This window comes from Pseudomonas sp. MEJ108 (genome assembly GCF_030208985.1).
Lineage (GTDB): Bacteria > Pseudomonadota > Gammaproteobacteria > Pseudomonadales > Pseudomonadaceae > Aquipseudomonas > Aquipseudomonas fragariae.
This window is the reverse complement of the sequence record NZ_JARVSW010000014.1, coordinates 230,349-287,499: the sequence shown is the minus strand read 5'-3', so window position 1 is coordinate 287,499 and position 57,151 is coordinate 230,349. Positions and strand designations below refer to the sequence as shown.

Sequence of the window (57,151 nt, the reverse complement as noted above, 5' to 3'; positions counted from 1 at the left end):
TACCCTTACAAAGGCAGCGCAAACCCAACAGAAAGCGGAAAATAGTCCGGTGCCCAGTGATACGAAATTCAAAGCGTCCTTTAGATCCACGGTTCCAATACCGACCTCATGTCGGGCAGCCACCAATACCCCACTTTAACGACTCACGCCAGCCCGACAGCGTTGACGACTCGCTGTACTGATGAGGACGGGTAGCGCGAAGAGATCGCGCAAGAGTTCAAGTCAGTGCTTGAGGCGAAGGTGGGCAATGATGCTCAGTTGGCACTGGGCAGTTTCTCAGCCTGGTGCATGAAGTTCCACGCCACGAAATCATAGTGTCGAAATTCGTGGCGTTGGAGTTTCACCGCAAGAGCATGCTGATGATTCAGCAGGATTCGGGCGATTAGGTCTTCTTTCAGATCGTACTTGAAGCGTAACGCTTACAGCCTAGTCAGATCAAAGCCGGAGTTGCGAGCGCATTCCATGATTTTCTCAAGATATGTGCGAACATTTACATTTTTCTCATAAATGATTTGAGAGTAGTCTTCCGCAGATATGTGGTCGGTGTAACCGATGTAGTTCTCTCCTGGCTCTTTCAATTCAGTGTCGTGAATGTGATCTCGCCCAACGTACATTGCACAGATGAGCTGCGCCTGTACCTTGCTCGAGTAAAGCGATAAGAGATTTTGCGCATCAGGTGCGCTGACCTTACCAGCTGTGATGAAAGTATCGATCGCGTCGTACACGGTAGTCGTCATGACTAAATTTCCCTCTGAAAAGGCCTAGCAGAATGCCCATGGCCAAAACTAATAATCCATTTAACTTAACGCAGCGCCCGTAATACCCCATTCCAACCCAAATTGCCACCACTAGACACGGAGGGCGGCGCATGCATGGAGAAACACCATTGCCGAGGCGCAGGTAGGCCTGCTCTGGCACGCGCTAGGCCTACGACCTGATTGTCGCGACAGCCGAACCGTATATCGAAACCGTTTCCTTGCCGGCCCAGGCCACGACGACATGACGGATTTGGAGGCTCTGGTGACCCTGGGGCTGATGGGAAGTCGAAAGCCACCAGCGTTTTGCGATCAGAACGAAATTCTCTATTTCGCGACCGAAGAAGGCGAACGATTCGCCACTGCCCAAATGCCACCTGCACCTAAGCGCACGAATTTTGACGCCTACCTGAATGAGAGCGAGTGCTACGACAGCTTTGCCCACTTCTTGGGCATCAAGATGCCTCGGTATCAAAAGCACGAATATCGCATGGTTCGCTACAGGCCCAACATAAACCGCTTTCATAGCGCCGACTACTTGCTGCTTTGCGAACCAGCTGAAATAGCCGGTGAGTGGTGCTTGGACAAGAAGGAAGCGAAGACCAGTACAGAGCCGCACTTAAAGCGGCCCCTCGCAGAACCCGACGAGAGTACGACGAAGGTTTTTGACTGCCCACCCTCACCTATTGCGCTGAACGCCTCGGCAGGCGGGCGGCTGCCGAAAAGGCAACGGAATCAATCATTACGATGCTTTTCGCAGCTATAGCACTCTTGAGCGGCAAAACTCTCAAAAGCGCTGGTGATGGAATCGGTTGCATCCTTCTGATCATCAAATATCTGATACTCGCCGCGCTTATAGTGAAACGCCACGTGTTTGAAAGCCTCGTTGAGCCCTGTTTCTTGATCTAGATACGTTCCGGGGTGGGCCCGACACTCTTTCAAAGCGTTGGCTTTAAGTAGGATAGATAGTGCGATCCCGTGCTTTTCCTCTTCCCGTTCCATTTCCCGCTTCGCCTGTCACATTGCCAAGACCTCACGCCGATTGATTGAAGAACCAACATCTCATGTCGGCATGATTTGTCAATTCACATTTTTCCAAGCACGCCACACCGGCGAGGATGAACCATGAAAACCTACCGGCACACGTTCACGGCCGTCTGCCCCTCGGACGGTGACACGATCATCTACAAGCTGGAGATACGCACGCACCTCAAGACAGCGACGGCGCTCATCAAGTCTGGGTATCACGAACGCATTGCTGACGATTTGTCGGAGCGCTTCGGCGGTGACCAGACGATGATCGTCACGCACCAAGGCGTCGAGATTGAAACAGTGAGGCTAAGCAGATGATCCACTACCACGGCACCCCAGTCGACGGCACCCGCCAGGACGGCGCCAGATTCCTTGCCGGTCGGCACGCGCTGGTGCCCTTCCCTCGCCAGGATGACATGGGCATCGTCGCCGAGGTTTGTCAGTCGTTCGTGTTCGACAATGGCGCGTTCTAGATCTGGAACAAGCGCGGCACGCTTGACGTGGAGGGTTACACCCGCTGGGTGGAGGACTGGCACCGGCACCCGGGTTTCGACTGGGCATTGATCCCCGACGTTATCGACGGCGATGAGAAGGCAAACGACGTGCTACTGGCGGCGTGGCCCAGCGGTTTGCGCGGCGTACCGGTTTGGCATCTGCATGAGTCGATCGAGCGCCTGCATCGGCTTGCCAGCGAATGGCCAACGGTGGCCTTTGGCAGTTCCGGCCAATGGGAGTCACCAAGCACATCTGCATTGTGGAAGCGGATGGCTGCCGCGATGGACGCGATCTGCGACGAGCAAGGCCGCCCCATGTGTCGACTCCACGGCTGAGGATGCTGGACCCCGCCATCTTCCAGCACCTTCCGTTCACCTCAGCCGACTCGACAAACGCTGCTGTCAACGGCGGCAGCATCAGCCGATTCGGTATGTACGCACCACCTACAGCAGGGCAGCGCGCCTGCGTTATCGGCGACCGGATTGAAGCACACAACAGTTCGCCTATCTGGCAGCGAGAAAAGCAGAGCGAGATGGCTATCTAATTCAAGCACGACTGATCAGCAGGGAACCAATTCTTCCGGTCAGGCGCTTGTGTCTGCACCTCAAGCGACCATTTATCGCCGCACTCTTTGCACTCATAGCTGGTGACAAGGTTTGATCCTTTTTCATCTGTTCCGTAGTTCAGAAATTTGTCCGAACTTCCTGTGTCTTCAACTTCAGTCATTGCAGCTGAGCAGCAGTTACCAATTCCCATCGTTTCTATCTCCTTGCTCCGGCGATCTGCCGGGGTGAACACCAATACCCCACTTCAACGACTCACGCCACCCCGGCGAGGATGAACTATGTCCGCTCACCAGAAGAAACACCCCTTCGATTTCAAAACCCAATATGGCCTTGGCTTCAATCCGCAAGACGATGAGATCGTTGTGGACTTCTTCTGCGGCGGCGCCGGTACCGGGCTGGAAATGGGCCTTGGGCGCACCGTCAGCGTGGCCAAGAATCACAGCCCGGCAGCGATCAGCATGCACACCGTGAATCACCCGGGTGCGAAGCACTTCACGACTGATGTATTCGACGGCGATCCGGATACGGAATGCGGCGGCAAGGCCGTGGGCTGGTTCCACATGAGCCCGGATTGCACCCATCACAGCCAGGCCGCTGGCGGGCAGCCGCGCAAGCGCGAGATCCGCAACCTGTCTTGGATCGGCTTGAAGTGGGCAGGCAAAAAGCGGCCTCGCGTGATCAGCCTAGAGAACGTAAAGCAAATCCTGCAATGGGGGCCGCTGGTGGCAAAGCGTTGCAAGTCGAACGGGCGGGTCGTGAAGCTGGGCGGCGGCATTGCTGCACCTGGTGAGGTTGTGCCGGTCGATCAGCAGTTTCTGGTGCCAGACTTTGCCCGGCGCGGCCAGACGTGGGCGGTGTTCGTGGCCGAGCTGGAGCGCCTGGGCTATGCCGTCGAGTGGCGTGTGATCCGAGCGTGCGACTTCGGCGCGCCAACCAGCCGGGAACGCCTGTTCATGATTGCCCGCTGCGACGTACAGCCGATCGTGTGGCCAGAGCCGACCCACGCCAAGCGTCCCGCCAAAGGCCAGAAGCCTTGGAGGACAGCCGCCGAGTGCATCGACTTCACCGACCTGGGCAAAAGCATATTTGGCCGCAAGAAAGACCTGGCGCCAGCCACATTGCGCCGGTGCGCCAAGGGCATGAAGAAGTTCGTCATCGACAACCCGAACCCGTTCATCGTCCCGATTGCAAACTGGTCAGGCGAGACGGTGCAATCGGCCTTCGAACCGCTGCGCACGGTGACGTCATATCCAAAATGCGGCGCTTTCTCGGTCGTCAGCCCAGTCATTGCGCCAGCGACCCACCAAGGCAGCGATCGCATCAACGATCCACTTGAGCCACTGCCAACGGTGACGTGCGCGAACCGCGGCGAACTGACGCTTATCAGCCCTACCCTGATCCAGTCTGGCTACGGAGAGGGCGAAGGCCAACAGCCTCGCGTGCCGGGGATCGATCAGCCATTAGGTACGGTCGTTGCCGATGGCGTTAAACACGCGCTTACAAGTTCGATTCTGGTGGGTGCTGGCGGGCCAGTTTATGCAGGCAAGCCAGTAGCAGCAGATCAGCCGGTGGGCACGTTGATGACTCAGAACCACCGGGCACTGGCGTCAGCATGCATCGTCCAGGCAGGTCACGGCGAAGGAACCGGCGCAACGAAACGCCGCTCCCATGGCGTGAACGACATTCTTGGACCGGTCGGCACGGTTACAGCGAGCGGTGGCGGTCAGTCAATCGCTTGGGCGCACTTGGTGAAGTTTCGGTTTGATGATGCGGGCAAAGCGCTTGATGAGCCTCTGCCAACTATTACCAGCGGCGGCAACTACCAGCGGCCTGCAGGTGCAGCCCACGCGATGGGAGTGTCTACGGTGTTCATGGCTCAGATGAACGGTGGCTTCAACACGACGCACGCCAAGGGCGTCGACGAGCCAATGACGACGGTCACCTACACCGGAAACCAGCAGCAACTGGTGGCCGCAAGCCTGGTGCACCTTCACGGCAACTGTGACGCGCGGGACACCGCCGAACCTCTGCACACGATCAGCGCAGGCGGCCAGCACCACGGACTGGTCAGCGCGTTCATGGAAAGGCAGTTCGGTGCCAGTGTCGGTCAGCCTCTGGATGAGCCAGCGCCTGCCGTGACGGCGGGTGAGCTCTGTCTTATCGCTCAGGCTCTCCCCAGAGCATGAGGAAGGTGCACTGCGCGTCGCCGCATTCCTGATCAGCTATTACGGCACCGAGAACGTGAGCGGTGCGGGTGAGCCAGCACCAACCATCACCACCAAGGATCGCTTGGCGCTAGTCACCGTCATGGTCAAGGGCACGCCCTACGTGATCGTCGACATCTGCCTGCGGATGCTCAACCCGTCCGAGCTTTACAAGGCTCAGGGCTTCCCCGCCGACTACGTCATAACACACGGCGCCGACGGTAAGCCATTCACCAAGACCCAACAGGTTCACATGTGCGGCAACAGCGTGAGCCCGCCGCCTATGGCAGCGCTCGCTCGAGCGAACGACCCGTAGCGCACATCAACTCAACATCAGGTGGCAGCATGATCAATCTCTTCTGGCGACTGCTCGCCGAGCTACTCGCGCGCCACGCAATGGCTTGCTGGCCAGCGGTGCTGATCAGGTGCGTGGCTTGACAGTGCTGTAAAGAGAGCAGCAGTGAACATCCGGCGCCCGGCTTTTATAAAATTACGCCGCTTGTCGCCCCCTACTGCGGGAACGGCAGTAGGAGGCCGATACAGATGCATCACCCTTCTGGTTCGGATAGGGAAAACAAGGAAGGCTACACTACGATGAATCTCTTACGCGGCACTATGTTATCAACACGGCTAATTTCTGCGTTTGTAGTATGCGCAGTTGTCACACTAGGTGTCGGTTTTATCGGATATACGGGAATTACCGGCCTCAAAAACAGCGTAGATGGAATCGTAAACAACAACCTTATATCTGTATACAGCACGAGTAACGCCCGTTCAAATGCTATAGCACATTACCGTGACTTACACCGCGCATTGCTGTTCAAATTCGCGAAAGCAGATCAAGCCAAATATGAAGATGTTATAAGGTCCTTAGCAGACAACCAGCAAGAGGTGGAGCAACTTTTCAAAATATATCGGCAAACTCCTTTGCAAGACGATGAACGCATTGCAGGTGACCAGTTTGAAAAATCGTGGCCAGCTTATATAAACGCATCCTCTAAAGTAATCGAATTAGCGGCGAAAGGTGACCTTGAAAGTGCGACCAGGCTATTCGAGCAAGAAGTGGATCCTGAATACAAAAAAGCAAACGATGACCTAAAGATAATAGTAGCTTCTAATAAGCGCCAGAGCGACGAAGCCGCAGTAGAAGCCGTGAAAACCTCAAACACCGCCTATTGGTCATTAGCCGTAGGTGTTGTGATCGCATTCATTGCCGCGATTATTCTGGGTTTATTGGTAACACGCTCGATCACTCGGCCGCTTCTTGGGGCACTGCGGACCGCAAAACAAGTGGCCGACGGCGACCTTTCTCAAAAAATTGATGTAAGTGGGAACGACGAGATTAGCACACTGCAATCAGCACTGGGCATAATGCAAATTAACCTAAGAGATACTATTCAGGAGATCGCTAATGCGGCTGATCAACTAGCATCTGCGTCCGAAGAGCTGAACGCAGTTACGGAGGAAAGCGCCAAAGCACTGATACGTCAGAACGATGAAATTCAGCAAGCCGCTACGGCGGTTAATGAGATGACAGCCGCGGTAGAAGAGGTAGCTCGTAACGCGTCTGGAGCCTCTGAGTCCTCTGAAGAAACCAGCCGTAGTGCTATTCAAGGACGTGACCAAGTAAAAAACGCAGTTGGATCGGTTAATACAATGGCAGAGCAGATTTCTCAATCGACTGAAAAAGTCACGGTACTCGCGACGAGAGTCAACGAGATAACCGGAGTTCTCGCGGTCATTCAGTCAATCGCCCAGCAAACCAACCTCTTGGCCTTGAATGCCGCAATCGAGGCTGCCAGGGCTGGCGAGCAGGGTCGCGGCTTTGCCGTAGTCGCCGATGAAGTACGTGCCCTTGCGCATCGAACGCAAGCATCAACTACAGACATCGAGTCTATGATGAGCCAGATCCGTGCCGGTGCGGATGAAGCAGTGATCGCCATGAATAACAGTAGGAGCCTTGCAGGAGAAACCCGTGACCAAGCGATTGAGGCAGGCCACGCGCTAGACAGAATAACCGAAGGTGTTTCAACGATTAACGAGAAAAATCTCGTAATCGCAAGTGCTGCCGAAGAGCAAGCTCACGTAGCTCGTGAGGTGGATCGAAACTTGGTCAACATTCAAGATATCTCTACTCAGACCGCAACTGGCGCACACCAGACCAATGCTTCAAGTGCCGAGCTCTCCCGACTGGCTGCCTCATTTGGATTGCTGGTTAATAAGTTTAAACTCTGAATAATAACTGATCAGAGTGCGCACATGTTATACGCACCTGATGATAGTCTATCCATGTGCATAGTCGCTATCCATGCGTCTCTGCTAATAAGTCAAAAATAGGTTCCGGCCTAAGTAGCTGGAACCTAACTCAGAGAACAGTGTGCGCCCTTACACTTCTATAAGCTAAACGCACTAGGCTTCAAAAACCTTAAACGCGTCAACAGAGAAATATTACAACCTTGAATTAAATGAGGTGGGGGTATGACATCATCCGATTTGAGATCGCAGCGAACTGGACTGATGAACCCGTGCCAAGCTAGATAGGCCTTCTGATGCCGAGAATTAGCCTCCTCCCAATGGTACGAGAGGCTTGGCAGGCTGACGCTCAGGTGAATGCGATCGCGCCGCGAGAGCTGAGCCATGGTGAAACGATTCAGTACCCGGCGGATGGAGCCTCGAGGCAAAACGGATGCTCGATGATCACGCCAGGGAAAACTCGGCCATCCATTCACATGCCGCGCTGGGTCAGCCGCATACTGCTGGAGATCAATGATGTGCGGGTTGAGCGTCTGCAGGACATCAGCGAAGGGCAGGCAGAGGGCGTCAACTTCCTGCGTTCAGCACCAGACCTCGATGAGACGCTGACCGCTGCGCAGCTCTTCGATTGCCTTTGGTCGTCCATCAACAGTGCCGATTCATGGAACGCCAACCCATGGGTCTGGGTAGTTGAGTTCAAGCCGGTGACGCGATGACAGGCTGCCAAGCATTAGAACAAGCCTGCGTCAACGACGTCAGCCTATGCTAAGCAACCGCGCTGGCGGTTTCTCATCAGCTTTCCGGTAGAGATATTGACGCCATTCCCGAAAGGCGCTTTGCTGACGCGAGCATGCATCCCTCCACTGCTCACCACCCACCTGCCCCACATGCAGGGCCATCATTATTTCAGTGGCCTTGTCGAGCTCGCCCACTAAATCATGTGCATTGGTTGTATCGAAATAATTGGTGTTCATAAAGATCCATTTTAATTATTGGCTATCAATCGACTAGCCATCTCCTTGATCGTGCTCGGGCTCTGACGAGCGGTAGAAATACAAAATCCAGCTCGAAACGTTAAGCATGTCCACTCTCCCAGTAAAACATTTACAGCCTGCCGGTGACCGGCAGGCGGAGACCTGTCATGCCTGAAAGAATCCCCTGCGTCGAGTACGACGCCGCAGCCATTCGTTGCAATAGCGGTTTCCCGGTCCTGCACTCTATTTGCCATGGTGGTCCTGTAGGCTGCCATTTCTGCGGCGTGCCAGGAACCATGCCCATGTGTCTGCGTGAAGACCTTCCGCCTCACCTGATGCAGAAAGACGGTATGCCGCTCGGCTGGCCTGACAAATCACACCGCCCTACATGTTCGTAAAGATCAGCTCTCCCCTGTCTGTAATTGCCATGCCGTACTTGAGTCTGCCCAGGTACTGCTCGTGCATGGCGTAGACCCGGTCATTGATGATTCTGAAAATCATCGTTGTGTCCGACCAGATATTACCGTGGATGGCCCCCCTTCCAGAGACCTGCCTACCTTTAGGTCAATCATGAGCGTGACTAATGATTTATTGAAATCAATTCGTTTTTGTTCATGTAGGCAACCGGCCTAAAATCCCTACAGCTCTTCACCCTCAACAGAATAATGGTCGCTGATTGAAGAGACAGACACCGGTCAAAGCTGAAGGGGCAAGAAGCCTGCTCGGGCGTTGCCTCGTAAGGAAGGATGCCAAGCCAAGATGAAAAAAGAATTCACATTTTCTGTCAAGTTCACTCGTTTTGATGAGAATTATTCACCCTCAGACACGACACGAGTCACGACGAATTTTGCGAACCTGGCCAGGGGGGAAAGTCGCCAGGAGAATGTGCGTAATACGTTGACGATGATCGACAATCGCTTCAATGCGTTGGTGCACTGGGACAACCCCAAAGGAGATCGTTATACGGTGGAGCTGAATATTGTCTCTGCGGAAATGCATATCGATACTGAAGGCAATCACCCTGCTATTCCATTAATTGAGATTTTAAAAACCACGATCATTGATCGAAAAACCGATAAGCGCATTAATGGAATGGCAGGAAATAATTTTTCCTCTTATGTGCGAGACTATGATTTCAGTGTGCGATTGCTGCAGCACAATAAGAGTCAGTCCGGGCTCAGCACGCCAGAAAACTTCGGAGACTTGCACGGAAAACTCTACAAATGCTTCGTCAATTCAAGTAGCTACAAAGCCCATTTCGACAAGCCACCTGTTATCTGCCTGAGTGTATCGAGCGCCAGGACCTACCACCGGACCGGGAATCAGCATCCTGTATTAGGGTTCGAGTACCAGCAGGACGAATACTCGTTGACGGATGAGTATTTCAGGAAGATGGGATTAAAGGTTCGCTATTTCATGCCCCCGAACAGCGTTGCGCCTTTGGCTTTCTATTTTTCAAACGACTTGCTTGGTGACTACACCCCTCTGGAGCTTATTAGCACCATCAGCACGATGGACACTTTTCAGAAAATTTATCGACCTGAGATCTATAACGCGAACTCAACGGCAGGAAAACTCTACCAGCCCAGCTTGCAAAATCAAGATTACTCACTGACCCGCATTGTGTATGACCGCGAGGAACGCAGTCAGCTGGCTATCGAGCAAGGAAAGTTCGCTGAAGAGCACTTTATCAAACCTTACCAGACCGTTCTGGATCAGTGGTCCGCTAGCGACGCCCTTTGATCATCTAAACCAAGGCTATTTTTATGAAAAAGCTGTTGCCTACCTCTACCGCTGGCAGTTTGCCTAAACCTTCGTGGCTTGCACAACCTGAGACGCTCTGGTCACCTTGGAAATTGCAAGGCGAAGCACTGGTTGAAGGCAAGCAGGATGCGTTACGTTTGTCGCTGCAAGAACAACAACTGGCCAATATTGATATCGTCAGCGACGGTGAACAAACGCGCCAGCATTTTGTAACTACATTTATTGAGCATCTCGACGGCGTCGATTTTGAACAGCGCGAGACCGTTAGAATTCGTGACCGCTACGATGCGAGCGTGCCAACGGTCGTGGGCGCTGTCGCTCGCCGAGCGCCGGTTTTTGTTGAAGACGCAAAATTTCTACGCCAGCAAACCAGGCAGCCTATCAAGTGGGCCTTGCCCGGGCCAATGACGATGATTGACACCCTCTACGATGCTCATTACAGAAATCGTGAAAAACTGGCTTGGGAGTTTGCCAAAATTCTCAACCAGGAGGCCAAAGAACTTGAGGCTGCCGGGGTTGATATCATTCAGTTTGATGAGCCTGCATTCAACGTGTTTTTTGATGAGGTGAACGACTGGGGCGTCGCCACCTTGGAAAGGGCAGTTGAAGGGCTTAAATGTGAAACGGCCGTGCATATTTGCTATGGCTACGGCATCAAGGCGAATACCGACTGGAAAAAAACGCTGGGTTCGGAATGGCGGCAGTACGAAGAGGCCTTTCCCAGACTGCAAAATTCCAGCATCGACATCATCTCATTGGAATGTCACAACTCGCGCGTCCCTATGGATCTGCTGGAACTCATCCGAGGCAAGAAAGTGATGGTAGGGGCCATTGATGTGGCAAGCCATACCATTGAAACGCCTGAGGAAGTCGCCAACACGCTGAGGAGAGCGCTTCAATTCGTCGATGCCGACAAACTCTATCCGTGCACCAACTGCGGAATGGCCCCCCTCCCTCGTCATGTCGCCAGCGGCAAGCTGCGCGCGTTAAGTGCGGGGGCAGACATCGTTCGCAAAGAACTCTTGAGCCAGTGATCGGCTACGTACGCAAGTCAGTAGGCGATACTCAGGCCTGGCTTGCACAAAAAAGCCCGGCGCTGAAGCCGGGCTTTCTGATCATCTATTCCTTATGCAGAACAAGCATGGGCAACGCTTCGCTGGACGCTTGCACCCTGCCCTTCACATCTACCGCCTCATTTTCCAGACACGGGCACATCAAAATCGACATCAAACGCCTGATAAAACGCTTTATCGGTTTCGGCGACGATCCAGGCAAGAAGAATGACATGATGTCCGTGTTTATCGCTGGGTAATGTTGCTTTTGTAATCTCTGCGGGCTGAAGCTCATCCCGGTGTTTATCAAAAGGACTCAACGGCGAGATATCGCTCCACATCAATCCGTCTTGACCGTCCGCTTTGAAGTGGTTATCACTGACGTAGTTCTTTCCCTGGAAGGCTTCCCGCGTAATGGGTTTGCTTTCATCCCAGCCGTCTTTGGTAATAAACCACCGGTAGCCGCGTGTGACATGTACGGCATGGTACGCCCATCTAACTTCAAACTCGTCTCCACCCGCAACGCTCAACCGAGGCCACTTTTCAGCCGCACCATGACCTTTTTGCGTTATTTCCTCAATGATCCCGACATCCGTCAGGTTCAAGCATTTACGCCGATCATCTTGCCCCCCGCTCAGTATGAGTCCGTCTGGTGGCGGGTTGGCAAGCGGCGGCGCTGACGCAGGCGGATCGAGATTAATAGGCTCATCGACGCCAGGGAAGTCGTGCGCAAGACCAAATGTCTCGTCTGGAAAGTTTTTGCCTCCTTCCATAGCGACCACCTCCCACTCCAGCAACAGCCCTTTGGATATGGCATAAGAACCACGGGATTCGGGACTGGTTACCATACCGTGTCTGGGTTGTGCGCTAGCAGATTCATTCATGTCCATATCCTCAATTATTGAATCAGGCATGCCTTGCCTGTTGCACAATTGAAGACCTGCTTTCACGGACGGGATAGCTAGCAGTTCAGCCAGTAGATTTTTCGATAAATGTCTGAAACAGAGGAGCCTGTCTGGCCGCGCCAGCCCCCTCTCCACTCCATGCTCGACAGCAACTTTTCAGCGCATCACGTTAATGCGAAAGACATTCTGCTCGGGGTCCAGCAGCACGGCCTGATACCAGTTGTAATAGGTCAAGTACGGTTCCTTGACCAGTGTTGCGCCCTGCGCCACCGCCAGCGGCACCAGTCGGTCCACCTCGGCCTGGTCGGACACGTCGATGTTGAGCAAGAACCTGCCCCCCGTGCTGCCTGCAAACGCCTCCAGGCCAAGCAGCTCGTACGCATCCAGTGCGTTGAAACCAATACAGGACTTGCCGGTGTCCAGTCCGCGAAAGATCGGTGACCTGATGGCCTCGATTTCGCGAAAGCCGAACAGGTTCGAGTAGAAGGTGCTCAGGCGGACGATGTCCTGCGCGAACACGTTGACGTATGAAAGTGTGCTCATGTCAGGCCACCTTGCTGCCGCCAAAAGTGGTCTGCTTGACGAACTTGGACAGCAAATGATCGCCTGATGTAACCGGCGCATGCCGAGGCTTGGCGCCAGGCTGCAGGCAACCTGGCAGGCATTGAATCAACGTGTCGTAGTTCGGTTGGTGGAAGAACACCAGAGACTGTCGGCGGTTGTCCTGCTCGCTGGTCATCGGCGGGTTGACCACTCGATGCAGTGTGGAAATCCACTGGTCGTTGGTCCACTGCATCATCAGGTCGCCAATGTTGACCACAAAACCATTCTCGACATACGGCACATCGACCCACTCGCCCTGACGATTACGTACTTGCAAGCCGCCCAGCGCGTTATCAGGGCGAACTATAGTCAGACTGCCGTAGTCGGTATGCGCACTGGCGCGTAACTGGCCAGCCTCGACTTCAGTCTTGATATCCGGATAACTCAGGCTGCGGAACATACTGATATGCCGGTCGATCTTGTCATCGAAAAAACACTCATCCAGTTCCAATGCCAGGGCAAACAGGCGCATCAACGATTGAGCCAATTCGCTCATGGCATCGAAATAGGCCTGGTAAGCCTCCTTGAATCCGGGCAGCAGGTCTTGCGCAGGCCAGACATTCGGTGCGAAGTGCGACCCGGCCTGGGCATTGTGATAATAATCTTCATCCGGCACATCGCTCGGCCCGATGGAGAAAGACTCCTTGAGATCCCCCGGCGCACTTTCCTCCAGAGAATAGGAAAGGCTCTCCTCGGCCACCGCGCTGTAACCACGCACCATTTCCGGGCTGGGCCGATCAACCTTGCGCTTTTCCGCCAGCGGCAAATCAAAAAATTGCCGGGTCAAACACGAGACCCTTTCGATAAGTTCTCCGGGAATCTGGTGCTCGGTGATGACCAGAAACCCGATATCCCGACACGCCTGATTGACTGCCCTGGCTACGGCAGCCTTGCCGTCCGGGTCTTCTGAAAAATAGGGAGCCAGGTTGATAATGGGCACATAGTGCAGAGTCATACGGCTGTTTCCTCTCGCTGAAACGCTGCTGGAAAGGCTCACCGACAAGGGTGAAGGTCAGCGAGGCAGGAGCAGAAAGCATGCCACTGGAAGAATTCATCGTTCATACAAGCAGTTAGCTGTTTCGACGGTTAAAGCCGGATCAAACGGTCTGAAACAGAACGCATGGTTTGAATGCACAGGTATGACAAAACGGGCCAGGATTGCGCACATTCGCCCCGCTTTTTTCAGGTGCTTGCAATACGCTGGATGATATCGGCGGTCGTCGTTACTTCACCGAACTCATAGGCAATCGTCGTCAGGGATATTCGCTGAACTTCTTCAGCTGAAACAGCGCCGAACCCGACGTCCGGGTAGTCCATCGCAGCATTGGCGTCGCTCAGCGCGATGACTTTGTACTCACGGTGCACGCCGTCTCTGATCGTGGTTTCACAACACACATTGGTGACCGTACCGCAGACGATGATGGTGTCGACATCCCGCGCACGCAGCACAGTGTCCAGGTCCGTGTTATGAAAGCCGCTGTAAAACAGCTTGTCGACAATCACATCACCGGGCCGAGGCGCGAGCGCTTCGATGACCTCAACGTCCGGATCATGCCGTGCCAGTATCTGGTCCACATTCGGATAAAGATCACGCATGCGCCCGGTATCAGAACCATCGCCGCGCACGATATGGCGAAGATAAACCACCATCACCCGAGCAGCCCGTGCGGCTTGCAGCAGCGTCTGGATGGGCTGGACGATGTCCGCAGTACTTTTTACGTACAACGCCCCGCTGGGCTCACAAAATACCTTTTGCATGTCTACAACGATGACCGCCGTTCTGCGCGGATCGATCGGCCACCGGACAAGGGGTTTGCTCATGGGACTTACCTCGATTGAGCCTGACAGGCTGGGTAGCCATGCCAAGCAATAATCGTGCTGTCTGTCTCCAGAGCATCTGCAGGGAAGAACTGTGCACCGTTCACGCGACAGTGCAGAGCATGTGCCTCATGCGCCTGAACTGCCGTCCTAAACGCATTGAAAATACAGGGAACGTTGTTATGAAGCCGAGTTTCGTAGAGCAAAAACAGTCAGGCAGGTTTCATCGGAAAACCCATGGCATGCTACTGCTGGCACTTGCCTTGACCGGATGCGGAACAATCAACACCACGTTTAGACCCGATTCCGTCGCAGGTGAAAAGCTTACTGACTGGAAATCAAATTGCTCCTCCATTCCGCGCGTTTACAGCGGGGTCATGCTCGACTTCTGTGAACTGAACGCCGAGCCCAAACAGAGTAGCGCTTATCAGAAGACCAATGCGCCTGAGTGGGTTTTGCTGGACATGGGCTTATCAGGCATCGTAGATACGTTGCTCCTGCCCTACACGATTTATCAGCAAAACCAATACGGCTATATCAACGCAAGCCGCTTTAAATAGCGGCTGAGCCAGGTTTTGGAACCCCTCGCGTTCCGATCCCCGGCAATAGCAAAGTACACGGGTACCCCACTCGTCCGTTGCGTAAAGCATCAACGAAAGCTCAGGAAAGCTTGAAGGCCTTCAGCGCCTGCTTGGCATTCGCGATCAGGTCAGGCGTCATTGGCTTGCCCTGCCTGTCCAGAAGTACCGGGGTGCATGCGCATCGACAGCGCACGCGGTTATCCCCCTCTGCCCACCAATCGAGCATCTGCTGCCCCGTGAACAACTCGCCATGTCGTTCGATATGCTGCTCCCGACTGGTGGGCGTCAGGGCGGACAGGTGCATGAATTTCACCTGCATCCCGAGGCGCTCTGAATCAGCGATGTCGTTCTGCAACTTGCGAATCCGCATTTCATGAAGTTCAGAATCAGAAATTCTACCGACCAAGGCTGAGCCCTCGTTAAGACACACATAAAATTAATAGACCACTCCAGCAACTCGCGCCAGCTTTCAATCGCCTATCAAGCCAGTTCCAGCGGATAACGATCGCACGGCAGGAGTAATACCCGAGCGAATTACCCTTGCTATGGCCACGGGCAGAATGCGAACAAAGAGCCTGCAGCCCCGTTCAGGCTTCGCATAGCCTTCAAAATGAGCAAGCCCGCTTTTCACGTCCGTGTGGTCGTGCCAGACTTCTCGCCGTTCACGATAAGGAGCGAGATCCTTTGAAAGCACTTATTCTAGTCGGAGCTCTGTTGCTGAGCGGGCCGGTGTCCGCGGCTCAACTGGACCTGCAGTTGGGGCAGAACAGTCGCACCTGGCAAACGGAAGATTTGCTTACCCATCCTCAACTGCAAGTCATTACCGTTAAAAATGATGTTGCTTACAAGAAGGACATGGTCTATCGCGCCGTGCCTCTGACTGCGCTGCTGACAGGAGTCAAGCCCGGCGACCACCTGCAGGCAGTCGCTCTGGACGGGTTTGCCGCAGAGCTGGCCGCTGCACCCTTACTCAACGATAAAGGCGCACGGGCCTGGCTGGCGATTGAAGACCCTGCCCATCCGTGGCCCCCTTTGGCCGCTGACAAGCCCAGTGCAGGGCCTTTCTACCTGGTATGGACGGACCCTCAGGCTGGAAATATCAGCCCGGAGCAATGGCCATTTGAAGTGGCCAGCATCAAGCGTATGACTCCCGTTGCCGAGCGCTTCCCTGCTCTGTTGCCGGATCCTGCGCTCAAGATTGATGATCCGGTCAATCAAGGGTTCGCGCTATTTCAGAAAAACTGTCTGGCTTGTCATCGTTTGAACGGCGCGGGGGACGCACAGTTTGGGCCTGATCTGAATATTCCCTACAACCCGACCGAGTATCTGGGAATGGACTTCCTCAAGCTCTACATTCGCAACCCTCAGGATTTGCGTCAGTGGCCGCAGGCGAAGATGCCGGCGTTTTCGGAAGCGGTTTTGCCGGATGCAGACTTGCAGATGCTGATGGCCTATCTGCAACATATGGCTGGACGCAAGATAAAGCCTTGATACCGGCGGGCCACTTCAGCCAGGAGATAACGAAGTGCGTGCAGCGCAGGGTCAGGGCCGTTGCGCAGCCTTCAACATGAGGAGATTTCGGAACTCCTCACTTTTCAGCGCCCAATAAAAAACCCCGCAGACGTTAATCTGCGGGGCTTTGAATAGTGGAGGCCGAGGTCGGAATCGAACCGGCGTAGGCGGATTTGCAATCCGCTGCATAACCATTTTGCTACTCGGCCTCAAACGAAAGATGCTTCACTTGAACATCAAACGTATTTTGATTTCGCGGGAAACCTGTATTTCTTTGGCTTCCAACCCATTGAATCTAAAGGGTTTTTTTCAATTCCTCGCTCAGGAATGGACGCAATTCTGTACTGGTTCGCATGCCATGTCAAGAACGAGGAGAAAATAATTCGCCTACGCTGTACCCGTGCAATCGTTACTGCGCCTGACGTTCCAGGGACGTATACGGTTTGAAGAACCCGCTGCCCATCCATTGCGGTGTTTTTTCCGTAGTCAGCGGCTGGGCGCGCTGGTAGCTGTTTGCGTTTTTCGCGTAGCCCTTGTGGTCGTACTCGGCCATGAACGGGTACGGGAAGACCTTGCGGGTGCGTCCGCGATTGCCCACGTTTTCCTTGACCATGGACGCCGGCAGTGACTGTGCAAGCGGTCTCTGCCTGTTGCCGGCCTTGTCGGGGCCTGCCTGCCTGACAACGATGGCATCCGGGGCCCGGCTTTTTTCGACCCAGGCCATGACCGGTGTCAGCAGATCGACCAGGCTTGGCCCTTCCCCGCCGCCGCAGTGATAGACGCCGGGCAGCATGTACAGCCTCGAGAACGCCTCGGTGCGGGTCTTGCCCATCTCGGCTTCAAGCGCCTCGTGATACGCCAGGGTGTTGAGCGGTGAGACGTTCGGGTCAGCCCAGCCGTGCCAGAGGATCAGCTTGCCGCCGCGGCTGGCGAATGGCGAAAGATCGGGGTTGGTAGCGTCGTACAGCGCATGCAGCGGGCGCAGTTGGTCAAAGGTTTTTTTGTCGAAGTCCAGCGCGTTCAAATCGAAACTTGCAGGCGGGTTCTTCTCGAACACGACATTGCGAATGGCCTCCAGCGCCGCCTTTTCGCTGTACACCGTCTGATCGGCGCTGACCGGCACGAACACGCCAGCCCAGGCCAGTTCCGAGCCCGGCTGCGGGCCGCCCAGGGTCAGCCGCTCGCCACTGGCGGCGTCTTTCGGGCCTTCGTAAAAGCGTCTGACCGTGGCCACCTCCTCTGCGCTCAGGCACGTGGCGGGGTCAGCAGATGCCTTGCATTGCAACGCCGCGGGGTCGAAGTGGCAGATACGCGGATCCGCTATGAGGCCATCGATCTGCCCGTCCAGCAGATCGCATTGGTCGAGTACAGCCTTGTGCAGCAACGGCAATCGTGAAGCGAGCAGAATCGGCTTGCCGTCCGCGCCGCGGTTGGAGCGCGCCATCCAGCCGTGATACAGGGTTTTCTGCACTTGAAAGTTGAGCGCCGGGGCTCCGGCAATGATGCCGTCGAAATCGTCCGGGTAACGCTGTGCTTCGATCAACGCCTCGCGGCCGCCGTCCGAGCAGCCACTGAAGTAGGCGTATTCTGCTTTGCGGCCATAGAACGCGGCGATCAGTTTCTTCGAGGCCAGCGCAGTGAGGTGCACACCACGATGGGCGAAATCGGCACGCTTTTGCGGGTCGTCGCCAAAATGCTCGTCTGCCGCCCGATGGCCCATGTCGGTTGAAGCCACCGCGAATCCGCCAGCACTCAGGGATGTGCAGCCATCAGCGGCGCGCACCGTCGAGTTGACGTTGCCACACAATCCGCCGCAGCCGACTTGCAGATAGCGCTGCTCCCAGGTACCGGTTGGCAGCTCGAGCCTGAAGTTGATCTCGGGCGCCAGCCGGGCTTCCACGGCACATACCGCAACACCGTCACGCGTCGATTCACTGGCCGCCAGCACACGACTGCCCTGCCCGCCGATATCACTGAGTTCCACGCTGCTTAGTGCAGCACAGCTGCTGACCGGTTTGACCACTGCAAGCCGGGACGTGTTGTCGGTGGTTGCAGAAGATGCCATACGGGCCAGAGCCGGTGTCTGAATGCTGAGTGAAGTGACCAGCAGCAACAAGGCGTGGGCGTACTTCGGCTGGGAGGGTTTCATGAGAACTCCTGTTCATGAAGGATCAAAACCACAGTGCGAACCCATAAATGGCCGCACTGTGCGTAAGGGTAAAACGTTTAAGCCTGGCGATTATTCAAAAGCCAGTAGAAAAAAACCATCACCGATTCCATCCGCCGCCCATGACCTTGTAGAGCGTGACGCGGTTGCTCTGTTCTGTGAGGCGCAGGGAAATCAGGTCCTGCTCGGCACTGTAGAGCGAGCGTTGCGACTCGAGCGCCTCCAGATAACTCTGCGATCCGCCGCGGTACAGGGCGTCGGCCAGTTCGTAGCTTCTGCGGCTGGCATCGGTGTAGGCCTGCTGCGCGGCAAGCCGCTCATCCAGCGTGCTGCGCACCGCCAAGGCATCGGCCACTTCCTTGAATGCGGTCTGGATCGTCTGCTGATAGGTCTGAATCTGGATCTGGTTCTCGACCTTGGCCGAGTCCAGCGTGGCCCGATTGGCGCCGCCATCGAAAATCGGCACGCTGATACTTGGCGCAAAGCTCCACGCGCCGGTTCCGGACTTGAACAGGCCTGACAGGCTGGTGCTGGAAGAGCCTGCACTGGCAGTCAGGGTGATACTGGGGAAGAACGCCGCACGCGCTGCACCGATATCAATGTTCGCGGCTTTAAGTGTGTGTTCGGCACTCAGCACGTCCGGGCGACGTTGCAGGAGGCTGGAAGGCAGGCCATCCGGCACCTGCACCAATTGCGCCACCGACTGCATGTCGGCGTTGGGCAGCAGCTCCTCCGGCAGATCGCTGCCGACCAGCAGGCGCAAGGCGTTACGGTCCTGAAGAATCTGGCTTTTATATTGCGCGACATCGCCCCTCGCCGATTCGACCGTTGTCTGCGCCTGAGCCACTTCCAGTCCGGAAGAACCGCCCAGCGCATGGCTGCTTCTGGTCAGCTCGTAGCTTTTCTGCTGACTGGCCAGCGTGTCTTCGGCGAGTTTCAGAAGCTGGTTGTCGGCGGCCAGGGTCAGCCAGCCGGTCGCCACTTCGGCGATCAGGCTGATCTGCGTGCTGCGCCGGGTTTCGGTCAACGCCAGGTAATCCTCGAGCGCTTCGTCCTGAAGGTTCTGGATACGCCCGAACACATCCAGCTCATAGCTGCTCAAGCCCAACTGCGCGCTGTACTCGTGGCTGATCGACGACTTGCCGGTCATCGAGGTCGATGACGGCGTGCGTGTATGCGTGCCGCTGCCACTGGCATCAATGGTCGGCAGGCTCGCCGCCCGCTCGATGCGATATTGCGCCTGCGCTTTCTCGACGTTGAGGCTGGCCAGGCGCAGGTCGCGGTTATTCACCAGCGCCAGGGTCTGCAGGCGCACCAGGCGGTTATCGATGAAAAAATTCTGCCATTCGATGTCCGTGGGCACGCTGCCCGACGCAGCCGGTTGGCCAGCAGTCCCCGGCAGCCATTGGCTTGAGACCGGCGCTTCAGGGCGCTGATAGTCCGGGGCCAGGTTGACGCAACCCGCAAGCAGCGCCGTGACAGCCAGCGAAGGCCAGAAAAGACGCATCATGCTTCACCTGTAGATGTGGGTTGAGCCGCCGGAGCATTGCCTGACGAACGACTGAAGCGGCGACGCACTTCGACGAAGAACAGCGGCACCAGGAAAATCCCCAGCACGGTGGCGCTGAACATGCCGCCCAGTACGCCCGTGCCGATCGCATTACGTCCGGCCGAGCCTGCACCGCTGCTGAGGGCCAGCGGCAGCACACCGAACATGAACGCCAGCGAAGTCATCAGAATCGGACGCAGCCGTTGCCGGGCGGCAAGAAGGGTCGCTTCATGCAGGCTTTTGCCCTGTTCCTGAAGATGCTTGGCGAACTCGACGATCAGAATCGCGTTTTTCGCCGCCAGGCCCACCGTGGTCAGCAAGCCCACCTGAAAGTACACGTCATTGCTCAAGCCACTGATCCTGGTCGCCAGTACCGCGCCGACCACACCCAGCGGCACCACAAGCATGACCGAGAACGGCACCGACCAGCTCTCGTACAAGGCGGCCAGACAGAGAAACACGAACAACACGGAAATGGCGTAGAGCATCGGCGCCTGGGAGCCGGACAGGCGCAGTTGATAGGACTGTCCGGTCCACTCGTAACCGATGCCTTCGGGAAGTTGCTTGATGATGGCTTCAACGGCATCCATCGCGGTACCCGAGCTGACACCTGGCGCAGGATCGCCCACCACCTCAAGTGACGAGCTGCCGTTGTAACGCTCCAGCAGGGGCGAACCGTAGCTCCAGCTGCTGCTGGCGAACGACGAGAACGGGACCATTTCGTCATTGCTGTTGCGCACGAACCAATGGTCCAGATCGGCTGATTGCATGCGCGAAGCGGCCTCGCCCTGCACGTAGACTTTCTTCACTCGCCCCTGATTGAGGAAGTCATTGATATAGCTGCCGCCCAGCGCTGTGGACAGGGTCGAGTTGACGTCGCTGGTGGACAGGCTCAGTGCACCGGCCTTGCGGTCGTCGATGGTCACTTTCAACTGCGGAGTGTCGTCCAGGCCGTTGCTGCGCACGCCCAGCATGCTCGAGTCCTTTCTCGCCAGCTCGATAAACTGCTCGCGTGCCGCCACCAGTGCCTCATGCCCCACCCCGCCAAGGTCCTTGAGTTGCACGTCGAACCCCGAACTCTGCCCCAGGCCGCGCACCGCAGGCGGCTGCATGACAAACACACTGGCGTCGCCGATGCTTGCCAGGGCCAGCGTCGCGCGCTGTGCCACCTGCGCTGCGCCCTGCTCCTTGCCGGAACGCTCGCTCCAGTCCTTGAGCTTGATGAACGCCCTGGCGGTGTTCTGACTGTTACCGCCCATCCCCAGCCCGGAAATACTGATCAACGCCTCGACTTCCGGCTGTTTGAGCATGTAAGCCTCGAACTGCCGCATCACCGCCTGTGTACGGCTGTCGGTAGCGCCCACCGGCAGCTGGATCTGCGCCATCAGCGCGCCCTGGTCTTCATCCGGCAAAAACGATGTGGGCAGGCTGACGTAACCCACCGCCATGACCACCAGCACCAGCGCATATACCAGCAGCCCCTTTACGCGATGTTCGATGACTCCACTCACGCCTCGCTGATAGCGGTCGGCACTGCGGTCGAACGTGCGGTTGAACCAGCCGAAAAAGCCACCCCGTTTTGCATGCAGTTGCGCATCCGAGGCTTTGAGCATCGTTGCGCACAACGCCGGCGTCAGGGTCATTGCAACCAGCACCGAAAGCAGCATGGCCGAAACGATGGTCACCGAAAACTGCCGGTAGATAATCCCGGTGGAACCGCTGAAAAAGGCCATCGGAATGAACACGGCGCTCAGCACCAGCGCGATACCGATCAGCGCGCTGGTGATTTCGTCCATTGATTTGCGGGTCGCTTCCAGCGGGCTCAGGTGCTCTTCGCCCATGACCCGCTCGACGTTTTCCACCACCACAATGGCATCGTCGACCAGCAGGCCGATGGCCAGGACCATCGCGAACATGGTCAGGGTGTTGATCGAATAGCCGAACAGCGCCAGCACGCCGAACGTGCCCAGCAGCACCACCGGCACGGTAATCGCCGGAATCAGCGTGGCGCGCAGGTTCTGCATGAACAGAAACATGATCAGCACCACCAGCACGATCGCTTCACCCAGCGACTTCACCACCTCCTTGATCGACAGGCTCACGAATGGCGTGGTGTCATAGGCAATGACTGTTTTCAGCTGCATTTGCGCGGGGTAGAACGGTTCCAGTTCCTTGAGTTTGGCCTTGATCGCTTCGCCAACACTCAGCGCGTTTGCACCTGACGCCAGCTGAATACCCATTGCGGCCGCCGGCCGGCCATTGAGCGCCGAGTTGATGTCATAGCTCTCGCTGCCCAACTCCACCCGCGCCACATCGCGCAAGAGCACAACAGCGCCGTCACTGGAAGATTTGACGACCACGTTCTCGAACTGCTCGGGCGTCTGCAGCTTGCTGCGGGCGCTGATGGTCGCGTTCAGTTGCTGACCTTCAACTGCGGGCAAGGCCCCCAACTGGCCTGCCGAGACCTCGGTGTTCTGCGCCTCCAGGGCCGAGCTGATGTCGGAGGGCATCAGCGAATACTTTTCCAGCTTGGCCGGGTCCAGCCAGATACGCATCGCGTACCCCGAACCCAGGGTCTGCACGTCGCCGACACCATCCACACGGCTCAGTTGATCGAGCAGCGTGCTGGAAATGTAATCACCAATCTGCGTGCCGGTGACGCTTTCGTTGTCGGAGGCAAGGGCGACCAGCATCAGGAAGTCGGAACTGCCCTTGGTCACCGTCAAGCCTTCACTCTGCACGCTTTGCGGCAGGCGCGATTCGGCCTGCTGCAGCTTGTTCTGCACCTGCATCTGCGCCACATCAGGGTCGGTGCCTGCGGCGAAGGTCAGGCTGATGCTCGCACTGCCCGCAGAGCTGCTGGAGGCGGACATGTAAGTCAGCCGGTCCAGCCCCTTCATCTGCTGCTCGATGACCTGCGTGACGGAGTCTTCGACGGTCTTGGCCGATGCGCCAGTGTAGGTGGCGGAGATTTTTACCGTCGGCGGCGCGATATCGGGGTATTGCTCAAGGGGCAGCTGGCTGATGGACAGCCCGCCGGCGAACATGATGCAGATGGCAATGACCCAGGCGAAGATGGGCCGATCGATGAAGAAACGAGCCATGTTCAGCCCTCCTTCACGGCAGTGGCCGCAGCACCAGACGCTGGCGAATCGGCGTTGTCAGCGCTCCGCACGCTAACCTCGGTGCCCACCGGGGTTTTCTGCCCGCCTTCGACCACCACCTGATCATTGGCCTTGAGCCCGCTGCTCACCCACCACTGGTTGCCCACCGTGCGGTCGACGCTGATCACCCGCTGCTCGATCTTGCCGTCAACCACCAGCAACACCGTGGTCTGGCCACTGGCACTGCGGGTCACGGCCTTTTGCGGTATCAGGATCGCATTCTGATCCTGCGCCTGTTCCAGCACCGCCACCACGTACATGCCAGGCAGCAACAACCGCTCCGGATTGGCAAAGCTGGCACGCAGCGTCACGGTACCGGTGCCTTCATTGACGCTGACGCCGCTGAATTGCAGGCGGCCATCCTGGTTGTAGGTGCTGCCGTCATCCAGCTTGAGGGTGATTCGGGCTTCCCCGTCGCTGTTGGTTTGCAGCTTGCCGCTGGCCAGGTCGCGCTTGAGACGCAGCAACTCGGTGGTGGACTGGGTGACATCGACATAAATCGGGTCGAGCTGCTGAACCGTGGTCAGCGCGGTGTCCTGCTGGGCCACCACCAATGCACCGGGGGTCACGGTCGAGGTCTCGATGCGGCCGCTGATGGGCGCGGTAATCCGTGTGTAGGCCAGATTGATGCGTGCGGTCTGCACATCGGCCTCCGCCACTTTCACCTCGGCGGCGGCAGTCAGCAGGCTGGCCTCGGCGTCTTCTTTATCCTGCTGGCTGATGGCGTCGATCTTGGCCAACTGCACATCGCGTTTGGCGGTGGCCTGTGCGGACTTGAGCGTGGCACGGGACTTGGCGAGCGTGGCCTGCGATTCTGCCAGAGCCGCCTGGTAGGTCGCACTGTCGAGTTGGTACAACGGCTGACCGGCTTTGATTTCGGCACCTTCGACGAACAGTCGCTGCTGCACGATGCCGCTGACCTGGGGCCGTATCTCGGCAACCATGAACGCTTTGGTGCGCCCCGCCAGCTCGGTGGTCAGCGACTGGCTGCGCGGTTTGACGGTGACCACCGACACGCTCGGTTTCTCCGCAGCAGGCGGCGAATCACCGTCAGAACAACCGCTCAGAAGACCGATAAGGGCTGCGTAGATGACAAAGGTCAAAGTCATCAGGTATTTGGCGAAAATCTTGCTCGACATGATTGCCTCAGGACGTTGTGGCGAAAGCCTGACGTCAGAGTGCGAGGCAAATGTGCAGGAAAATTGAAGATTGCCGCGTTGACTTGAAACTTGCTGTCACGAAGGCCTAAATGGACGCCGTCTTCACGTAAAACCCGGGCCTTCATGAAATCGAGCATCTCCACCAAACTGTTTGTCGCGGTACTGGCCAGCGTACTGTCAGTGATCCTGATCATGGGCCTGACCGCGAACTGGAGTTTTGCCCGCGGCTTTCTGGGCTACCTCAACGAACAGGCCATGCAACGCATGTCGCCGGTCCTGCCGCGGTTGGCCGCTGCCTATGCACGCGAAGGCAGTTGGGAATTCATGCGTGACAACAAGGATCGCTGGTTCGAAGTGATGCGCCCGGAACCGGCACAGGATTTCGCCATCCCCGGGCTGGCGACACCGCCTACTTCCGACTTGACCGGCGCGGTGTTCCGGATCGCGCTGCTGGATGCGCAGAAGAACCTGGTGATGGGCTTTCCAGGGGTCCATGACGATGAATTCATGCGCCCGGTGGAAGTCGACGGCAACGTCGTTGGCTGGATGGCGGTCACGCCCTTTCAAAGTGTCAGCGAAGCCGGTGGTGAGCGCTTTCAGCAGTACCAGTTGCGCGCCAGCCTGGCGATGGGTGTGCTGTCACTGCTGCTGGCGGTGCTGATTGCCTGGTGGATCGCGCGCACCCTGCTCGACCCGGTCAAGCGGGTGGCCGCAGCAACCCATCGCCTCGCCGCAGGTGAATACGCCAGCCGCGTGGCGGTGTCCTCCAACGACGAGGTGGGTCAACTGGCGCGCGACTTCAACCAGCTGGCGTACACCCTGGAACGCAATGAGAAGATGCGCCGCGAATTCATGGCCGATGTGTCCCATGAGCTGCGCACCCCGCTGTCGGTCTTGCGTGGCGAACTGGAAGCCATCGAGGATGGCGTGCGCACACTGGATCAGGCATCGATGAAGTCCCTGCAGGGCGAAGTCGGCATGCTCAGCAAGCTGGTGGATGATCTGTATGAGCTGTCCCTGGCGGATGTGGGCGCCCTGACCTACCGCAAGGTCGACTGTGACCTGGCGGAGCTGCTGACGAATATCACTGACATGTTCGAAGAGCGTTGCGCAGCCCGTCAGTTGCATTTGCAGTTGGAGCTTGCTGGCGGAGCTCTGCCGGTGCATGCAGACCCAGGGCGCCTGCAGCAATTGATCGGCAACCTTCTGGAAAACTCGGTGCGCTACACCGATGCCGGGGGGACAGTGCATGTGCGTGCCGCTCTGCAGGGCGATGAGGTGCGCGTCGATGTGATGGATTCCGGACCCGGCGTCGACCCGCAGCAATTGCCCAGACTGTTCGAACGCTTCTATCGCGGTGAAACCTCGCGTAACCGCGCCAGCGGCGGTGCGGGTCTGGGGTTGGCGATCTGTCACAGCATCGCCCTCGCCCACGGCGGCACCCTGAGCGCCGACCACTCGCCCACAGGCGGCCTCTGGCTGACCCTGTGCCTGCCAGGACACCTGCGCCCATGACCGCTGCCAGCCTCGACACACCGATTCTCATTGTCGAAGATGAGCCCAAGCTGGCGTCGCTGATGCGCGACTACCTGATCGCGGCCGGCTATTCGACACACTGCCTGAGTAACGGGCTGGACGTTGTGCCTGCTGTCAGAGCGAACGCGCCACAACTGATCCTGCTCGACATCATGCTGCCTGGCCGCGATGGCATGGACATCTGCAAGGAACTGCGCAGCTTCAGCGATGTGCCCATTGTCATGATCACCGCACGCGTCGAGGAAATCGACCGGTTGCTGGGCCTGGACCTCGGTGCCGACGACTACATCTGCAAACCGTTCAGCCCACGGGAGATGGTCGCTCGCGTCAAAGCCATCCTGCGTCGGAGCTCTTCCAGCGAGCCGCACACGCCCAAGGGTTTGCAGGTGGACGAAGCGCATTACCAGGCCTCGTTCAACGGGGTCACCCTGGACCTGACCCCGGTGGAACTGCGTCTGCTGGCTACCTTTGCCCGCTCACCGGGCCGGGTCTTCTCCCGTGACCACTTGCTGGACAGGCTCTACTCGGATCACCGCGTAGTGACCGACCGCACCGTGGACAGCCACATCCGCAACCTGCGCCGCAAACTGGAACAGGCCTGCCCGGGTCAGGACCCGATCCAGTCGCTGTACGGGGTGGGTTACAAGCTGGAGTTGTGACCGGTGCTGTGCGCAGCATGGGTACGATAGTTACAGGACGATCGTTCCTTACGCTCCAGTGGAATGCCTGTCGTGACGCTCCGCGTCAAGAATCTACGCCGCGCCGCCTGCGCGACGACAGTCATCACATTTCAGGCACTCTCCGTCTGCCGGTTGCGATGCAGCGCAGCCAGGTCGCGGAATCCGGCACCCGGATGCCCTGCTTCCAGGCGTGGCCCGTCGCCAAACAGCTTCTCGCGCAACGTGCCCTTGGCGTATTCGGTCTTGTAGACGCCGCGCTTCTGGAGCTCCGGCACCAACAGCTCGACCGCATCGATGAAGGTTTCATGGGTCAGTGCGTAAGCCAGGTTGAATCCATCGACGTCGGTTTCTTCAACCCACTCCTGCAATAGGTCGGCCACGGTTTCCGGGCTGCCGACAAACAGCGGGCCGAAGCCACCGATTCCGACCCAATCGGCCAGTGCCTGCGGCGTCCATATCGTGTTCGGGTCTGCCGTGGAAAAGGTCTCGACGGCCGACTGAATGGCATTGGTGTGAACGTGGCGCAGGGGTTCGTCGGGCTTGAACTGGCTGAAGTCGATACCGGTCCAGCCGGAAATCAAGGCCATTGCGCCCTCATAACTGACCCAGCTTTTGTATTCCTCGAATTTGGCCCTGGCCTTGGCATCCGTCTCGCCGAGGATCACCGTCTGCAAATTGAAAATCAGCACCTTGGACGGGTCGCGGCCAGCCTCTGCGGTGCGCCGGCGGATATCGGCCACGGTCTTTTTCAGCAGCACTTTCGAGGGCGCTGCAACGAAAACGCATTCGGCGTGCTCGGCGGCGAACTGCCTGCCGCGGCTTGACGCGCCGGCCTGATAGAGCACAGGCGTGCGTTGCGGCGACGGCTCGCACAGGTGGATACCGGGCACCTGAAAGTGTTTGCCGACATGGCGAATCTCGTGGATTTTGCTCGGATCACTGAATACACGGCGCTCCCGGTCACGCAGAATCGCGCCGTCTTCCCAGCTGCCTTCCCAGAGTTTGTAACAAACCTCCAGATACTCCTCTGCGTAGTCGTAGCGCGCGTCGTGTTCGGTAAGGGTTTTCTGGCCCAGGTTCTTCGCGCCGCTTTCCAGATACGAGGTGACGATATTCCAGCCTGCGCGCCCCTTGGTCAGGTGATCCAGCGTCGACAGGCGACGGGCAAACGGATAGGGATGTTCGAACGACAGCGACGCCGTCAGGCCGAAGCCCAGGTGCTCGGTCACCAGCGCCATGGGCGGGATGAGCTGCAACGGGTCATTGACCGGCACCTGAGTGGCCTGACGAATCGCCGCCTCGCCGTTGCCGCGATACACGTCATAAATGCCCAGCACATCGGCAATGAACAACCCATCGAACTTGCCGCGCTCGAGGATTTTCGCCAGATCGGTCCAGTATTCGAGGTCCTTGTACTGCCAGGAGCGGTCGCGCGGATGCGCCCAGAGGCCCGGCGATTGATGGCCGACGCAGTTCATGTCAAACGCGTTGAGGCGGATTTGGCGGGACATACACTTACTCCTGAAGCTGTGGCGGAACCACGCCGTTGAGGCGTTGATTGCCGATAACCTGATAGTGCCAGCGCAGCGGCTCGCGACCGGCCGGGGCTGACAATGACGGGCGCTGCCCGGTCAATTCGTATTGAATATTGCCCACCGCCTGCAAAGCATCGGCGCTGGCAATGACCGCTTCGCTGCTGGCGATCAGGCGTTGCTCGGCCGAACCGTCCAGCCGCCGGGCGCGCTCCAGCAGCGCGGCGGCGACGTCCAGACGAATCTGCAGATCCCCGACCTTGCTGATCACGTAGGGCTCATCGATGATGCGCTGCAGGCCACTGAGCGACCACGGCCGACCATGCTCACGCAGGTAATCGAGGGTGTCTTGCAGGCCCTGGCGCGCCTGATCGAGGTCTTCGGTGGCGACCGCCAGTTGTGCGGTAATTGCGGGATGCGTCATGGGCGTACTCCTTGATCAGTTCCAGGCGTGACGTGGCGGTGCGATACCGTTGAGCACCTGATTGCCGATCAGGTGGTATTTCCAGCGCGCCGGGTCATGCAGCGTGTGGGTCCGCGCGTTGCGCCAGTAACGGTCCAGATTGAGTTTGCCGGGCACCGAGCGGGTGCCGGCCAGTTCGAACAGCTGGCTGCTGGCGAGCAAGGCAATCTGCGCCGACAGCACCTTGGCTTGGGCGACGATCACCGAGGCCTGTGCGACGCTGGCCTCACTGGGTTCGGCCAGGGCATGGTCGATGGCCTGCCCGGCTTTGGCGAGGATCGCGTCGGTGCCGTGCAAGCGCCACTGCAAATCGCCGATGGCGGCAATACTGAACGGGTCCTGCCAGCCGAAATCCTGCTTGCTGTCGATCCATGGGCGGGCCAGCCGTGCGTGCTTCAGGGTTTCCTCGAACGCGCCGTGAGCAATGCCGGTGTCCACCGCCGCCTGAATGATCTGCGAAATCGGCCCATTGGCCGTCGGTTCGTCGAAAGCGCGATGCGCCGGGATCACCGCACTCGAGGGTACGCGAACGGCCTTTAACACCGCCCCGCCACTGGCCGTGGTGCGCTGCCCGAAACCGTCCCAGTTATCGATGATGGTCAAGCCCGGGTTGTCGCGCTCGACGAAGGCGATGAACGCCTGATTCTGCTCGTTGACGCCGGAAACCGGCACGATGTGCGCGAACAGGGCGCCGGTGCAGTAGAACTTTTCGCCGTCCAGCACTGCGTGCTCACCCTCGAGGCGAATCCGGGTCTGAAAGGCGCCGGCGTTCTTGCTTTTCGACTCGGAGAACGCATTGCCGAAGCGGTAGCCGGCCAGCGCCTTGCCGAAGTAGTAGCGCTTCTGCGCCTCGGTGCCGGTCTGCAAGAGAATATCGAGCACGCCCAGATGGTTCTGCGGGATTTGCCCGAGTGACGGGTCGGCGGCAGAAATGAGCTTGATCACTTCCGCGACGGTGACATAGGAAACGCCCGCACCGCCGTAGGCCTTGGGTACGGTAATGGCCCACAGGCCGCTGGCGGAGAACTCATCCAGCTCGGCGACTGGCAGACGCCGTTCGCGATCACGCACTGAAGCTTCTTCAGCGAAGCGACCGGCCAGTGCCCTGGCCACTTCAATGGCTTCGGCGTCCGAGCCAATGACGTGCGCTGCGGGAGGTGCGGCAGTTGCAAGGGAGGAAGGGAAACTCATGGACAGGCTCCTGCTCGTTGGCGACAGGTTGAAAACACTCAACACGCTTGACCCTGAACACTGCACAGCCCGTGCCTAAAAATATTTACCTTTAAAAGCAATAAGTTGCGAAGCAATCCACATGAATAGCCGCACCCTGCAGCGCAAAATGTTCGAACGCTGTTGCTGGCCGAACAGCGGCGCACTCGCAGCGCATCCAGCGCAGACACAGGTATTTCAGGGCTGACGAGCTGCCGACGTGGCTGACGACGCGGTGGGATTTGCCAAACAGCAGTCATGCCACTGTTGGCTGATCAACAAGAAAACCATCGCCCCATAAATAAATCACTAAAATCAGTTAGTTACATTCAGGCACAAAGCATGCAAAGAGTCCGACGAACCTTCCACCGGCCCGTGTGCCGATGTCTTCGCGCTCAGGAGTACTGCATGACTCAAACAACCGGCTCGAACCCGCTCTCGCTGGGGACCGATTACGAAACCCTGGCCAACCGATTTCGCCCGATCTTCCGTGAGATCGGCGCTGGCAGCGTCGAACGCGAAAAAGCCCGCGCCCTGCCCCATGAACCGATTGCCTGGCTGCAGAAAGCCGGTTTCGGCGCTGTGCGTGTGCCTGTCGAATATGGCGGTGCAGGTGCTTCGATCAGCCAGCTGTTTCAACTGCTGATCGAGCTGGCCGAAGCCGATTCGAACATTCCGCAAGCCCTGCGTGCGCACTTCGCCTTTGTCGAGGACCGTCTGAATGCACCGCCCGGCGCTGACCGTGACCAATGGTTTGCACGCTTTGTCGCCGGGGATCTGGTGGGTAACGGCTGGACCGAAGTCGGCGCGGTGAAAATTGGCGATGTGATGACCAAGGTCAGCCCGCAAGGCGATGGTTTCGTGCTCAACGGCACCAAGTACTACAGCACCGGCAGCATCTTTGCCGACTGGATCGACGTCTATGCCCAGCGCTCCGATACTGGCGCCGATGTGATCGCGGTGGTCGACGCCAGGCATGCCGGCGTGCGTCACAGTGATGACTGGGACGGGTTCGGCCAGCGCACCACCGGCAGCGGCACCTCGGTCTACGACAACGTGCCGCTGCCGGCCACACACGTCATACCGTTCGAGCAACGCTTCAAATACCAGACCGCGTTTTATCAACTGGTGCTGCTGGCGGTGCTGGCCGGTATCGGTCGAGCTGTCGAACGCGACATCGCTCAGGAAGTGCGCGATCGCAAACGCGTCTTCAGCCATGGCAACGCCGGGAGCGTCAGCCAGGATTCGCAGGTGCAGCAAGTGGTCGGTCAGATCGCTGCCCAGGTCTACGCCGCCGAGGCCGCAACGCTGCGCTCCGCGGAGCCGTTGCAACGTGCCTACGTGGCGCGCTTCGGCAATGACCCACAACGGGAAAAAGACGCCAATATCGCCGCCGAAATCGAGACCGCCAAGGCCCAGGTGATCGTCTCGGAACTGGTGCTGCGCGCTACCAGCGATCTGTTCAACGCGCTAGGCGCTTCAGGTGTCAGCGTCAACAAGGCGCTGGACCGCCACTGGCGCAATGCGCGCACAGCCGCCTCGCACAATCCGCTGATCTACAAGGCGCGCATTGTCGGTGACTGGCGCATCAACGGCACCGAGCCGCCGTTTGTCTGGCAGATCGGCAGCGGTAAAGGCAACGCTTGAGGCACACTTACGCCGCGTTACGCAGCAGGTGGCGACTGGTAAAACTGAACGCCAGCACCAGAAAGATCAGCGCCCCGGTCGCAACCTGCTGCCAATAGAAGTTCCAGCCGATCAGCAACAGGCCATTGGCGATCACGTTGATGAACAGCACGCCCAAAAGTGTGCCCGGAATATTCGGACGCCCTTGACGACTGAGCGTCGTACCGATGAACACGGCGCCGATGGCATTGATCAGGTAAGCGTTGCCCGACATCGGTACGTAGGCGTTAACCGTGGAGCTGAGCAGGATACCCGCCACCGCACAGGCCAGCGCGCTGGCGAAAAACACCTGCATGGCAATGCGTCGCGTGGGCAAGCCCGAGTAATACGCCAGTTGCGGCTGCGTGCCCAGCGCGAGGATTTCCCGCCCCAGACGTCCGCGCGCCAGGATCAGCCCGTAAAGCGCTGCCAGCACGCCGACCACCAGCAGCGGCAATGGCACGTCGAGGATCAGCACAGCGCTGATACCCGGCAACGCGCCCTGAGCGATATAGATCGGCTGGCCACCGTCGGATAACAACTGCTGCACGCTGGTACCGATAAACAGCGTCCCCAGTGTCGCCAGGAACGGCGAAATACGCAGCCCGGCGATCAGCATCGCGTTGAACGCCCCGGCGATGCCCCCTGCCAGCATAGCCACCGCAATGGCCGCGCCCAGGCCATGACCGCCATTCAAGGTGACCACGAAACCGAGGCTGGCAAAGTCCAGCGCCGTGCCCACCGACAGATCGATACCGCCAGCCGCAACAGCCCAGGTCATGCCGATTGCGACGATAGCCAACAACACGAAGTTGTTCAGCACCAGACTCGACAGGTTGCCCCAACTCAGAAAGCCCGGTGCATTGATCGCGAAAAACAGCAGGATGATCAGCACCAACAGCGGCAGGACCGCTGGCAACAGGCGCGGCAGCACCTTGATCAGCGTCGAAGAGGTCGTCAGGGTCAGCGTATTCATTGTTCACCCTCCCGGCGGCCGAATGCCCCGGAAAATGCCACCACCAGCAGAATCAACACGCCTTGCACGCCGTTGACCCAGAAGCTGGAAATGTTCAGCAATTGAAAGCCGTTGATCAGAAAGCCCAGCAGCAGCGTCGCCAACAGGGTGCCGGGAATATTGGCAGTCAGACGCCGCGAGAACACCACGCCGAGAAAGGCGATAGCCACCACTGACAGCAGCATGTCACCGGAACCTGTCGTGCTGCCGCTGAAAAACGCTGCGGAGCAGAATGCAGCCAGCGCAGCGCAGCCACCGGCAATCAGGTAACTGGCAAACACATAGCGCCGCAGATTCAACCCGGCAGCCTCGGCTGCTTGCGGGTATTCGCCAATGGCGTAAAGACGCAGGCCGAACGCGCTGTGCTGAATCAACAGCCACAACACCGTCGCGACACCCAGCAGCACCCAGGCTAACGCCGGAACACCCAGCCAGACGCCGGACGCAAGGCTGTCCAGCAATGCCGAGTCGGTCGCCAGCACAGTGTTCTGGGTCAGCACCAGCTCCAGACCGGCAATCAGGTTCATGCTCGCCAGCGTCGCCAGTAACGGCGGCAAACGTAAAAACACCACCGCCAGACCGTTGAACGCGCCGACCAGCAGGCCGCAGCCGAGCGTCAGGCCAATCGCTTGCCAGGCATCGAACCCGGCGTTGTTCAGGCTGCTGTAAACGGCCGCACACAGACCGAGATTGGCCGCCAGCGACAGGTCCAGGCCGCCACTGACCACATTGGAACCACCACCGATGACCACACAGGTCAGGCCCAGCGCGAGTATGCCGAGCGTTGCTGACTGGGCGAACACATTGCTGATGTTGCCAAGGCTGAGAAAGTTCGGCGCACTGACGGCAAAGCCGAGCAGAATCGCCAGAAACACCAGCAACGAACCGCGCTGCGCCAGTTGCACGAGCCAGCGTTGCGCTGGATCGTCAGCCTGCGCAACGGATAGATCAAGCGCGGACATAATGGGCCTCCGGAGGGAATGATTGGCTGTCATGGTCGCTTTCAGTGGCGCCCGTGGCGCAGGCCAGCAACTGGTCGCTGTCTGTGCTCAATGAGTCGAATTCGCCTGCAACGCGTCCTCTGTGCAGGACCACAATGCGCTGAGTGATGCCGATCAGTTCCGGCAAGTCCGACGACAGCACCAGCACCGCCGCGCCGCCCTCGGCAAGCTTGGTAATCAACCGGTAGATTTCCACCTTGGCGCCGATGTCGACACCCACGCTGGGCTCGTCCAGCAGGTATAACGTCGAATGGCGGCTCAGCCATTTGCCCAGCGCAACCTTCTGCTGGTTGCCACCGCTGAGCGCGTGCACCGGCGCATCATGGCCTGAGGTCTTGATTGCCAGTTCATCGATCAGCTGTTGGCTTTCCCCGGCCTGCGCCGCAGCGTCGAGCAATCCCCAGCGGCTGAAGCGCCCCAGGCTGGCCAGGGTGATGTTCTCCAGCACCGAAAGCGCCGGTGCCACGCCGTGTGTGCGGCGCTCCTCGGGGACCAGCGCGATGCCATGGTGTACTGCGTCACGCGGTGATTTCAGCTGCAACCGCTGACCGTTCAAGAGCAATTCGCCGCGATCCGGCTTGAGCAGCCCGAACAGGCTCTTGAGCAGCTCCTTGGCACCCGAGCCGACCAGCCCGGTCAGGCCCAGTACTTCGCCACGCCGCACGCTCAGGTCAACGCCGTCGTAGAAGCGCCCTGCCCCCAGTCCGCGCAGTTGAAGCACGGGCGCGCCGGGTAATGTCCGGGCACGGAAATATTGCTCGCCTACCTCGCGATTGACCATCAGCCGGGCGATCTGCGCGGTGCTGGTGAGAGCCGGATCGAGCACCGCCACATCGCGTCCGTTACGCAGCACGGTGACCTGATCACACAGCGATTCGATCTCCTGCAAGTAGTGGGAAATGTAGACAATGGTCAGTCCTTCATCGCGCAGGCGGCGGACGATGTCCAGCAAGCGGTCCACCTCCTGCTTGACCAGTGACACACTCGGCTCGTCGAACACCAGCACCTTCGGTCTGGCCAGCAACGCACGAGTGACCTGCAGTATCTGCCGCTGGGCGCTGTCCAGATCGCGTACCAGCGCCCCGGCGGGCAGGCGCATGGCAAAGTAATCGTCCAGAAGCCTTGCCGCTTCGCGCTCCTGGGCGCGGCGATCGAGGAAGGGGCCACGCTTGATTTCCTGCCCGAAAAACAAGGCCTCGCCGACACTGAAGCTGCCCGGCAGCAGTCGCTCCTGATGAATGAAGTGCACGCCTGCGGCTTCGACCTGACGCGGCGTGAAACTCTCGAACGGCTGGCCATGAATACTCAAGCGGCCGGCATCGGCACGATGAATACCGGCGAGAACCTTGATCAGGGTCGACTTGCCTGCCCCGTTTTCACCCACCAGCCCGTGAATCGTTCCGGCCTCGACCCGCAGGTTGACGCCATCCAGCGCCTGAGTGGCCCCAAAGCGCTTGCTGATACCTCTCAGGTGCAAGGCCGGTGGCACCGCCGCAACGTCTGTAATCGCTGATCCCATGATCGATCTCCCGCGTCAGTTATCGCCTCTGAGCTTTTGCACATCCGGCAGATTGGCGGCCGTGGTCAGCAAGGTGGGCACTTGGGTCTCCTTTGGCAGATCGTGCTGCCCGGCCAGGTAACGGGCGACGTTCTGCACCGCAGTCTTGCCGATCAATGCAGGCTGCTGGGCAACCACAGCACCCACCGGCGAATCTTCGCGGCGCATCAGCTCGAGCACCTCCGGCGTGCCGTCGACGCCGTAGGTCTTGATTTCGGTTCTGCCGGCGTCGATCAGCGCCTTGCTGGCGCCAAGCTGGGGAATGTCCCACGCGGCCCAGATCGCCGAAACACTGCCTTTGGGGTACTTGTTGAGCAACGCCGAGACTTGCGAATAGGCGTCCTGGACCGTGTTGGGAATGACATCGCGCAACTCCGGCTCGATGATTTTCAGCTGCGGATGATCCTTGAGCGCCAACTTGAGCTGGTCATAACGAATGGCACAGACCGGTACGCCATAAAAGCCATTGAACACCAGCACGTTACCCTGGCCACCTGCGTCCTTGATCAGTTGCCCGGCCAGCGCCTTGCCGGTGGCAACGTTGTCGGAGGTTGTGTTGTTGAGGCTGTATTGCGATGGCGCATCAATGGTGAACAGCGGAATCCCCGCCTTGCTGATGCGCTTGAGCCAGGGGTCGATAACGCTGAGAGTGCCAAGGGTCTGGATCACTGCATCGGGCTTTTGCGTGACCACGGTCTGCAATTGATTGACCAGGTTCTTGTCGTTACGACCGGCATCGAGCGTGATGGGCGTGCCGCCCAGGCGCTTGACCTCATCCACCTGCGCCTGGAAGGCCTTGATATCGAAGTAGTGACTGGTGCCGGTCATGCTGATCGCAATGCGTTTGCCCGCCAGCGAAGGCACGTCGCTGTCCTCGGCATACGCGGTTGCGACGAGGCTGGTGGCCAACAGGCTCAGCACCAGGGTGCGCCCTATTGCATGCAGGCGTTTGGTCTTGGGGGTCGGGACGGCATCAGGCATTCGGGTGGCTCCGCTGGCTCAGGAAAACAATCCTGATCGGCAGTGCACAGGTCATGCCCAAAGCCTTGTGCGCCGCCTGGCGATGGCGTGAAGCCCTGCGCCAGGCGCTTTCAAGCTGTTGCGCCAGATGGCGTTTGCGCGGAGTGGCCTGGCTTTGCCGGCGTCAGCGCCAAACACATTGTCGATTCGCTGTTGCACGGACAACAGCGAATCGATGCGGGAACAGGCCTGCTATAGGCGCGTGTTATCCGAGCTTGAATTGCCCCAGGGTGATCGTCAGGTCACTCGCCAGCTCGGCCAGCGACTGGCTGGCGCTGCCGGTCTGGCTGGTGCGCACCGCCGATTGTGCCGACAAGTCACGGATGCGCACCAGGTTGCGATCCACTTCCCGCGCAACCAGTGCCTGCTCCTCGGAGGCGCTGGCGATCACCGTATTGCGCTCATCGATAACCATCACCGAGCTGGCGATGCTGGCCAGCACGGCATTGGCCGACTCGGCCTGTTGTTTGGTGCGTTGCGCCTGTTCGGTACTGACTTCAAGCGCAAGCAGGGTACTTTTGGTGCCCTGCTGGATGTGCCCGACCATGGTTTCGATCTCGCGCGTCGATTCGCTGGTGCGGTGGGCCAGCGCGCGCACCTCGTCGGCGACCACGGCAAAACCCCGTCCGGCATCGCCCGCGCGTGCCGCTTCAATGGCAGCGTTGAGTGCCAGCAGGTTGGTTTGCTCGGACACCGCGCGAATGACATCCAGCACCTTGGTGATATCCAGCGTGCGGGTTGCCAGCGCCTGCGCCTCGACCGACGCCGTGCCCACATTTCGGGTCAGCTCAAGGATCGATTTGACGGTTTGATTGAGCTCTTCCTGACCTTCGCGGGCCGACACCGAAGAGGCTCTGGATTCCACCGAAGTGGTCACCGCATTACGCGCGACTTCATCGACCGCCTGACTCATCTCGGTGACCGCGGTGGCGGCCATTTCTATTTCGCTGTTCTGCACCACCAGATCGGCGTTGCTGTTGACCATCAAGGCGCTCATTTCTTCCGTGGCCGACGCCAACTGGTGAGCGGCATCGCCCACCTGACTCAGGGTCTGGCTCAGATTGCCGCGCATGCGCTCCATCGATTGCAGCAACAGGGCCGCTTCATCAGTGCCCTCACGGTTGATTGCGCTGGGACGCAGGTCGCCCGCGGCAATGGTTTCCGAGCTGTGCAGCGCCTGACTGATCGGCACTGCCAGACTTTTGGTCAGACGCCAGGCAAGCAATACCGTCAGCAACACCGTCAGAAACATGACCCCCTGAGTGACGATCAGGGCGTTTTCATACACCGACGTCGCTGCTGCGCTGGATTCGGCTTCGGAGTCATCATTGATCTTTTCCAGCTTGCCAAGCGCCGTTTCCATACCTTCCGCCATTGCCTTCATCTCGCCCCAGACCAGCGCCCTTCCGGCCTCCGCCTGATTCTCGTTGATCAGCGTATAGACCTTCTCGGCACGCTCGATGTAGCCCTGATAAGTACTCTTCAGCCCCTCGACGAGCGCGCGCTCGTCATCCTCGGTGATCAGCGGGTCGTAGGCCTCTACGGCCTTTTGGAACCCGGCCTTCCTGTCAAGGAACTCGGTGTGAGCCAGAGTCACCTGCGCCATATCATGAGCGGCAAGCATTTTGGCCACCGTCGTGCGGGTTTTCTCGACCGCCAGGGCAATATCGTCACCCAGCGCAATCCCGGGAAGCGCATCGTTTTCTATTTCAAGCGATTGCTCACGAATACCGTGCAATTGCTGAATGCTGAAAATACCAAGCCCGAACACCAGCACCACCATCAACGCAAAGCAGGCGGAGGTCCGCGCGGCTATTTTCAGCTGTCTCAGCATCTTCAATCCCCTTCCCGTGACCGGTGAATAAATTAACTCCGTCATGTCTATCGGCAGAACAGGGCAAAGGATGAAGATGCTCTGAACAGAGAGGTGCCACTGCTATCGTGGGCCCACCTGAATCGAAGCTTATGGTAGGTTTCGCGACGCTCGATAATCGCGAGATGGACGGGTCTTTTCCCCCTTCAGACTGACTTCCTGGAGCTGCCATGAAACATTCCTACGCCGCTGCACTGCTTGCTCTTTCAATGCCAGGCCTCGCTCACGCAGGCGACGCGCTACCCACCTACTCCGCCATTACCCAGGCATTGAATACCGGAGAATCGGTCGCCGTGGTGATCGACCTGGGACAATGCAAATCCTCGATCGCCGGTGCCGAGCCGTCCAAAACCAAAGGCGGCAAACGCATCGATGCCTACCGCATCACCCCCGACGGCACCCTGGCGTTTTCGGACACTCACTTCAGCCTCGATCGCGATAACAAGCCCATCGAGCAATTCATTCGCTATCAGGTACGCTCGAACGGCACAGCCACATTCAGCATGACCACGCTGAATGTTCCTGGCTATCAACAAGTGGGTACGCCGGTGAGTTATGAGTGTGCGATCAGCAAAGGACTGAGCTTTTTTGTCAGCCAGTAAGGTTCACGCCTTAACCGAATAAACCAGATAGATACTCGGCGTGAGCGACAGACCCTCCTCACGCCTTTGACAGTAACGCTCGAGCTGCTTGTCGGGAGACAACATTTCGAGCACTTCAAACCCCTGTGAACTGGCGACTTCGACAAAATGATCGGGATGTAATGAACATGCTTCAACGGCCCCGGATGAAGCCTTTTCACGATGCTTTGCTTGTGCTGCCGAGTACCCTGAGCAACCAGCTCCCACACCCTCAGGCCTGACAAGCCCCCCCCCTCTTCCGGGTGCAAACGAATCAAGCCCTGCTTCTATACATCAATAGAAAAAATAATTTAAATTTCGTTGCGCCGGGCCCGACAGGTGTCGACGACAAGGGTTGCGCCTCGATAAACAAAGCCAACACGTGCTTTCACATCTGCCCGCTTCTGTGAAGGCTCTTTATATCTCGTTAACCTGAAAAATACTGACACGCATGCTGTCATCCCCGGCGTGTATATTTACTCTGCCGACGTACAGGTTTTTCTGCAGGTCATCATGCGCACCGGAAGCAACGCTGAACTGCTTGCTGCACGTGCACCGACAGCGCGATTCGTCCAATGGTGCGCGGTCCGCTTCATCGAAGGCCACGAGCCCCTCTCCAACGACATCTATCTTTATTCCATCGTCAGTCAGCAAGGTGTAGTACAGGCTGAATCGTGCAAGGCTGTCATCCTGGGGCACGAGAAAAAGACTGCCTCCCGGAAGAACCTGCCCCTGCAATCCATCGCCGTTAAATTCTCCTCCCAGTATCTCACCGCTGCTGCGCTGCCCCCGCTGCGGGTTGCAAAGCGCTTGCGGCTTATCGATACGCAGGCGAGCAGTCAGTACTTCATGCAGTTGCATCGTCTCCATCCCCCTACCCCCTTATCTTGCATGCGACGATTGACGTTTCGCCCATAACTGTACCGAGGAGTATGTTTTAGCCCGTGCACCGCACGCTGTCAACTTAAATGTACCCATTGGTACGCTTATCAGGGTGCAGGAGAGGTTCCGCCCAAGCGGTATCGTTTCGCCACTTCCGATAAAAACCCTGGTCCGTGCCATGCGCAAAAAGAGGTGTAAGTGCATTGCATAAGGCCATGTAATGAACTGATTAAAATGGTTTTTACTCAACTAACACCCCTGGCCAACCACGCCTGCCCGGCCAACTCATAGCACACTACGTACTAAATGAATTTTAATCCACGCCTATAAAAAACCTGCTTACATGAGCGATATCAATTTTCCTGACCGTGCCTTACAAGGAGATACGAAATGACCTATACCGTCAAACAGTATGGATGGATTCGCGATCTGCCTGATCATCGCGATCATCTGTATGCCGCCCCGCCCACCGCACTGGCGGCGCTTCCACACAGGGTTGACCTGCGCCCCCATTGCCCGCCTGTATACGATCAGGGCCAACTGGGCAGTTGCACCGCAAACGGTATTGCCGGAGCGATTCAGTTTGATCGCATGAAGCAAAAGCTGACGCCGGCATTCGAACCCTCGCGGTTGTTTATCTATTACAACGAACGGGTTATTGAACATACCGTCGATTCGGACAGCGGCGCGATGATCCGGCACGGCATTAAAAGTGTAGTGAAGCAAGGTGATTGCCCCGAGAAAGAGTGGCCTTATGATATTGAGAAGTTCGCTGTCAAACCTCCGGCAGCCTGCTACAAGGATGCAAGAAAGTACAAGGCGGTGTCTTATCAGAAAGTTGCGCAAAACCTCAACCAGATGAAAGGCTGCCTGGCGGCAGGTTATCCGTTTGTCATTGGTTTTTCCGTCTACGAGAGCTTTGAAAGCAAGAAAGTTGCCAAGACCGGGCATGCCCCAATGCCGGGTCCTCACGAAAAAATGCTGGGAGGGCACTGTGTATTGGCAGTGGGCTACAACGATGCCCATCAGCATTTCATCTTGCGCAACTCATAGGGCGCTGGCTGGGGCATGGAAGGCTACTTCACCCTGCCCTACAGTTATCTGCTGGATGAAAATCTGTCTACCGACTTCTGGACGATCAGGGTCGTGGCTGCCTGACCTTGTCAGGCACTTGAGCATTGCACGGCCGCATTGGCACCCTGCTGGTACTCTCGCGGCGTGCAGCCGAACTCGCGACGAAACACGGTGTGCAGGTATTGCGCAGACCGAAAACCACAATCACGGGCGATCTCGGCAATGGCCAGCCCGGTGTTTTCCAGTCCGTTCGCAGCGGCGGCCAGTTTGAAACGCAGGATCTCGTCATGCACGCTACAGCCCCTTACGCGGCGAAAGTGCGCTTCCAGTGACGAGCGCGAAACGCCCACGTAGGCGGCGACCTGTGCAGTCTTGATACCTTGGCAAGCGTACTGCCGGATAAACAGCAGCGCTTGCATGACATAGGGGTCACCCAAGGGCTGATGCAGACTCGAAGCCTGCACGTTGACAGTATCCGGCGGTATCAGAATGTGCGTACCCGAGGACGGCATGCCGTGCAGCATCTGGTGCAGCAGACGTGCGGCGGTGCGGCCCATCGTGTCGGTACCCTGAACGACCGAACTCAGTGGCACGCGAGTGAGGGTTCTGGTCAACGGATCATTGTCGATGCCGATCAGCGCCACCTGTTCGGGGACGGCAATTCCGGCGGTCAGGCAGGCCTGCAATAGCTGACGAGCGCGGGCGTCGGTCACGGCGATGATGCCGATCGGTTTGGGCAGGCTTTGCAGCCAGGCGATCTGCTGTTCTACCGCGCTGTCCCAGAGCGGCGCGCTGGTGCCCAGGCCACGATAGACCTCGGCGTGCAGGCCGTCGCGCTGCAGCAAGCGGCGAAAGGCCTGCTCGCGCTCCTGGGCCCAGCGATTGGCTTGCGCTTCAGGCAGGCTGAAGCAGGCAAAGCGCGTCAGCCCGGCCTCGATCAAGTGCTCGTAAGCCGCCTTGATCAAGGCGTGATTGTCAGTCGCCACATAAGGAATACCCTTCGGGTAGGCGCGCTCGTCCTGATAGGACCCACCCACCGCTACCACCGGCAGTTTGATCCCGGCCAGTGCCTCGCCGATCAGCGGGTCATCGAAATCGGCAATGATCCCGTCGCCCTGCCAGCGCTCGATGCCTTTCAGGCGACAGAGGAAATCCTCCTCCAGGAACAGGTCCCAGGACACCCGGGTGCTGCTGAGGTAGTTGCCGATACCGCTGATGATGCCGCGGTCATAAATCTTGCTGCCGTTGAACAACAGCGCGATACGGTGAACGGGAGGTACGGTTTTCATTGTTTTTATGCCGATTCGATAAGCACGACGCCGTTGGCCACAGACTAGGCCGCTGACCGGCGAATCTCAACACTCAAAATCGCACTGTGCGTTGACGATTTTCATAATCAGCGCACGCGGGGCCGTTGCTAGTATCCAGACACCGCCAAGAACAATAAGGAAAACGCTCATGCCGTACTTCCCCGACGTCGACAGGGTTCGCTACGAAGGCCCTGACAGCGACTCGCCCCTCGCCTTTCGCCACTATGACGCAGACAAGCTGGTCCTCGGCAAACCCATGCGCGAGCACTTGCGCATGGCGGCCTGCTACTGGCACACCTTCGTATGGCCGGGCGCCGACATGTTCGGTGTCGGCACCTTCAAGCGCCCCTGGCAAGGGTCCGGTGACCCGATGGAACTGGCCATCGGCAAGGCCGAAGCGGCGTTCGAGTTCTTCTCCAAGCTCGGCATCGACTACTACAGCTTCCACGACACCGATGTGGCACCGGAAGGCGCCTCACTGAAGGAGTATCGCCACAACTTCGCGCACATGGTCGATCACCTGGAACGCCATCAGCAACAGAGCGGCATAAAACTGCTGTGGGGCACGGCCAACTGCTTCAGCAACCCGCGCTTCGCCGCAGGCGCTGCCAGCAACCCGGACCCGGAAGTCTTTGCCTACGCCGCGACCCAGGTGTTCAGCGCGATGAATGCCACCCAGCGCCTCAAAGGGTCCAACTACGTGTTGTGGGGCGGTCGTGAAGGCTACGAAACCCTGCTCAATACGGACCTCAAGCGTGAGCGCGAACAACTCGGTCGCTTCATGCGCATGGTCGTTGAACACAAGCACAAGATCGGTTTCAAGGGTGACTTGCTGATCGAGCCCAAGCCACAGGAGCCGACCAAGCATCAGTACGATTACGACAGCGCCACGGTGTTCGGTTTTCTGCAGCAATACGGCCTGGAAAACGAGATCAAGGTCAATATCGAGGCCAACCACGCCACGCTGGCCGGGCACAGCTTCCACCACGAAATCGCCACGGCGGTCTCGCTGGGAATCTTCGGCAGCATCGACGCCAACCGTGGCGACCCACAGAACGGCTGGGACACGGACCAGTTTCCCAACAGCGTCGAAGAGATGACCCTCGCCACCTACGAGATTCTCAAGGCTGGTGGCTTCACCAATGGCGGTTTCAATTTCGACTCGAAAGTGCGTCGCCAGAGCCTCGACGATATCGATCTGTTCCACGGCCACGTCGCCGCGATGGACGTCCTCGCCCTGGCGCTGGAGCGTGCCGCCGCCATGCTGCAGAACGATAAACTCCAGCACTTCAAGGATCAGCGCTACGCCGGCTGGCAGCAGCCTTTCGGGCAATCGGTACTGGCAGGCGAATTCAGCCTTGCCTCGCTCGCCGAACACGCCTTCGCCAACGAGCTGAACCCGCAGGCCGTCAGTGGGCGTCAGGAACTGCTTGAAGGCGTGGTCAACCGCTTTATCTACGCCTGACAGGCTTGGCTGGACGTCGCCGTGACATTCAGGCGACAAATCTTCATACGCGACGTCCGGCAACGCTCTACAGTTCTATCGGTATCACCCACAGTCAAGCAGTGTCTCAAACAACAATAAAAGGACGCACCCTATGAACACCCTGAAACGTACGCTGCTCGCCAGCGCGCTGGCCTTGCTGTCCCTGCCGGTGATGGCTGACTCTGCGCACCCGAAAATAGGTTTTTCCATTGATGACCTGCGTCTGGAACGCTGGTCACGCGACCGTGATTACTTCGTTGCGGCGGCGGAAAAGCTCGACGCCAAGGTCTTCGTGCAATCAGCGGATGCCAATGAACAGAAACAGATCTCGCAGATAGAAAACCTCATCTCTCGCGGCGTCGATGTGATCGTCATCGTGCCGTTCAACGCCACCGTGCTGACCAACGCCGTTGCCGAGGCCAAGAAGGCCGGGATCAAGGTGGTGTCGTATGACCGGCTGATCCTCAATGCCGATATCGACGCGTACATTTCCTTCGATAACGAAAAAGTCGGCGAGATGCAGGCCAACGGCGTGCTGAAAGCAGCGTCCAAGGGCAATTACTTCCTGCTGGGCGGCGCGCCCACCGACAACAACGCCAAGATTCTGCGCGAAGGCCAGATGAAGGCGCTGCAACCGGCTATCGACAGAGGTGATATCAAGATCGTCGGCCAGCAGTGGGTAAAGGAGTGGAACCCTACCGAAGCCCTGAGCATTGTTGAAAACGCCCTGACGCGTAATAACAACAAGATCGATGGCATCGTCGCCTCCAACGACGCCACTGCCGGCGGCGCGATTCAGGCCCTCGCCGCACAGAAACTGGCCGGCAAAGTCCCTATCTCGGGTCAGGACGCGGACCTCGCGGCGGTCAAGCGGGTCATCGATGGCACGCAGACCATGACTGTCTACAAGCCGCTGAAACTGATTGCCACGGAAGCCGCCAAGCTCTCTGTGCAACTGGCACGCAATGAGAAACCCGATTTCAGCTCGAAATACGACAACGGCAGCAAACAAGTCGACACCATCCTGCTGACGCCTACAGCGTTGACCAAGGACAACATCGACCTGCTGGAGAAAGACGGGTTCTATACCAAGGCGCAGATTGACGGGCAATGAGCCTCGATCGTTGATACGTCGCTGAAAGCCAGAGCACGACCCTGCGGTTTAGCCGGGTCGCCGCTCAGGGCAAGCCTTCACACCTTCGTAGAGCCCTGCGCCATGTCTGACTACCTGTTGCAAATGAACGGCATCGTCAAATCCTTTGGCGGTGTAAAAGCGCTCAACGGCATCGATATCACAGTGAAGCCCGGCGAGTGCGTCGGCCTGTGCGGCGAGAACGGCGCGGGCAAATCCACCTTGATGAAAGTCCTGTCGGCGGTCTATCCCTACGGCACCTGGGAGGGCGAAATCCTGTGGGACGGCCAACCGCTCAAGGCACAGTCGATCAGTGAAACGGAAGCGGCCGGGATCGTCATCATCCATCAGGAACTGACGCTGGTCCCGGACCTGTCGGTGGCCGAAAACATTTTTATGGGCCACGAGCTGACGCTCCCCGGCGGGCGCATGAATTACCCGGCCATGATGCACCGCGCCGAGTCGCTGATGCGTGAACTCAAAGTGCCTGACATGAACGTGGCGCTGCCGGTTTCGCAGTATGGCGGCGGCTACCAGCAACTGGTGGAAATCGCCAAGGCGCTGAACAAGAAGGCGCGCCTGTTGATTCTCGACGAGCCCTCCTCGGCCCTGACCCGCTCCGAAATCGAGGTGTTGCTGGACATCATTCACGAGCTGAAGGCCAAGGGGGTCGCGTGCGTGTACATCTCGCACAAACTCGATGAGGTGGCCGCCGTGTGCGACACCGTTTCCGTCATCCGCGACGGCAAACATATCGCCACCACTGCAATGGCGGACATGGACATTCCAAAGATCATCACCCAGATGGTCGGACGCGAAATGAGCAACCTCTACCCCACCGAGCCGCATGATGTCGGCGAGGTGATTTTCGAAGCGCGGCATATCACCTGCTACGACGTCGATAACCCCAGGCGCAAGCGCGTCGACGACGTGTCATTCCTCCTCAGGCGCGGGGAAATCCTCGGCATCGCCGGGCTGGTGGGCGCGGGCCGTACCGAACTGGTATCCGCCCTGTTCGGCGCCTACCCCGGTCGGTACAGCGGTGAAGTGTGGCTGAATGGCCAGGCGATCGACACGCGCACGCCGCTCAAATCGATCCGCGCCGGCGTGTGCATGGTCCCTGAAGACCGCAAGCGCCAGGGCATCATTCCGGACCTGGGCGTCGGCCAGAACATCACCCTCGCGGTCCTCGACAGCTACTCGAACATGACCCGCATCGACGCTGAAGCCGAACTGGGCAGTATCGACCGGGAAATCTCGCGCATGCACCTCAAGACCGCCAGCCCGTTTTTGCCAATCACCAGCCTGTCAGGCGGCAATCAGCAGAAAGCCGTGCTGGCGAAGATGCTGCTCACCCGCCCGCGCGTTCTGATTCTCGACGAGCCTACCCGCGGCGTCGATGTCGGTGCCAAGTACGAGATCTACAAGCTGATGGGCGCGCTGGCAGCCGAGGGCGTGTCGATCATCATGGTGTCTTCGGAGCTGGCCGAAGTGCTGGGCGTGTCCGACCGTGTGCTGGTGATTGGCGACGGCCAGTTGCGCGGCGACTTCATCAACCATGACCTGACTCAGGAGCAGGTCCTCGCCGCTGCACTCAGCCACTCCGATGCCCCTCACAATAATGCCCGGAAGACCGCGTAGATGAACCAGGTCAAACAATTCTTTACCCGCTACAAAATGCTCGCGCTGGTGATTGCCATCGCCGTTATCTGGCTGTTCTTCAGCTGGCAGACCGAGGGCGGCTTCCTCACCCCGCGCAACTTGTCCAACCTGCTGCGCCAGATGTCCATTACCGGGATTCTGGCCTGCGGCATGGTGCTGGTGATCATCAGCGGCGAGATTGACCTGTCGGTAGGCTCATTGCTTGGCCTGCTCGGTGGCCTGGCGGCGATTCTGGATGTCGTTTACCACGTCCCGCTACTGGCAAACCTGAGTGTGGTGGCCCTGTGCGGCCTGATGATCGGCCTGGCCAACGGCTATATGACCGCCTACCTGCGGATCCCCTCGTTCATCGTCGGGCTGGGTGGCATGCTGGCGTTTCGCGGCGTTCTGCTGGGGATCACTGGCGGCACGACCATCGCCCCGGTGTCGCCGTCGCTGGTCTATATCGGCCAGGGCTATCTGCCACATGCGGTCGGCACCGGGCTCGGGATTCTGCTGCTGGCGCTGACGCTGTTCCTGACCTGGAAACAACGGCGCAACAGAGCGCTGCACGGCCTGGCAGCGCATTCGCTGATTCGTGATGTGTTGCGTGTGGTGTTGATCGGCGCCGTGCTGGGCGGCTTTGTCTATGTGCTCAACAGCTACGACGGAATCCCTGTTCCAGTGTTGCTGTTGCTGGTCCTGCTCGGCGTATTCAGCTACGTCACCAGCCAGACGGTATTCGGACGCCGCGTCTACGCCGTCGGCAGCAACATGGAGGCCACGCGCCTGTCCGGCATCAACGTACAGGCCGTGAAGCTATGGATCTTCGGCATCATGGGCGTGATGTGCGCGTTCGCCGGGCTGGTCAATACAGCACGCCTGGCCGCCGGCTCACCCTCGGCAGGCAACATGGGCGAACTCGACGCCATCGCCGCATGCTTCATCGGCGGCACATCGATGCGCGGTGGTTCAGGCACTGTCTACGGCGCCCTGCTCGGCGCACTGGTGATTACCAGTCTCGACAACGGCATGTCGATGCTCGACGTCGACAGTTACTGGCAGATGATCGTCAAGGGCGGCATTCTGGTGCTGGCGGTATGGGTGGACGTGAGTACCCGCGCCGGGCGGCGCTGATCGCTGCCCGACACGCAAGCTGACAGCGCGCGATCAAGCCGGTCTGGCCGCTATCGCTTCGACCTCGATCAACGCGCCAGGCAATGGCAGCGCCACCACCTGCAACGCCGTGCGCGCGGGTTTGAGAGGTTGTTCCGGCGTGCCGAAAAATTGCGTGTAACCGGCCTGCAGCCCGGCAAAATCCAGCTTGCCGGCGGTTTCCTCGGCACCGACCAGAAATACCCGCAACTGTACGATATCGCCCAGATCGAGGTCCTGTTGCTGAAGGATTCTGCGCAGTTTGTTGAATACCGAAACGGTCTGTACTTCGGTGTTGCCATAGGCTGCCGGCGTACCCGCCGGAGCCTGCGGGTCGGCAAGGTCAGGCAAGGTGCCGCTGACGAATACCAGGCTGGTCGAGGCTGGCACTGTCACGGTTTGCGAGATCGGAAAATCGCCGACGCTGGTGCGTTGAATGCTGTCGCTCATGGTGTCTCTCCTTCAATGGAAATTCAGGAATAAGGGTTACGTAAAACGACGGGGTCGTGCAGTTGCACGTCATGACGCGGCAAGGGTCGAAATCTGCCGCAATTGCGTCACTCGCTCGGCCAGTTGCGCCACCACATGTCGCGCCGAGTTGGCCGCCGACTCCTGCCAGATGCCGACTCCGCTTTGCACCAGTCCGTCACCGGCGAAGTACACACGACCATGGGGCTCGTCCAGCAACGCACTGGCAGCGGCCGGAAAATGTTCGCGTTGCAACCAAGGGCCTTCGCTGTAAGGGATCTGCTCCCAGGACACGGCCAGCGGGTTGCGCAACTGCCGCGAATACCCTGGATGCAGCAGCTCTACCGCTTCTCTGGAAGCAGCGTATTGTGTGTCGAACGGTTGCGCACCGAACGCAGCGGCCCCCTCCCCGGTTACATAACCCGCCACCAGCAGGCCTCCACGGGTGTTCAAATCGTTACTGGGATACCACAACAGCCGCGCCGGATGGTCGATCCAGGACAACCCGCCGTAGATGCGGTAGTCGGTTTCCCAAAAACGCGGAGATTGCCAGGCCACCTTGGTCGCCTGATCGTTGCGAGTGCTGAGCAAGGCCGCCTTGACCGGCTCACTGAAATCGGTGTCCAGTCTGGCCAGCAAGGGCAGTGGCAGGGTTGACACCAGATAGTCGGCGCGCACCACATGCTCGCGACCGCTGTATCTGTCGTGATAGGTAACTGCCACGCCGTCTTCCAGTTGACGAATCTGCCGTACCTGCGCGCCCAGTTGCACCTGGTCGGTGAGGCGCTGGTAAAAGGCGTCGGTGATCCGGTCCATGCCACCGACCGGTTGAAACATGGTCGCGGAAAACTCGGGAAACTCGGTGTGCAGCAGTGCGCCCCACAATTCGGGGTGCAGCAAGCGATCCAGCGCCACCGGTTGCGCACTGGTCGGCAAGGCTCCCGGATGAGAAAGTGACGTCCGATGGCCGGAGCGCAGGCTGCCCTCGTACGCCAGCTCCTGCGAAAGGTCGCCATACACCTGCAAGAACGCCAACAGCCGCTGACGCTCTTCGCCGCTCAACACATCGTCCAGCGCGTCGCGCTGCACCGCCTTGGCCAGCAAACCGGAAAGATGGCCACGGGCATCATTGATCGCCTGGCCGACAGTGAACGCGGGGCGTTGCAGGTCCGGGCGTACCTGTGCTCCATGGCTGCTGTTGACCAGTACTTCAAGCGGCACACCCAGTTCACTGCAGTAGTCGAGCAACGTCCGATGCTGGCTGGGAATGCGCGCCGGACCGGCATTGAAATACACCCCTGAATCGAAGTTTGCGGTCTGTGAGCGGCCGTCCTTGTACTCCACCCGATCGCCGTTGCGCAGCGTCCAGTTACGGCCACCCACTCGATCACGGGCTTCCAGCACTTGCACGGCAAAACCTGCGCGCTTCAGTTCCAGTGCCGTGACCAGCCCGGCAATGCCTGCCCCCAGCACCAGCACGCGAGTGCCCTGCCCCAGACCGTCGCCGAGTTTCAGAGGCTGTGGCCGTCGATGCGATGAAGGCCCCAGCCCCAGTACCGCAAGCGCATCCTTGACGGCGGTCTCGCCGCCCACGGCAGCGATACTGGAAAGCGCTTCACGTCGTGTCAGTCCCATATCGTTTGCTCCCTTCAACGCGTCAGTCCGGCAAGCCGGGCGGGTTGATCAACGACTTGTCGACGCGCTCCACATCCAGCCCCCAGCGTTTGAGCACCTGCTCGTACTGGCCGCCGGCAATCGCTCCTTCCAGGGCGGTGTGAATAGGCCTGACCAGGCCGTTGTCCTTGCGCGTGGTCACGGCGATATCCGCCTGCAGCGGCCAGCCGCCATTGACCGTGCCTACCCGCTTGATGCCGCCAGTAATCGCGGCCGAATAGGCATATATCGAATTGGGCCCGAACAGCGCATCACTGCGACCCGACTGAATGGCAAGTTGTGCGGCCGCCTGATCATCGAAGTACTGCAACAGCGCAGGCTTGATACCGGCCTTTTCATTCGCTTCGTTCCACGCCAGCAGAACCTTTTCCTGATTGGTGCCGGAGCCGACGATAATTTTCAGCCCGGCAATGTCCGACGCCTGTTTTATCTCGCTGATTTTGCTGTTGGCTTTCACGTAGAAGCCCAGGACGTCCTGACGGTAAGTGGCGAAATCGAAGCGTTTCTTGCGTGCTTCAGTGACTGTGACATTGCTGATCACCGCGTCGTATTTTCCCGAACTGACGCCCAGCGGCCAGTCCTCCCAACTGGTCTGCACCACGTTCAATTGCAAGCCCAGGCTATCCGCTACCAGTTGCGCGGTATCGGCCTCGCTGCCGATAGTGGTTTTGTCGTCGTTGGCCAGCAGCGCCAACGGTGGCCCCGCAACACCGGAGACGGCCACGGTGAACTTGCCAGGCTGGGCGAACTTGAAGCCCGCCGGGATCTGTGCGATGGCCGCCTCGTTACGCGGCACATGAATGCGTGGCCGGTCGGGACTCAGATCGACCGGTTGCGCGGTCGACGCCAACGTATTGTGGGCGACGCTGACAGCTAGCGTCAGCAAGGCCACACGGGCGCTATTGATGAACATCAGTGGTCACTCCTTGATAGCGGGAAAGTCATAGCACCTTGCCGAGAAAGGCAGCCGTGCGAGGATGTCGAGGTTGATGGAACACCTGTTCCGGCGGCCCCTGCTCGATCAGTCGGCCCTCGCAGAGAAACACGACATGGTCTGCCACCTCACGGGCGAAGCCGATTTCATGAGTGACCACCACCAGCGTGACGCCCAACTGCGTCAGGCCCTTGATGACGTCCAGCACCTCGCCGACCAGCTCGGGGTCAAGGGCTGAGGTGGGCTCATCGAACAACAGGACCTTGGGGTCCAGCGCAAGCGCGCGGGCGATGGCGACACGCTGTTGCTGACCACCGGAAAGCTGGCGCGGGTACGCATCTGTCTTGTCTGCCAGACCAACCCTGGCGAGCAGTTCACTTGCCCTGGCCCGGGCCTCGGACTTGCTCCAGCGTTTGTGGGCCAAAGGCGCCTCGGCGATGTTTTCCCAGGCAGTGAGGTGCGCGAACAGGTTGAAATTCTGGAACACGAAGCCGACCTCGATCCGCCGCTTGAGAATCTCGCGCTCCTTGAGTTCATAGAGCAGGTCGCCCTTGCGACGATAGCCAACGTAATCACCGTCGATGGTGATGTACCCGCTGTCGATCTTTTCCAGGTGGTTGATAGTGCGCAGCAGCGTGGACTTGCCGGAACCGGAAGGACCGAGTATCACCGTGACCTTGCCCGGCTCGATGCTCAGGTCGATGTCCTTGAGCACCTGCTGGCTGCCAAAGCGCTTGCCCACGCCCTGAATCTGAATGCGCCCTGCGCGCACTGGCGTGGAGGCCTCACTCATGGTGCTTCTCCCCGGAAGCGCTGGCATGGAGCCAGCCGCGCAGGCGCTGCAAGGGTGTCGGCGGCAGTACACGTGCCGAGCCACGGGCAAAGTGGCGTTCGACGTAATACTGGGCACTGGTCAGCACCGTAGTGATGATCAGGTACCAGACGGTGGCCACGATCAGCAACGGAATCACTGCCTGGGTGCGGTTGTAGATGACCTGCACGGTGTAGAACAGCTCCGGCAAGGCCAGCACGTAAACAATGGATGTTCCCTTGACCAGACCGATGATCTCGTTAAAACCCGAAGGCAGAATCGAGCGCAACGCCTGGGGCAGAATGATCCGGAAAATCCGCCGCGACGCAGGCAGGCCAAGTGCCGCAGCAGCTTCATGCTGACCGGCATCGACACCGATCAGCCCGCCACGAATGATTTCTGCGGTATAGGCCGACTGCATCAGGCTCAAGCCCAGTACCGCAACGGTGAACTGACTGAGCACGTCCACCGTCGACCACTCGGCGAAGACCAGTTGGGTGAACGGCACCCCGAGTACGATGTGGTCGTACAGGTAGGCGAAGTTGTAGAGGATGATCAACACCAACAGCGCAGGCATCGAGCGGAAAAACCAGATGTAGCCCCAGGCCAGTGCCGCCAGCAGCGGCGAGCCGGACAGGCGCGCCAACGCCAGCGCCGTGCCGAGAATGATGCTGAACAGCGTGCTGAGCAACGTCAACAGAAGCGTCTGCGCAAGGCCGCGCAGCACCGATGGCGAGAAGAACCACTGGCCGAAGACGCCCCACTCCCAGCGCGGGTTGGTCGCCAGCGAGTGCACAATGGCCAGCAGCACAAGCGCCGCGAATATCGACCCGATCCAGCGACCGGGATGCCGGGCGGGAACGACCTGAAACGCCTTTATCGGCGGCGGTGCTACGCGGCTCTGAGGAAGCGGATAATGACTGGGCTCATCAATGAAGTCATAGGGTTTGGCGACAATGGGCATGGTGGTTCCTCGCACGCAATATTGAGTTGTCAGGTGCTGGCCTTAAAAGGCGTAAGTCAGCCGGGTGTAGTAATAGCCGCCAGTAAAACCGTAGGGCGAATAGGTGCCGTAGCTGCTGACCATGGTGCTGCTGGGAATCCCCTCCTTTTTGGGATAGACGTCGAACAGGTTCTTGGCCCCGACGGCGACGTTGAGGTTTTTGCTGAGGTTGTAGCCAAGGTCCAGATCGGTGATCCATTTGGTGCCGTACACCCGGTCCAGATCACGATTGGCTGAGGAATTGACCTCCTTGTAAGCGCCGTAGCGGGTCAGCGCCAGATTCAGGTTGAAGCGCTCGATACTCCAGTCACCGCCCAGAATCAGCTTGGTGCGCGGCTGCACACCGGTGATCAGATTGCGCGCTTCGCGGTCCATCAGTTCATAGGACGTACCGAGAATCGAGGTGGATTCCTTGTGGCTGAGGATCTTCGTCTGGTTCCAGTTGAACGCCGCCGTCCACTTCAATGCCCCGTACGGCCCCAGGTCCTGACTGTAATTGCTGACCAGGTCCAACCCCTTGGTACGGGTGTCGGCACCGTTGATGAAGTACTGGCCACCCGACGTCGAGTCGATGCCATTGTTGAGCAGCACCTGCGTGACCTCATCGCCCAGCAAGGTGCCGGTCAGCGTGATGCGCTCACGCAAATTGATCACGTAGGCGTCGGCGGTCAGCGTGAGGCGCTCGGTCGGTGTGAGCGTGAAACCCAGGCTGAAGTTGGTCGAGCGCTCCGGTTTGAGGTCCTCCGCGCCCAGCGCCTTCGCGGCCCCCGACCCGGTCGGCAACACGCCGTAGTTGATGGACTGATAGACCCCGTCCACCACGCCATACGTGGTCGAGCGCGCACTGAACAGGCTATTTGCCAGAGACGGTGCACGGAAGCCATTGCTGACAGTGGCACGTACGGCGAATTGGGGAGTGAAATCGTAACGCGTGGTCAGCTTGCCGCTGCGGGTCGCGCCCACGCCCTGATTGTAATGCTCGTAGCGAAATGCGCTGCCAACGTACCAGTCCGGTACAGGGTTGAAGCCCACGTCGACATAACTGGCGACACTGTTACGCGAGGCGCTGTTTTCTTCGTCAGGGGAAATACCGTTGGTGACTTGCGCTCCGGAAGACGCGCAGTTGCCCGGCGCAATGCAGTAGCCGCCATTGGCATAGGATTCATAGTCACCGGCCTGCACCTCGTACGTCTCACGCCGATGCTCGAGGCCATAGGACACATCCAGAGGCTTTTGCAGACCGATGTCGAAGCCGCGCTTGAAGTCCAGATTGGTGGTCAGTTCGGTGGATATCCACGTGCCGGAAGTAAAGCGGTTGGGTGTGGCTTCACCCAGGGACGGGTTCTGATTGTGCGTAGTGCCCTGCTCGGCTTCGTCGCGTCCGTAGGTGCTGGACAGGTCCCATTCCCACTCGCCAACGGTGCCCTTGCCGCCCAATGCTGCCTGGAAATCGTCTTCATCGATGTACCAGGTCGGCGTGTATCCCGCCGGGTATCCGTTAGGCCCGGTGGTAATGGTATTGGTGATGGTCGGCAGACGAAAATTTTGCCCCTGCTCGGCTTTACGACGTGAATACGTGGTGAAGGAGTACAGGCTCAGACTGCCATCGATGGGCAGTTCGGCGTTGTACCCCAGGGTCAGCAGATTAGTCTTTGGCGTGCCGTAGCCGCCATACGTGGACTTGCCCGCCAGGTCATAGGCCTGCTCGTAACTGTAACCATTGGCGCTGGCCTTGTTGTCATCATTCTGGCTGCGGGCGTCCAGCGCCAGTTGCACAATGCCCCCGTCGCCGATCTCGAACCCCTTGTTGAGGCTTTGCTGCACAGTCTGCTTCTTGCCGTCATAGCCGAGCCCGGCATTGGTCACCGAGGTACCACTGGTGTCAGCCTTGAGGATGACGTTGATGACCCCTGCAATCGCATCGGAACCGTATTGGGCCGCTGCGCCATCGCGCAGGACTTCAACATGGTCGATGGCGCTGATGGGGATCAGGTCCAGGTCCGCAGGGGCAGCCCCGGTATTGATGCCGTTGATGTTCAGGGTGGCGCTGGTGTGACGGCGTTTGCCATTGACCAGCACCAGCACTTCGGCGGCGCTCAGACCCCGCAAGTTGGGCGCACGGGCAATGCCGCTGGCGTCCCAGCCGGTTTTTTCCGGCAGGGTCAGCGATGGAATCACAGCGCTCAGGGCTTCCATCAGTCCGGGCTTGCCGGTGCTCTGTAACTGTCTGGCGCTGACCACATCGATCGGCACCGGGCTGCTGGTGACCGTGCGTTGCTCGGCACCGCGATTACCGGTGACCACCACAGTGGACAAGGTACGCGGGTCGTCGGTGTTGTTTTCCTGGGCTCTTATGGTCCCTGACAGCAACATGCCCCCTATCGCCAAGGCCAATGGGCAGTAGCCCATTGCAGCAGTCGATACCCGGGCACGTTGTAAGGCTTGTTTCATACCCACTCCAGACATGGCTGTCATCGCAGCCACACATCCAAATCGCGAAATCGGACACTTCCCGCTGTCTTGAGGACGGCGCGGCATGCACGGTTTTAAAAGTGATCAACGACATGCAGGAAAGCCTGCGGCCGGGCTTGGCACTTAGCGGTCTGAACGAACTAGCTGTGAGGCGAGTAGTCGGTGCGGAGCAGTGGCAAGGCGATGCGCCTGTCAATGACAGGGCGAGAGAAGTAAAGGCAACGGCAGGATTGAACAGGCAACATACGTTGAACTCCCTTCCAACGATTCTGCACCGAGGTCAGCGTTTCAGCGCCCCTGTCACACTGCGCAGGCTGGCGGCATGACACACAGAATCTTGATCACGATTGGTACCATCCGAGGTAAGGGGTAGGCTGTTGAAACCAAACATAACGGAATCAATTTCGAAAATATAATTCTATTTGGTCATAAGCTAATATTATTATTTCTGATCTAAATTAAATCTAATTATTTAAAAATAACATTTTCTGCATGAGAAATTTTCCAGATCGAAAAGCCCGGTTATCAAGCCGGGCTTCACGCCACATTGCCTACTTCGAGAGCAGAAGCTCGACCAGCTCGTCCGCCCCTCTCGAAATGCCGGCCTGCGCCGCCGACAGACTTCCGAAGGTTGAGCCGATGTCATAGACCTTCGGATACTGCCGGGTGACATAGGACGCCAGCAGTTGCGAAGTGGACGCGTCGTAGATCTCGACGGCATAACTCACGGAGCCGGTAAAAGTCCCCTTACGATCTCGGGCCGCCTGAACCAGGTTATAAGAGCCCATGCCGATATCGAATCTGGAGAACGTCGACAGCCCGGCGACAGTGGTCTCGGCCCCGGTCAGCGTGAGGCGAATCCTCAACGTACCGCGCCCCGGCGTGGCGGTGAATCGGAAGTGTCGCCCCAAGGCCTCGGAGAACTTGACCGTCATGTCGTTGGCCAGGGTTATGCGGTCCTTGCGCTCCAGCCCGGAAAACTGGGCATCCACTCCCGTGTAAATCACCACGGGCTCAAGCATGATTTGATCGTATTTATTCCAGTTGACTGCGGTGGTGTATTTAAACGGTATACGCCCGGTACTGTCCTGCTCGTTAGGCCGCATTTCGAGCGAGGACTCTATGCCCGAGTAAGGGGACGGTTCGTGGCTGGCACACCCCGCGGCCAGAAATCCCAACAACAGAAGCACGGACACCTTCATCTGTTTAACGTAGTGCATGGGCAATTCTCCAGCGTGATCAGGTTATTGATATTCAAACGCTCACCGTCCATCAGGCACGCCTGCAGGCAACGCGCTTGAACAGCATTGTTTGTAGTGAAAATCTCTCAGTTACCTGTTGCGGGCTATCCACAAACGGCGATACCGCATTGCACGGCATTCAATCGTTCGCTATCTGTTGACACTGAAAGATGACTAATTCCGTTTGGGCTTTGCCGTCGCTCGTAGCGAAACCGGCAACGCCAAAACTGTACCAAGGTGTATACTTTTAGACGTTTGCAGAGCGCTCGTCAATCTAAAATGTACACATCGGTATACTTTTGATGGCTTCGAGATCATTGACCTGGAAAGACAGGCAGCGTGTCAGGTAAGTGGGAGCTAAACCCCCCTTGGATCGGTAGTACTCGAAACCCAAGGCCCGGATGAACGCCACCGCCCATTGTCAGCACGGCCTTTTGAGCATAAGGTGTAAAAAACCTATACAAGACTACTAGCGATGTACAAGAAAGTTGAATGGCCGCTGACGCTTTACTTTGATGATGACTGCCCGCTCTGCGCTCGAGAAGTCAGAACCCTGCGCGCCCATGCAAAGCCTGAGCGGCTTTTGTTCGTGGATATCCGTGATGACGCCTTTGACGCCACTTCACTGGGATTCACACTTGAGGATATGGAGTCGTTACTGCACGCCAGATTCAGCGATGGCACGTGGGTCAAGGGTCTGGACGCGACACTCTGGAGTTGGCGAGCGGCCGGCCTGGGTGCGTGGGTCGCGCCGCTGTCGTGGCGATTCATGAGGCCAGTGTTTAACCTGGGCTACCGGCTTTTCTGCCGCTCGCGCCCTTACCTTGCCTGGCTGCCCCACCCTGACGGCAGCCGCCGTTGCAGTAGCAACAGCTGTGCGGTCCCGGGCGCAAAACCTGCTTCGGCCAAGCGGACGTCCATTACAGAGAAGTAAACCGGGAATGCATACCGCAGAAACGAAAAAAGACGCCTAGCAGACTGTGTGAAAACGCACTGAAGGCAAGCCCAACAAACGCCCCGACTTGTTCGGGGCGTTTGTTTTTGTGTGGGCAACAGTCGAAAAAAACTTTTCAGCCCATTAGCGCCATCAATTGGCGGGCTCCGAGTACGCTAATCGCTCGCTTGAGGTTGTAAGCATTCAC

Annotated in this window: 51 protein-coding genes, 1 tRNA gene and 4 pseudogenes (1 of these 56 running past the window's edge); 23 read left to right on the top strand and 33 right to left on the bottom strand. The window is 58.5% G+C overall.

The genetic code is table 11. From position 1 onward, the window contains the following. Positions 1-419 precede the first annotated feature (419 nt). Entirely contained in the window at positions 420-737 is a 318-nt protein-coding gene (locus tag QRN50_RS08980; RefSeq protein ID WP_058398290.1) for a hypothetical protein, read from the bottom strand. A 262-nt stretch (positions 738-999) separates the two neighbouring features. Between QRN50_RS08980 and QRN50_RS08975 the strand changes: the two genes are divergently transcribed. After that, complete coding sequence (locus tag QRN50_RS08975) at positions 1,000-1,521, top strand: hypothetical protein (RefSeq protein ID WP_192873883.1); 522 nt, start codon at positions 1,000-1,002, stop codon at positions 1,519-1,521. Here the strand turns inward: QRN50_RS08975 and QRN50_RS08970 are convergent. Continuing rightward, complete coding sequence (locus tag QRN50_RS08970; protein ID WP_096126911.1) at positions 1,491-1,757, bottom strand: Ea8.5 family phage-derived protein; 267 nt, start codon at positions 1,755-1,757, stop codon at positions 1,491-1,493. The two genes, QRN50_RS08975 and QRN50_RS08970, sit on opposite strands and share 31 nt — an antisense overlap. A 123-nt stretch (positions 1,758-1,880) precedes the next feature. Between QRN50_RS08970 and QRN50_RS08965 the strand changes: the two genes are divergently transcribed. From QRN50_RS08965 to QRN50_RS08955, 3 genes are read left to right on the top strand one after another with little or no spacing between them, the layout of a single operon-like run. After that, positions 1,881-2,105 carry a hypothetical protein gene (locus tag QRN50_RS08965; protein ID WP_058398287.1) on the top strand — a complete coding sequence of 75 codons (225 nt, stop codon included), beginning with the start codon at positions 1,881-1,883 and terminating at the stop codon, positions 2,103-2,105. Then, on the top strand, positions 2,102-2,260 hold the full coding sequence (locus QRN50_RS08960) for a hypothetical protein (protein ID WP_235592044.1): 159 nt from the start codon (positions 2,102-2,104) through the stop codon (positions 2,258-2,260). Before QRN50_RS08965 ends, QRN50_RS08960 begins: the two co-directional genes overlap by 4 nt. Before the next feature lie 27 nt (positions 2,261-2,287). Then, positions 2,288-2,617 carry a hypothetical protein gene (locus QRN50_RS08955; protein ID WP_235592043.1) on the top strand — a complete coding sequence of 110 codons (330 nt, stop codon included), beginning with the start codon at positions 2,288-2,290 and terminating at the stop codon, positions 2,615-2,617. A gap of 205 nt (positions 2,618-2,822) precedes the next feature. On the opposite strand, the gene QRN50_RS08950 is transcribed toward QRN50_RS08955, so the two are convergent. Next, positions 2,823-3,038: a hypothetical protein gene (locus QRN50_RS08950; protein WP_143520168.1), complete on the bottom strand. Its 216-nt coding sequence runs from the start codon at positions 3,036-3,038 to the stop codon at positions 2,823-2,825. A gap of 88 nt (positions 3,039-3,126) precedes the next feature. On the opposite strand from QRN50_RS08950, the gene QRN50_RS08945 reads away from it, so the two are divergent. From QRN50_RS08945 to QRN50_RS08930, 5 genes and pseudogenes are all read left to right on the top strand, one after another. After that, the gene (locus QRN50_RS08945) at positions 3,127-5,034 is read left to right on the top strand and encodes a DNA cytosine methyltransferase (RefSeq protein WP_239986796.1); all 1,908 of its coding nucleotides are present in this window, start codon (positions 3,127-3,129) and stop codon (positions 5,032-5,034) included. After that, positions 4,994-5,368, top strand: a complete 375-nt coding sequence (locus QRN50_RS08940) for a DNA cytosine methyltransferase (RefSeq protein WP_239986797.1) — start codon at positions 4,994-4,996, stop codon at positions 5,366-5,368. Before QRN50_RS08945 ends, QRN50_RS08940 begins: the two co-directional genes overlap by 41 nt. A gap of 227 nt (positions 5,369-5,595) precedes the next feature. After that, positions 5,596-6,432, top strand: a pseudogene (locus QRN50_RS25840) (MCP four helix bundle domain-containing protein); the annotation flags it as partial. Then, positions 6,424-7,287 (top strand): methyl-accepting chemotaxis protein, encoded by an 864-nt coding sequence (locus QRN50_RS25835; protein ID WP_331851766.1) that lies wholly within the window; start codon positions 6,424-6,426, stop codon positions 7,285-7,287. The pseudogene QRN50_RS25840 and the gene QRN50_RS25835, both read left to right, overlap by 9 nt. Before the next feature lie 341 nt (positions 7,288-7,628). Further along, positions 7,629-8,021: pseudogene (locus QRN50_RS08930) on the top strand (hypothetical protein); the annotation flags it as partial. Between the two features lie 39 nt (positions 8,022-8,060). Here the strand turns inward: QRN50_RS08930 and QRN50_RS08925 are convergent. Continuing rightward, the gene (locus tag QRN50_RS08925) at positions 8,061-8,279 is read right to left on the bottom strand and encodes a hypothetical protein (RefSeq protein WP_024638618.1); all 219 of its coding nucleotides are present in this window, start codon (positions 8,277-8,279) and stop codon (positions 8,061-8,063) included. Between the two features lie 759 nt (positions 8,280-9,038). Here QRN50_RS08925 and QRN50_RS08920 point away from each other — a divergent pair. Further along, positions 9,039-10,022 (top strand): DUF1852 domain-containing protein, encoded by a 984-nt coding sequence (locus QRN50_RS08920; RefSeq protein WP_032657711.1) that lies wholly within the window; start codon positions 9,039-9,041, stop codon positions 10,020-10,022. Between the two features lie 23 nt (positions 10,023-10,045). After that, on the top strand, positions 10,046-11,077 hold the full coding sequence (locus QRN50_RS08915; RefSeq protein ID WP_003400934.1) for a methionine synthase: 1,032 nt from the start codon (positions 10,046-10,048) through the stop codon (positions 11,075-11,077). 158 nt (positions 11,078-11,235) lie between these two features. Here the strand turns inward: QRN50_RS08915 and QRN50_RS08910 are convergent, their stop codons facing one another. From QRN50_RS08910 to QRN50_RS08895, 4 genes are all read right to left on the bottom strand, one after another. After that, positions 11,236-12,009, bottom strand: a complete 774-nt coding sequence (locus QRN50_RS08910; RefSeq protein ID WP_003400932.1) for a lytic polysaccharide monooxygenase auxiliary activity family 9 protein — start codon at positions 12,007-12,009, stop codon at positions 11,236-11,238. Between the two features lie 147 nt (positions 12,010-12,156). Next, positions 12,157-12,543: a VOC family protein gene (locus QRN50_RS08905; protein WP_024638614.1), complete on the bottom strand. Its 387-nt coding sequence runs from the start codon at positions 12,541-12,543 to the stop codon at positions 12,157-12,159. 1 nt (position 12,544) lies between these two features. After that, positions 12,545-13,558, bottom strand: coding sequence for an isopenicillin N synthase family dioxygenase (locus QRN50_RS08900; protein ID WP_003400928.1), 1,014 nt, complete (start codon positions 13,556-13,558; stop codon positions 12,545-12,547). A 227-nt stretch (positions 13,559-13,785) separates the two neighbouring features. After that, entirely contained in the window at positions 13,786-14,424 is a 639-nt protein-coding gene (locus tag QRN50_RS08895) for a cysteine hydrolase family protein (protein WP_096126485.1), read from the bottom strand. Positions 14,425-14,603: 179 nt separating this feature from the next. Here QRN50_RS08895 and QRN50_RS08890 point away from each other — a divergent pair, with 179 nt between their 5' ends. Then, a complete protein-coding gene (locus QRN50_RS08890; RefSeq protein WP_024651076.1) occupies positions 14,604-14,981 on the top strand; it encodes a YceK/YidQ family lipoprotein in 378 nt (125 codons plus the stop codon). A gap of 100 nt (positions 14,982-15,081) precedes the next feature. Here the strand turns inward: QRN50_RS08890 and QRN50_RS08885 are convergent, their stop codons facing one another. After that, the gene (locus tag QRN50_RS08885) at positions 15,082-15,372 is read right to left on the bottom strand and encodes a hypothetical protein (RefSeq protein ID WP_003400922.1); all 291 of its coding nucleotides are present in this window, start codon (positions 15,370-15,372) and stop codon (positions 15,082-15,084) included. Positions 15,373-15,686: 314 nt separating this feature from the next. Here QRN50_RS08885 and QRN50_RS08880 point away from each other — a divergent pair, with 314 nt between their 5' ends. After that, entirely contained in the window at positions 15,687-16,493 is an 807-nt protein-coding gene (locus QRN50_RS08880) for a c-type cytochrome (protein WP_011268042.1), read from the top strand. Between the two features lie 156 nt (positions 16,494-16,649). Here QRN50_RS08880 and QRN50_RS08875 read toward each other — a convergent pair. From QRN50_RS08875 to QRN50_RS08855, 5 genes are all read right to left on the bottom strand, one after another. Next, positions 16,650-16,723 (bottom strand) — tRNA-Cys (locus tag QRN50_RS08875). 200 nt (positions 16,724-16,923) lie between these two features. After that, complete coding sequence (locus QRN50_RS08870; RefSeq protein ID WP_096126486.1) at positions 16,924-18,663, bottom strand: tannase/feruloyl esterase family alpha/beta hydrolase; 1,740 nt, start codon at positions 18,661-18,663, stop codon at positions 16,924-16,926. 118 nt (positions 18,664-18,781) lie between these two features. Further along, positions 18,782-20,188: an efflux transporter outer membrane subunit gene (locus QRN50_RS08865; RefSeq protein WP_096126487.1), complete on the bottom strand. Its 1,407-nt coding sequence runs from the start codon at positions 20,186-20,188 to the stop codon at positions 18,782-18,784. Next, positions 20,188-23,334, bottom strand: coding sequence for an efflux RND transporter permease subunit (locus QRN50_RS08860; RefSeq protein WP_096126488.1), 3,147 nt, complete (start codon positions 23,332-23,334; stop codon positions 20,188-20,190). The genes QRN50_RS08865 and QRN50_RS08860 overlap by 1 nt, the downstream gene beginning before the upstream one ends. A 2-nt stretch (positions 23,335-23,336) precedes the next feature. Continuing rightward, entirely contained in the window at positions 23,337-24,533 is a 1,197-nt protein-coding gene (locus QRN50_RS08855; protein WP_024661121.1) for an efflux RND transporter periplasmic adaptor subunit, read from the bottom strand. 144 nt (positions 24,534-24,677) lie between these two features. Between QRN50_RS08855 and baeS the strand changes: the two genes are divergently transcribed. Further along, a complete protein-coding gene (gene baeS, locus QRN50_RS08850) occupies positions 24,678-26,069 on the top strand; it encodes a sensor histidine kinase efflux regulator BaeS (RefSeq protein WP_003400907.1) in 1,392 nt (463 codons plus the stop codon). Beyond that, on the top strand, positions 26,066-26,749 hold the full coding sequence (locus tag QRN50_RS08845) for a response regulator (protein WP_011268047.1): 684 nt from the start codon (positions 26,066-26,068) through the stop codon (positions 26,747-26,749). Before baeS ends, QRN50_RS08845 begins: the two co-directional genes overlap by 4 nt. Before the next feature lie 131 nt (positions 26,750-26,880). Here the strand turns inward: QRN50_RS08845 and QRN50_RS08840 are convergent, their stop codons facing one another. The 3 genes from QRN50_RS08840 to QRN50_RS08830 are packed head-to-tail and all read right to left on the bottom strand — an operon-like array spanning position 26,881 to position 29,956. Further along, entirely contained in the window at positions 26,881-28,281 is a 1,401-nt protein-coding gene (locus tag QRN50_RS08840) for an LLM class flavin-dependent oxidoreductase (protein ID WP_096126489.1), read from the bottom strand. Between the two features lie 4 nt (positions 28,282-28,285). Next, positions 28,286-28,726 carry an acyl-CoA dehydrogenase family protein gene (locus tag QRN50_RS08835; RefSeq protein ID WP_003400904.1) on the bottom strand — a complete coding sequence of 147 codons (441 nt, stop codon included), beginning with the start codon at positions 28,724-28,726 and terminating at the stop codon, positions 28,286-28,288. 15 nt (positions 28,727-28,741) lie between these two features. Continuing rightward, complete coding sequence (locus QRN50_RS08830) at positions 28,742-29,956, bottom strand: SfnB family sulfur acquisition oxidoreductase (RefSeq protein WP_003400903.1); 1,215 nt, start codon at positions 29,954-29,956, stop codon at positions 28,742-28,744. Positions 29,957-30,382: 426 nt separating this feature from the next. On the opposite strand from QRN50_RS08830, the gene QRN50_RS08825 reads away from it, so the two are divergent. Further along, on the top strand, positions 30,383-31,621 hold the full coding sequence (locus QRN50_RS08825; RefSeq protein WP_011268050.1) for an acyl-CoA dehydrogenase family protein: 1,239 nt from the start codon (positions 30,383-30,385) through the stop codon (positions 31,619-31,621). A gap of 7 nt (positions 31,622-31,628) precedes the next feature. Here QRN50_RS08825 and QRN50_RS08820 read toward each other — a convergent pair whose 3' ends face one another. From QRN50_RS08820 to QRN50_RS25830, 6 genes and pseudogenes are all read right to left on the bottom strand, one after another. Continuing rightward, positions 31,629-32,615: an ABC transporter permease gene (locus tag QRN50_RS08820; protein ID WP_096126490.1), complete on the bottom strand. Its 987-nt coding sequence runs from the start codon at positions 32,613-32,615 to the stop codon at positions 31,629-31,631. Beyond that, on the bottom strand, positions 32,612-33,616 hold the full coding sequence (locus QRN50_RS08815; protein ID WP_011268052.1) for an ABC transporter permease: 1,005 nt from the start codon (positions 33,614-33,616) through the stop codon (positions 32,612-32,614). Before QRN50_RS08815 ends, QRN50_RS08820 begins: the two co-directional genes overlap by 4 nt. Then, entirely contained in the window at positions 33,603-35,174 is a 1,572-nt protein-coding gene (locus QRN50_RS08810) for a sugar ABC transporter ATP-binding protein (protein WP_096126491.1), read from the bottom strand. The genes QRN50_RS08815 and QRN50_RS08810 overlap by 14 nt, the downstream gene beginning before the upstream one ends. Positions 35,175-35,189: 15 nt before the next feature. Next, complete coding sequence (locus tag QRN50_RS08805; protein ID WP_011268054.1) at positions 35,190-36,194, bottom strand: sugar ABC transporter substrate-binding protein; 1,005 nt, start codon at positions 36,192-36,194, stop codon at positions 35,190-35,192. Between the two features lie 244 nt (positions 36,195-36,438). After that, positions 36,439-37,596: a methyl-accepting chemotaxis protein gene (locus QRN50_RS08800; RefSeq protein ID WP_374935900.1), complete on the bottom strand. Its 1,158-nt coding sequence runs from the start codon at positions 37,594-37,596 to the stop codon at positions 36,439-36,441. Then, a pseudogene (locus tag QRN50_RS25830) lies at positions 37,588-38,016 on the bottom strand (MCP four helix bundle domain-containing protein); the annotation flags it as partial. The pseudogene QRN50_RS25830 and the gene QRN50_RS08800, both read right to left, overlap by 9 nt. A 260-nt stretch (positions 38,017-38,276) precedes the next feature. Between QRN50_RS25830 and QRN50_RS08795 the strand changes: the two are divergent. After that, positions 38,277-38,708 carry a VirK family protein gene (locus QRN50_RS08795; protein WP_011268056.1) on the top strand — a complete coding sequence of 144 codons (432 nt, stop codon included), beginning with the start codon at positions 38,277-38,279 and terminating at the stop codon, positions 38,706-38,708. A 435-nt stretch (positions 38,709-39,143) separates the two neighbouring features. Here QRN50_RS08795 and QRN50_RS08790 read toward each other — a convergent pair whose 3' ends face one another. Beyond that, positions 39,144-39,596 (bottom strand): DUF3237 family protein, encoded by a 453-nt coding sequence (locus QRN50_RS08790; RefSeq protein ID WP_096126492.1) that lies wholly within the window; start codon positions 39,594-39,596, stop codon positions 39,144-39,146. A 402-nt stretch (positions 39,597-39,998) separates the two neighbouring features. On the opposite strand from QRN50_RS08790, the pseudogene QRN50_RS08785 reads away from it, so the two are divergent. Beyond that, a pseudogene (locus QRN50_RS08785) lies at positions 39,999-40,766 on the top strand (C1 family peptidase). Positions 40,767-40,771: 5 nt separating this feature from the next. On the opposite strand, the gene QRN50_RS08780 reads toward QRN50_RS08785, so the two are convergent. Continuing rightward, positions 40,772-41,971 carry a XylR family transcriptional regulator gene (locus tag QRN50_RS08780; RefSeq protein ID WP_003400882.1) on the bottom strand — a complete coding sequence of 400 codons (1,200 nt, stop codon included), beginning with the start codon at positions 41,969-41,971 and terminating at the stop codon, positions 40,772-40,774. Positions 41,972-42,140: 169 nt separating this feature from the next. Between QRN50_RS08780 and xylA the strand changes: the two genes are divergently transcribed. The 4 genes from xylA to QRN50_RS08760 all read left to right on the top strand — a co-directional run bounded on the left by xylA (position 42,141) and on the right by QRN50_RS08760 (position 47,388). After that, positions 42,141-43,457 carry a xylose isomerase gene (gene xylA, locus QRN50_RS08775; protein ID WP_003400879.1) on the top strand — a complete coding sequence of 439 codons (1,317 nt, stop codon included), beginning with the start codon at positions 42,141-42,143 and terminating at the stop codon, positions 43,455-43,457. A gap of 133 nt (positions 43,458-43,590) precedes the next feature. Then, on the top strand, positions 43,591-44,592 hold the full coding sequence (gene xylF / locus QRN50_RS08770; protein WP_060406588.1) for a D-xylose ABC transporter substrate-binding protein: 1,002 nt from the start codon (positions 43,591-43,593) through the stop codon (positions 44,590-44,592). 102 nt (positions 44,593-44,694) lie between these two features. Next, the gene (xylG, locus tag QRN50_RS08765; protein WP_096126493.1) at positions 44,695-46,251 is read left to right on the top strand and encodes a D-xylose ABC transporter ATP-binding protein; all 1,557 of its coding nucleotides are present in this window, start codon (positions 44,695-44,697) and stop codon (positions 46,249-46,251) included. Beyond that, the gene (locus QRN50_RS08760; protein WP_003400873.1) at positions 46,252-47,388 is read left to right on the top strand and encodes a sugar ABC transporter permease; all 1,137 of its coding nucleotides are present in this window, start codon (positions 46,252-46,254) and stop codon (positions 47,386-47,388) included. It begins immediately after the preceding gene. Between the two features lie 33 nt (positions 47,389-47,421). Here QRN50_RS08760 and QRN50_RS08755 read toward each other — a convergent pair whose 3' ends face one another. From QRN50_RS08755 to QRN50_RS08725, 7 genes are all read right to left on the bottom strand, one after another. Next, positions 47,422-47,856 (bottom strand): RidA family protein, encoded by a 435-nt coding sequence (locus QRN50_RS08755; RefSeq protein ID WP_003400871.1) that lies wholly within the window; start codon positions 47,854-47,856, stop codon positions 47,422-47,424. Between the two features lie 69 nt (positions 47,857-47,925). Then, on the bottom strand, positions 47,926-49,509 hold the full coding sequence (locus QRN50_RS08750; RefSeq protein WP_096126494.1) for a flavin monoamine oxidase family protein: 1,584 nt from the start codon (positions 49,507-49,509) through the stop codon (positions 47,926-47,928). Positions 49,510-49,531: 22 nt separating this feature from the next. Further along, complete coding sequence (locus QRN50_RS08745) at positions 49,532-50,461, bottom strand: ABC transporter substrate-binding protein (protein WP_024651091.1); 930 nt, start codon at positions 50,459-50,461, stop codon at positions 49,532-49,534. A 28-nt stretch (positions 50,462-50,489) separates the two neighbouring features. Continuing rightward, positions 50,490-51,275 carry an amino acid ABC transporter ATP-binding protein gene (locus tag QRN50_RS08740; protein WP_011268065.1) on the bottom strand — a complete coding sequence of 262 codons (786 nt, stop codon included), beginning with the start codon at positions 51,273-51,275 and terminating at the stop codon, positions 50,490-50,492. Beyond that, positions 51,268-52,257 (bottom strand): amino acid ABC transporter permease, encoded by a 990-nt coding sequence (locus tag QRN50_RS08735; RefSeq protein WP_058398269.1) that lies wholly within the window; start codon positions 52,255-52,257, stop codon positions 51,268-51,270. The genes QRN50_RS08740 and QRN50_RS08735 overlap by 8 nt, the downstream gene beginning before the upstream one ends. 42 nt (positions 52,258-52,299) lie before the next feature. Next, complete coding sequence (locus tag QRN50_RS08730) at positions 52,300-54,747, bottom strand: TonB-dependent receptor plug domain-containing protein (RefSeq protein ID WP_096126495.1); 2,448 nt, start codon at positions 54,745-54,747, stop codon at positions 52,300-52,302. Between the two features lie 572 nt (positions 54,748-55,319). After that, positions 55,320-55,988 carry a DUF3313 domain-containing protein gene (locus QRN50_RS08725; RefSeq protein WP_003410849.1) on the bottom strand — a complete coding sequence of 223 codons (669 nt, stop codon included), beginning with the start codon at positions 55,986-55,988 and terminating at the stop codon, positions 55,320-55,322. Positions 55,989-56,484: 496 nt separating this feature from the next. On the opposite strand from QRN50_RS08725, the gene QRN50_RS08720 reads away from it, so the two are divergent. Further along, positions 56,485-56,943, top strand: coding sequence for a thiol-disulfide oxidoreductase DCC family protein (locus tag QRN50_RS08720; protein ID WP_096126496.1), 459 nt, complete (start codon positions 56,485-56,487; stop codon positions 56,941-56,943). 136 nt (positions 56,944-57,079) lie between these two features. Here QRN50_RS08720 and QRN50_RS08715 read toward each other — a convergent pair whose 3' ends face one another. Continuing rightward, positions 57,080-57,151 carry the final stretch of an IS1182-like element ISPsy27 family transposase gene (locus tag QRN50_RS08715; protein ID WP_024642505.1) on the bottom strand. The gene runs 1,347 nt beyond the window's last position, so 72 of the gene's 1,419 nt are visible here — the last part of the coding sequence; its start codon lies beyond the right edge, outside the window; it ends in the stop codon at positions 57,080-57,082.

Bases quoted from the DNA above. Each gene is read 5' to 3' on its own strand.
- QRN50_RS08780 (WP_003400882.1), bottom strand. From the start codon at position 41,971: ATGAAAACCGTACCTCCCGTTCACCGTATCGCGCTGTTGTTCAACGGC.
- QRN50_RS08960 (WP_235592044.1), top strand. From the start codon at position 2,102: ATGATCCACTACCACGGCACCCCAGTCGACGGCACCCGCCAGGACGGC.
- QRN50_RS08755 (WP_003400871.1), bottom strand. From the start codon at position 47,856: ATGAGCGACAGCATTCAACGCACCAGCGTCGGCGATTTTCCGATCTCG.
- QRN50_RS08760 (WP_003400873.1), top strand. From the start codon at position 46,252: ATGAACCAGGTCAAACAATTCTTTACCCGCTACAAAATGCTCGCGCTG.
- QRN50_RS08890 (WP_024651076.1), top strand. From the start codon at position 14,604: ATGAAGCCGAGTTTCGTAGAGCAAAAACAGTCAGGCAGGTTTCATCGG.
- xylA (WP_003400879.1), top strand. From the start codon at position 42,141: ATGCCGTACTTCCCCGACGTCGACAGGGTTCGCTACGAAGGCCCTGAC.
- QRN50_RS08840 (WP_096126489.1), bottom strand. From the start codon at position 28,281: ATGTCCCGCCAAATCCGCCTCAACGCGTTTGACATGAACTGCGTCGGC.
- QRN50_RS08860 (WP_096126488.1), bottom strand. From the start codon at position 23,334: ATGGCTCGTTTCTTCATCGATCGGCCCATCTTCGCCTGGGTCATTGCC.
- QRN50_RS08905 (WP_024638614.1), bottom strand. From the start codon at position 12,543: ATGAGCACACTTTCATACGTCAACGTGTTCGCGCAGGACATCGTCCGC.
- QRN50_RS08855 (WP_024661121.1), bottom strand. From the start codon at position 24,533: ATGTCGAGCAAGATTTTCGCCAAATACCTGATGACTTTGACCTTTGTC.
- QRN50_RS08725 (WP_003410849.1), bottom strand. From the start codon at position 55,988: ATGCACTACGTTAAACAGATGAAGGTGTCCGTGCTTCTGTTGTTGGGA.
- QRN50_RS08885 (WP_003400922.1), bottom strand. From the start codon at position 15,372: ATGCGGATTCGCAAGTTGCAGAACGACATCGCTGATTCAGAGCGCCTC.
- QRN50_RS08800 (WP_374935900.1), bottom strand. From the start codon at position 37,596: ATGGAAACGGCGCTTGGCAAGCTGGAAAAGATCAATGATGACTCCGAA.
- xylF (WP_060406588.1), top strand. From the start codon at position 43,591: ATGAACACCCTGAAACGTACGCTGCTCGCCAGCGCGCTGGCCTTGCTG.
- QRN50_RS08975 (WP_192873883.1), top strand. From the start codon at position 1,000: ATGACGGATTTGGAGGCTCTGGTGACCCTGGGGCTGATGGGAAGTCGA.
- QRN50_RS08920 (WP_032657711.1), top strand. From the start codon at position 9,039: ATGAAAAAAGAATTCACATTTTCTGTCAAGTTCACTCGTTTTGATGAG.
- QRN50_RS08895 (WP_096126485.1), bottom strand. From the start codon at position 14,424: ATGAGCAAACCCCTTGTCCGGTGGCCGATCGATCCGCGCAGAACGGCG.
- QRN50_RS08750 (WP_096126494.1), bottom strand. From the start codon at position 49,509: ATGGGACTGACACGACGTGAAGCGCTTTCCAGTATCGCTGCCGTGGGC.
- QRN50_RS08870 (WP_096126486.1), bottom strand. From the start codon at position 18,663: ATGAAACCCTCCCAGCCGAAGTACGCCCACGCCTTGTTGCTGCTGGTC.
- QRN50_RS08810 (WP_096126491.1), bottom strand. From the start codon at position 35,174: ATGGGATCAGCGATTACAGACGTTGCGGCGGTGCCACCGGCCTTGCAC.
- xylG (WP_096126493.1), top strand. From the start codon at position 44,695: ATGTCTGACTACCTGTTGCAAATGAACGGCATCGTCAAATCCTTTGGC.
- QRN50_RS08900 (WP_003400928.1), bottom strand. From the start codon at position 13,558: ATGACTCTGCACTATGTGCCCATTATCAACCTGGCTCCCTATTTTTCA.
- QRN50_RS08835 (WP_003400904.1), bottom strand. From the start codon at position 28,726: ATGACGCATCCCGCAATTACCGCACAACTGGCGGTCGCCACCGAAGAC.
- QRN50_RS08980 (WP_058398290.1), bottom strand. From the start codon at position 737: ATGACGACTACCGTGTACGACGCGATCGATACTTTCATCACAGCTGGT.
- QRN50_RS08825 (WP_011268050.1), top strand. From the start codon at position 30,383: ATGACTCAAACAACCGGCTCGAACCCGCTCTCGCTGGGGACCGATTAC.
- QRN50_RS08745 (WP_024651091.1), bottom strand. From the start codon at position 50,461: ATGTTCATCAATAGCGCCCGTGTGGCCTTGCTGACGCTAGCTGTCAGC.
- QRN50_RS08910 (WP_003400932.1), bottom strand. From the start codon at position 12,009: ATGCCTGATTCAATAATTGAGGATATGGACATGAATGAATCTGCTAGC.
- QRN50_RS08720 (WP_096126496.1), top strand. From the start codon at position 56,485: ATGTACAAGAAAGTTGAATGGCCGCTGACGCTTTACTTTGATGATGAC.
- QRN50_RS08965 (WP_058398287.1), top strand. From the start codon at position 1,881: ATGAAAACCTACCGGCACACGTTCACGGCCGTCTGCCCCTCGGACGGT.
- QRN50_RS08795 (WP_011268056.1), top strand. From the start codon at position 38,277: ATGAAACATTCCTACGCCGCTGCACTGCTTGCTCTTTCAATGCCAGGC.
- QRN50_RS08815 (WP_011268052.1), bottom strand. From the start codon at position 33,616: ATGTCCGCGCTTGATCTATCCGTTGCGCAGGCTGACGATCCAGCGCAA.
- QRN50_RS25835 (WP_331851766.1), top strand. From the start codon at position 6,424: ATGCAAATTAACCTAAGAGATACTATTCAGGAGATCGCTAATGCGGCT.
- QRN50_RS08970 (WP_096126911.1), bottom strand. From the start codon at position 1,757: ATGGAACGGGAAGAGGAAAAGCACGGGATCGCACTATCTATCCTACTT.
- QRN50_RS08865 (WP_096126487.1), bottom strand. From the start codon at position 20,188: ATGCGTCTTTTCTGGCCTTCGCTGGCTGTCACGGCGCTGCTTGCGGGT.
- QRN50_RS08790 (WP_096126492.1), bottom strand. From the start codon at position 39,596: ATGGAGACGATGCAACTGCATGAAGTACTGACTGCTCGCCTGCGTATC.
- QRN50_RS08820 (WP_096126490.1), bottom strand. From the start codon at position 32,615: ATGAATACGCTGACCCTGACGACCTCTTCGACGCTGATCAAGGTGCTG.
- baeS (WP_003400907.1), top strand. From the start codon at position 24,678: ATGAAATCGAGCATCTCCACCAAACTGTTTGTCGCGGTACTGGCCAGC.
- QRN50_RS08735 (WP_058398269.1), bottom strand. From the start codon at position 52,257: ATGCCCATTGTCGCCAAACCCTATGACTTCATTGATGAGCCCAGTCAT.
- QRN50_RS08925 (WP_024638618.1), bottom strand. From the start codon at position 8,279: ATGAACACCAATTATTTCGATACAACCAATGCACATGATTTAGTGGGC.
- QRN50_RS08845 (WP_011268047.1), top strand. From the start codon at position 26,066: ATGACCGCTGCCAGCCTCGACACACCGATTCTCATTGTCGAAGATGAG.
- QRN50_RS08730 (WP_096126495.1), bottom strand. From the start codon at position 54,747: ATGAAACAAGCCTTACAACGTGCCCGGGTATCGACTGCTGCAATGGGC.
- QRN50_RS08805 (WP_011268054.1), bottom strand. From the start codon at position 36,194: ATGCCTGATGCCGTCCCGACCCCCAAGACCAAACGCCTGCATGCAATA.
- QRN50_RS08830 (WP_003400903.1), bottom strand. From the start codon at position 29,956: ATGAGTTTCCCTTCCTCCCTTGCAACTGCCGCACCTCCCGCAGCGCAC.
- QRN50_RS08945 (WP_239986796.1), top strand. From the start codon at position 3,127: ATGTCCGCTCACCAGAAGAAACACCCCTTCGATTTCAAAACCCAATAT.
- QRN50_RS08740 (WP_011268065.1), bottom strand. From the start codon at position 51,275: ATGAGTGAGGCCTCCACGCCAGTGCGCGCAGGGCGCATTCAGATTCAG.
- QRN50_RS08950 (WP_143520168.1), bottom strand. From the start codon at position 3,038: ATGGGAATTGGTAACTGCTGCTCAGCTGCAATGACTGAAGTTGAAGAC.
- QRN50_RS08915 (WP_003400934.1), top strand. From the start codon at position 10,046: ATGAAAAAGCTGTTGCCTACCTCTACCGCTGGCAGTTTGCCTAAACCT.